Here is a 57671-nt window from a genome sequence, read left to right on the forward strand (position 1 = left end):
ATGGGCCGGCGCCGCAGCCTCGTCGTGCGTTTGCAGGACGGCACCGGCGGACTGAGCCTGCGCTTCTACCACTTCAGCAATGCGCAGAAAGAAGGTCTCAAGCGCGGCACGCGGATTCGTTGCTACGGCGAAGCCCGACCCGGTGCGTCAGGCCTTGAGATCTACCACCCGGAATATCGCGCCATCAACGGCGACGAACCGCCGCCGGTGGATGAGACCCTGACCCCGGTTTACCCGCTGACCGAAGGCCTGACCCAGGCCCGCCTGCGCCAGTTGTGCATGCAGACGTTGACCCTGCTCAAGCCGGCCACCCTGCCCGACTGGCTGCCGACCGAACTGGCCCGCGACTACCAATTGGCGCCGCTGGCCGATGCGATCCGCTACCTGCACAACCCGCCCGCCGATGCCGACGTCGACGAACTCGCCCTCGGCCATCACTGGGCCCAGCATCGTCTGGCTTTCGAAGAACTGCTGACTCACCAGCTATCGCAGCAGCGCCTGCGCGAAAGCATGCGTTCCCTGCGCGCGCCGGCGATGCCGAAAGCCACCAAACTGCCGCCAAAATACCTGGCCAACCTCGGCTTCAACCCGACCGGCGCTCAGCAACGGGTCGGCAACGAAATCGCCTACGACCTCAGCCAGCACGAACCAATGCTGCGGTTGATTCAGGGTGACGTTGGTGCGGGCAAGACCGTGGTCGCCGCCCTCGCCGCGCTGCAAGCACTGGAGGCGGGTTATCAAGTCGCGCTGATGGCGCCGACCGAGATCCTCGCTGAGCAGCACTTCATCACCTTCAAACGCTGGCTCGAACCGCTGGGCATCGACGTGGCGTGGCTGGCCGGCAAGCTCAAGGGCAAGAACCGCGTGGCCGCGCTGGAGCAGATCGCCAGCGGCACGCCGATGGTGGTCGGCACCCACGCGCTGTTCCAGGACGAAGTGCAGTTCAAGAACCTCGCGCTGGTGATCATCGACGAACAGCACCGCTTCGGCGTGCAACAGCGTCTGGCGCTGCGGCAGAAAGGTGTTGGCGGGCGCATGTGTCCGCATCAACTGATCATGACCGCCACGCCGATTCCCCGGACGCTGGCGATGAGCGCCTACGCCGACCTCGACACCTCGATCCTCGACGAATTGCCGCCCGGTCGAACCCCGGTCAACACCGTGCTGGTCACCGACACCCGCCGCGTCGAAGTCATCGAACGGGTGCGCAGCGCCTGCGCCGAGGGCCGTCAGGCCTATTGGGTGTGCACGCTGATCGAAGAGTCCGAAGAGCTGACCTGTCAGGCCGCCGAAACCACCTTCGAAGACCTGACCGCCGCCCTCGGCGAGCTGAAGGTCGGGCTGATCCACGGCCGCATGAAACCCGCCGAGAAAGCCGCCGTGATGGCCGAATTCAAGGCCGGCAACCTGCAACTGCTGGTCGCCACCACCGTGATCGAAGTCGGCGTCGACGTGCCCAACGCCAGCCTGATGATCATCGAAAACCCCGAGCGCCTCGGCCTTGCGCAACTGCACCAATTGCGCGGCCGTGTCGGCCGGGGCAGCGCGGTCAGCCATTGCGTGCTGCTCTACCATCCGCCGCTGTCACAGATCGGCCGCCAGCGCCTGGGCATCATGCGCGAGACCAACGACGGTTTCGTCATCGCCGAAAAAGACCTCGAACTGCGCGGTCCCGGCGAAATGCTCGGCACCCGCCAGACCGGTCTGCTGCAATTCAAGGTCGCCGACCTGATGCGCGACGCCGATCTGCTGCCCGCCGTGCGCGATGCCGCCCAGGCCTTGCTCGAACGCTGGCCCACCCACGTCAGCCCGTTGCTCGACCGCTGGCTGCGACACGGGCAGCAATACGGCCAAGTGTGAGCACCGTCGCAGTTTCTCAAAGCTCGTTCCAACCAAGCTGGTTATACTCCAGCAATTGTTTCAAAAACGGATACAGACCATGACCGAAGCTGCTCTCGCCCCCGAACTCCCGCACGCTCCGTCAGTTATTCGGCTGCTGCTCAACAAGCTGGGCGTCGCCTACGAAGAAGTGCTCGACCACCACGGCCTCAACGCCTCGCGCAAAGTGCAGGCCGTGTTGCTGGACGACGCGGTCGGTGCGCTGATGGTGCTGTTTCCACAGAGCCAGTTGCTGGATCTCAACCGCCTCGCCGAGCTGACGGGCCGTCGCCTGACTGCCGTGTCCACCGAGCGCCTGGAAAAGATGCTCGGCAAACACAGCCTGAGCCTGCTGCCGGGCCTGCCGGCACTGACCAGCTCGCCGTGCCTCTACGAAGAAGGCCTGCTGCGCGAGCCGAAGCTGCTGATCAACTCCGGCGAGCCGGGCCTGCTGCTGGAAATTGCCAGCGAAGACTTCAAGACCATGCTGACCAAGGCCAGCGCCGCCAACTTCGGCGAAGCCCTGAGCAGCATCCGCCCGAACCTCGACCGCCCGGACGATGACCGCGAGGAAATCACCCAGGCCGTGCAGGCGTTCACCGCGCGGCGCATCCAGCAGCGTCTGGAAGCGACCATCGAGATTCCGCCGCTGGCCGAAACCGCACAAAAAATCATCAAGCTGCGCGTCGACCCGAACGCCACCATCGACGACATCACCGGCGTGGTCGAAACCGACCCGGCGCTGGCTGCGCAAGTGGTGAGCTGGGCGGCGTCGCCGTACTACGCCTCGCCGGGCAAGATTCGTTCGGTGGAAGACGCGATCGTGCGCGTGCTGGGTTTCGATCTGGTGATCAACCTGGCGCTGGGCCTGGCCCTCGGCAAGACCCTGAGCCTGCCGAAAGATCATCCGCAACACACCACGCCGTACTGGCAGCAGTCGATCTACACCGCCGCCGTCATCGAAGGCCTGACCCGCGCCATGCCGCGCGCCCAGCGCCCGGAAGCCGGCCTGACCTACCTCGCCGGCCTGCTGCACAACTTCGGCTATCTGTTGCTGGCCCACGTGTTCCCGCCGCACTTCTCGCTGATCTGCCGCCACCTGGAGGTCAACCCGCACCTGTGCCACAGCTACGTCGAGCAACACCTGCTGGGCATCAGCCGCGAACAGATCGGCTCCTGGCTGATGCGCTACTGGGACATGCCGGACGAACTGGCCACCGCCCTGCGCTTCCAGCACGACCCGAACTACGACGGCGCCTACGCCGAATACCCGAACCTCGTCTGCCTGGCCGTGCGCCTGCTGCGCGGTCGCGGGATTGGCTCCGGGCCGGATGAAGACATTCCGGATGCGCTGCTGGAGCGTGTTGGTTTGACTCGCGACAAGGCCAATGACGTCGTCAGCAAAGTGCTTGAGGCGGAAGTGTTGTTGCGTGAATTGGCTTCGCAGTTCAGCCAGGCTTAAAGCAAATTTCGGAACGCCAACCAGGGCCTTTTTTGATTGCAAATAGGGCCCTGGTTCCACCGATTTCGGTCACTTTGCCAGCAACGACAGCAAACTAGCGCCCTGCTATGATTTGACGGCAAACAGAGGGATTTCCGATGACCCAAACAGATGCTGTCAGCGTTGCAAGCGAAGTGCGCAAGCTAGCCAAAGACAACAAGGTTACAGCCAGACGTGACGGCATGAGTCGTATGGCCGTGGGGATTACTCGTTTGGCTGGCGATGTCGTCGAGCTGGATGGCATCGAACAGTTGCTCGTCAATCTCAAGAGAAAAGGCGTTCTGAGCAAATCTGAAATCCTGGCGCTCCAAGGTCGCTATCTTCAGGAAAGGCGTGCACAGAAACGTAGCGCATGACTTTCGATCCGTTCGGCGACTTCGAAACGGCTGGATATCTTCAAAACTCGCTGCAACTGAAAGATCCCGTTGAAGTAAAAGAGTCAGAGCATCTTTCGTTCGAATTGAGTATCGAAGAGGCGCTTGCCTATCTGGCCAAGAAAAAGCCAATCGATTACCAGACTGTACTCAACGTCCACGAGATCCTGTTCTCCGGCTTCTATCACTGGGCAGGAAAAGACCGTAACGAGCTTGTCCCCCACCTGGCAGTCTTCAAGGGCTCCCTCGACGACCCTCGCAGCACCGTCTTCGAGCGCCCGGACTCCATCAAAATGTCTGTCGACTATGCGCTCAAGCTCGCAGCAGACAAGAAACGCTTCAGAGACCATCCCGGTGGAGTGATGGGCCAGCTGGCTTTCGCACACCCCTTCCTGGACGGCAATGGCCGCGCGATTCTATTGGTCTTCATGGAACTCTGTTATCGAGCCGGGTTCGCCATCGACTGGTCAAGAACAAACAAAGACGACTACCTGCGGGCCCTCAGCGACGAGATCCGAGAGCCGCGCGAAAGGCATCTCGATAACTACCTCAACCCGTTCGTAGTCGATATATCCAGTCGTGACGAATGGCCAGAGACCATCAGTGGCATCCGAGGCCTGGATGGCCTGGACAAGGAAGACATCACTTACGAGAACCTGGACAACCCGAAAGTCCAGCAGATCTACAAGACATACCGGGCCCAGCCCCTGGACGCCGAGCCTCCCGAGCCCGAAAGCTGAAGAGGCCGGCCTGTCCCGGCAAACTGCCTGAAAGCCCTATGCCTTCGGCTTGGCCTTCCGCGGCTTCAAATACTTCATCAACCCCTGAAACCACATCACCAGCGCAGGATTACCCTTGAGCTGGATCGACTTGTCCTGAATCCCCTGCATGAACGCCAGCTGCTTGTTCTTCGCCTGCATCGTGGCAAACCCGAACGCCGCGTCTTTAAAGGCAATCGCAAACGCTGGCTCCGCCACCACCCCGGATTTGCTGGTAATGCGCTGATCCTTCACCACGAAATGCCGCGCCACTTTCCCGTCCAGAGTCTGCAGCTGAAACACCAGATCCTTGTCACCCAACTGCTGCTGGAACGCAGGATTTGTCCGACTGGCCTTACCCATCAACAGACCCAGCATCCACAGAAGAAAACGAAATTTCATGCGCACAGCCTCAAAAGGAAAATGAACGGCCGGGGGAGTGTAAGGGATTCGGACGGATTCGCCACTATCTTGGATGGATAGAAGACGATGCTGGGCTTTTCCTGCCAGATGACTACCAAGTCACGATTTCCTGCCCCAGCCTTGATCGTTCCCACGCTCCGCGTGGGAATGAATCCCGTGACGCTCCGCGTCACACCATCCCCCCGTCCTACACCTGAAGAAACATATTCCTGTAGGAGCTGCCGAAGGCGGCGATCTTTTGATCTTCTACCTCGCAAATCCTTGGGAAATGTCCTTCAAACTGCGGTGCTGTCCATGAACTAGGCGTGCTTGGAGTTCATCGATAACCTCTTTCCGTCACCGCAAAATCGGTGATACGGACGTGCAAGTCCGCATCGGCACACTATCGGTTATAGCTATTCACCAAGCGTTTTCTTATGCTCGCGAATCGTTATGGCGGCTGTGTGTGGGAGATCTTCGGATCTGCCGGTTTGCCGATTGCCGGTCTTGCACACCTATACACAGCTGCCACCTCATTCGAAGTGCGAGCGAATGGGTGTTAGCTCCTCAATCGGTGTATTCCAATGATCAAACCAACGCCCAACCCTCCTGAAATCCCAGAAACCTCCCCCTACGAATCCCTCGATTCAAAGAAACTCCACGAAGCCGCCGAACGCGCCCTCGACCACCATTTCAAACCCACCGCCCCACGCCCCAAACGCCTGGGCGGCCTGTTCGCCCTCTGCCCCAACGCCGACGCCGAAGCCCTCATGGCCAACGCCTCCGAAGACCTCCTGTCCATCAGCGCCTTCGCCGCCAACCTGGCCGACGACCTAGACGGCCCCCGCCGCTCGATGGCACTGGGCCTGAGCAGAATGGCGGACGGCGTGCGGTTGATGGTGGAAGGCACGCTCGATCACATTGAGTTTCGGGAGTATCAAACGCGGGGTTGATAGCCCATAACTGACGAAGGGCGCTATAAGCGCCCTTCGTCAATTGATCGTACTAATAGCATTTGCTCGGAGCGATTGGCTCAGTCACTTCCGACTGAAGTCGCTTGGCAGCACTGAGACCTGACTCGTAGCCCTTGTCGGCGGCAAGCTGATAACAAGCCAAGGCACGAGGGATATCCTTCTCGCCGAGATCGCCACTCTTCCAATAATCGCCAAGCGAAACGATTGCATGCGCTGAGCCCATGGCGCTGGCGCGAATCAGCTCTTTCTCCACATCAACTGGCCGCTGGCACGGCCCGCTTCCAGCTGTGTCATTGCCAAAACAATAAAAGCTTGCCAACCCCTCAGCTCCTCCTGGTGAATTGACCGCTGCCGCTTTGAAAAGAGCTTCAACTTTGCTGTATTCCAACTGCGGAGCCATACCCGACAGACTCAGCCTAGCCGCAGTCTCGCTGGAAACAGGATCACCTGAAGCAGCCGCACACAGATAATTTTCCAATGCAGCCTCAAAAAGTTCTCCTGTCAGACGGTATTGCTCAAGACCACCCAAGCCAACGAATCCTTGCGCACGCTGTGAGCAGAAATTTTCCTCGCGACTCAATGAGCGCGTACTGGCTACAGAAAGCTCCTTATGAGGAATCGACCAATCCTCAACCCCCTCAAGCGTCCAGCAAGCCTTACGCGAAAAGTTGAAGATCTTGATATTGCTGTTTCCGGCACGTTTATCCACAACGTCAACGTGACGATCATCCACCTTCTCGATTTCTATCCCTTCGACTTTCCCATCAGGCACCACAGCCATTAAGGGAAACGCCATGTCGCGCCCCACCTCTGCCGTGACGTGAGTCACTATCCGTCCTATATCCGACGTCCCCTTCAACACCAACAGTTTCACTGCTTGCGCAGTCAGTCGCTTTTGCGATTCGGCATTAGTGGAGAAGTATGGAAGAAACTGGGCGAAGTCTTGCGTCGGGCACGAGCCACGCCCAAATGCAGAGCCACTACCGCTATCGGACGCGATATTGTCCAGAAACACCGACCGCTCACGGCTCATGCTTGCGATGCAATTGTTCACGGCTGCCACATGCGCCGAAGAGCCCGGCTCCGTCTCCAACGCATCAATCTGGCAATCGGTATCGCGTAGTTTGATCCAAGCGCGCTGAGCCTCCTGAACCGTCGCCTTTTGGCTTGCGGCAAGAACTGGATCGGTCTGATATCCACCTTCGAGCCGAACCAGCAATTCTTGATAACTGGTATTCAACTGCGCATCTGCAGCAGCCTTGGCACTCACAGAACATCTTTCACTCTGGGAGTTCGTACTGATATCGCCACATGCATCTTGAGCAAATGCTGCATGCGCAAGTAACGATGAACAAGTTGTCAGCACGTAAAAAGATATACGCACCATGAGCCTAGCCATAGCAAGATTCCTTACACATTAAAAAAGCTGAATACTGCCTATTGAAATCATGCCCTACTCATTCGGGCGCAACAGCTATCTTCAGTATGTAATCCTCGAGATAAACAACAGCTTCACGACCATTCAAATCAACAGGCGTGGGGTTTTTAATAACGAGCTGATCACTTGCGCTAACAATTTTAGTTAGTGTTTTATCCACTACATTGGCACGCCAGATCGTCTCATCACCATTCTTGAAATACAAAACAGGACGCGACTTGCTCCAAATCGGGCTGAAAATATTCCAACCCACCTCCGGCCTATCGACTGGCGCAATAATCTCGTACCCAGAAGTGTTTGAATAATAGGCCTTCAGCTCTCCAAATACCTCATCACCCTGAAATAGCAAACCACTTTTAGCATTCTCGAAAGTATTCGACCATTGCTGAAGCAGCAAACTCGTTTCCTGCGGTTGAGTGCCTGACCCAACTTTATAAGCCATACCTCTTAGCTGGTTTCTTGCTATTTTTTCGCGATAGTAAAAGGTGCCGCCCATGATTCCAGCGTATCGCTCCCCTTCTTCATTGTTTCCTAAGTTGAACGCCCCCTGAAATCCTATGTCCTTTGCTATCGTGTACGTGATTGGCGGCACAATCGGATGCCTATCGATGTATTCATACAAACTACCTCTATAGATAGAATTAGGAACATCGTAATGCCCCTCAAATGCTACAACGTGCAACATTCCAGATATTACTTCCGCTGAAATCAAGAAACGCTCAACGACATCTTTGCCATTCGGAAGGCCCGCCAGTTCAACAGTTTTCCAAGGACGACTGGATTGAGCATAAATTTTATCAGCGGGCAAAATTTTGACTTCACTTGAAGCACTGGCCCCAGGCAATGGTAACGGTGACAGAAATCCAACTTGCTCATTGTAAGCATCTTCTAGACACTCAACTGACTCACAGGTGTTGCGCACATTCTCTAGCCATTCACTTTCAAGCACTTGGAAAGTACGTTGTTTTTTTAGTGGCTTAAACACTTCACTTAGCTGCTCATCCAGCTTTGACAAAGAAGGCGTATTGCAGATCTTTTTTTCAACATCCGACGAGGCTTTACTGCAATCGAAACTTGCAGATTGTGCCAACGAACTAAATACCACTAACGAGCAAAAAATAATCTTAATATACAAAAATGCTTTCCTCATGACCCTACCTTCAGAATTACTGTTACCAACAGAATACTTGGTAATGCGCGCAAAGGAGCCTGGCGATTTTTTCTCGCTTCCATTCGATTTCCACTCTAAGCCCTGACAGCTTGGCTATTTAGCCAAAGGCGCAACCGCGATCTGTCTGGCACGATCAATTGTTAACCGAATCAAACAGCTTTCTGAATACTCTCCAAATATTGCGCTATTGCATTCAAGATCTCTATTTTTCATCCAGGCTCTTTGAACCTCACGAAAAACATCTCGCTTGTCTTGACTCAAACGACTGGCTTTATCTCGGTAGGCAGAATTGAGCAGAGCATCGGCGTCCGCAAGAACCAACTGATAAACCCCTCGATCTTTTTCAATCTTGACTTGAGGCAGGCTTTGCGGGATATCCGAATCCCAATTATTCAACCCATTATTATCCTCAACAGTTAGCAATACTGTTTTATTATCATAATATCCATACTGATTTTTGGTTGCTCCACTTTTATAGACCAACTCAATATATACAGGATCGCTTGCTCGCTGAGGGTCATTAAGCAATGTCTGGCTCGTCACTTTCACATTGCCTTCGCCTTCATCTAACTGAATTCTGAAACAAGGGTTGGGGCCAGGCTGCGCAGCTGACTTACCAGCCTTCATGCAAGTGGCCAGGCTTGAGCCACTTGCCTCATCACTCCCTGACTCAACATCTTGAATTCTAATCAACAGCTTTATGTCAGGAACTGCTGAGTAATCAGCTTGCAGTATCTTCGCGGAGTAGAACGGCTCCGCTTGGGCAACGCCGTTAAAAATCGAAAGAGTAACGATACAAAAAGGTAGAACGATATTTTTAATCACAAACATTAATTCCATTTAAAAACACTGTACAAAAATCTATTTACCCACGAAACACACAAAATAGATAAAAATTGTTGTTAGGTCTCCTAAGGCTACGAAACCAATCAGTCCAATAGTGTTGGAACCACTACAAATAAATCTGTCACTTTTTCTTTTTGTTTATGTAGCAAAAAGAAGGACGAATATATTTAAATAGAACAAATAGATCCGTCCATTTTTCATTCCACCTCTTCCATCTGAAACTCAATGAATTATTAACGGAAACATGAAAAAGCTATATTTCTTACCATCACCAGACTTTGATACCCACTCGCCTTTATAGCCATCACCTTCTGTCTTGCCAACAAACTGAGCCCGTGGCATTTTTCCACCTGCTGCATACTCAGTTAATTTCATGCCTCCTGCTTCGACACACCCGTCAAAAACAATTTTCTCAGAGGAGTTCTTATATTTGTACCCCCCTTCACTAGCACATGAATTATGCTTTATGTCGCCAAGAAACCAAGTGTTTTTGGAAATTCTGCCGACATACGTTATGGCTGCACCATCAGGCTTAACCTTGCAGTTCGAATAACAAGCCATCTGAAAAAAATCTGGTTTATCCGTGTCGAAAAATAAGTATGTAGAGGAATCGACTGTTCCCCCTGAGCTATAAACAGGTATATTAATAGCGATATCTACACCCATGGACGAATCCGGCGTTTCTTTTCTGAGCTTCAGACTATTTCTGGCAGCTTTTCCACAATAGGCGCTCACTGCCGATTCACTAAATGCTTGATCCTTCTCGTTGATTAGACGTCCTTCGCCAACTCGACATTCATATCCATACCAAGTAGCTATCGATGCCGCTGATATGACCTGAGAAAAACTGTAGATCCTATCGACCACAACCTGCTGTTTAGTGTAGGAGAACACTACCCAGCTACTGGATTTAGAGGACGAAAAGTCCAAATGTTCTAAAACATATTTATCGCCATAGATATAAAGCCAGTTAGTGCTCATCGTACCCGTATCTTCAGATGTCTCCGATAGTTTTTTACCTGTCACAGCATCAACTAAGAAACCGTCTTCATTGAGTAGAACTTCGCAAGCTTGAGATTTTTCTTTTCCGGCGCACGAATCATGGCTCGGAAAAAATGGCTTCGCGTAACTCAAGGCGGGCACAAGAATGGATAAAATAAAAACTAAAATTTTCAATTTTTAATTCTCACTAAAAGATCTTCAAATTTTTGGGCATAAAATGCAATTACATTTTTCTTGTCAGTCCCATTAATGATTCGACGAGCCGTCACATAATTTTTATTTCCAGGAGATAAATGCGCAGCAAGAGTCTCCCCTGCTTTGAATACCCCACCCTTCATTCCACCAATCATGATTCTAGTTGCATACTCTAAATCTAGAGCCAGATCTGGATTGTTTGTAAAGTCTATTCCCAAGGCTGCAGAAAATTTTTCATAGTTGGCCTTCCACGTTATCTGGCTAAGCCCACGACCACGATACTTGTAGCCATCGCCAATTTGAGTATTATGATAGTCTCTCGCCATAGCCGCCCTACGCCCTGTGGGACCAGAACCGTAATCTATTTCAGCTTTTGCTTCACTGATTTTTTCAGCAATAGGGGCGAAGAAAACGACGCGATTAAAGTCGTATGCCTCCACCCGGATTGTGGCTAGCATATAGGCCAGGTAAACATCATTGCACTCATCAAAATACTCACCCCATAACTTCATCATCATCGTCAATAGCTTTTTCAGATTTTCTTCTGATTCTTGATTCAGAGAGTAAAGCAGTGAAACGTGAGTCACGTTGTCGTCATTAAACCAACCAAATACATGCTGATGTTCTTTTTTGTACTCCTCAACGAACTTCTCTATATTTAAACACCCGCAAGAATACTTTATACAATTAGATATCAAGCCAACAGGGTGAATATGTTGCACGCTAGTAGCGGCAGTTATTCCATGCTGCCCGACCAGTTTATCCCACCAACTTAATCGTTCGATTCGAAGCTTTTCCTCTACCCAAGCTTTGTGAGGGTCAGAATCGCTGTGGCCAATTATTTCATCCAGAGCATCCCAGTTTTGTTTTTTGTAGTCCCATTCATTTTCATATCGCGTCACCATCTGCGATATGGGTTGAGAGAACCACGGCTTGCCCAACGCCTCCGCAATTTCAGACGGCGCGAGTTTTTTATCTCCATTTCTGTCGAGAATCTTGTACAGCGTCTCGTTAACAGAACCAGCTAGGGCGGTTTCTACATTCGGCAGATACGACTCACGCTCTTGCTCATCGAGACTCTCTTGAGCATGCAAAAAAGCTGCTAGGTGGTCGACATTGCTCGTGGTTTCGTTAATAAAGGTGAACCCGTTCCACTCAAACGGAGAGTGCCGCGAGAGCACTGTATCGGGCTCTGCAAACCACCCATCAATTCCATTACCATTTTTGTCGCCTAGCAACCCATCTAGGCGCCACCAATAGGTAGTGGAAGTCGATGTGCCCATCACTACAGTTTCTTTGATCTTTTTCTCCGCTGGTAATGCTTCAAGCAGTCCAACAGGAATATAGAAGTCATAGCCAACTTTGTTGCCTGGATCTGCTGTTTTAGGAGGAGTCGCGGCATTCATATGTGGTGCATGAGTAACTAACCACGTATCTACTGGTATCTTGACTAATGTTTTTTCAGCAGCGGGCAGGCCGACAGCCTTCTCTTTACTTTTACTAGTAAAAGATTCCACGTCCTCACAGCTGAAAACTTCCAAGTGTAATAAATTCTTCGGAGCGGCGTCTGCATGGGTCTGATATTTTCCAACATGCCCCAACACCTCACCGGCCTTGACTTTGTAGGCCTGAGGCAGTGGAACTACTTGCCCAATAGGGGCATGTGGCTCGTTCTTGGCTTCCAAATCTTCAAGCCAAACAAATCCAGGCAACTTACCATCGCTACTGGCTTCGAGTGTGGGAATAGGTTGACCACCTACAATCTCAACTAGTTTTCGATACTGCTTCGCGGCTTGTTCATCGCTAATTCTGATCTGCGTACCCGCCGGTAAAAATGCGATAGGCTGCCCACCGCTGGTCGCATCGCGAACGTTGGCACCGCTCTTTTGGTTCGGGGGAGCGTCTTTTGCTTCCTCTCCGACCAGGTAGCTCTCTCCCCCCAAATGCTTCATTTGCCCCTTAAATACCCATCCAGTATTGACAGGCAAGCTTGGAAACTCAGGAGTAACGCTGACGACTTCAAGCCAGTTTTGGTTAGATGGTGCCGGTTTGGTGAGAACCTTAGTGCCACGAGGTAGTACTGCCAAAATAGGTGTTTGAGACGAATTGCCTTCACGAACCCTAAGCCCCAAGGATTTGGTTCGAAGATTTTCCTTTACTTGATAAAGGCCTTTCCCCCAGAAACCCGGTGGTTTAAGCGAAGGATTCGCTTTATAGGTTTCCCAATCAAGTAGGTGCATATAAAGACTGAAGAACGTAAGGCTCGGCCCAGGCGCAGCAGCCGCCCCGGCTGCAGGCGCTGGAGGTGCCGGCAACTCAAGTCGATGTTTAACCAGCACAAACCCCGTCGAATAAACCGAGTGCGTCGAGCCAAAATCAGAAGTCGGATACTTCTCGTCAATACGGTAGGCGACTACTTCTCCGTCAGCGATGCACCTGACCTCCGTCAGGTCGTTGACCAATCCCGAAGCCTCATCGAAATGAACACCACCATGCCAAAGACCATTGGCCCCCAATGGGTAGTAACCGTCCTTTGCTTTAGCTAACGCTTTGTAGAACTGCTGTGGATCGGTCGCTTCGGCTGTCCCTACCTTCAGGGGATACGACCATTTTTGAATTTTGTTCGTTGTCTCTGTCATTACCAATTACCTGAATTCTGATCCCTGGTGGCTTGGATTGCCGTCGATGTCTTACCCGGAAAAATTGAGCATTCGTTTCGGCTTGTGTTTGACCTGTTCTTCAGGCGCATTCAACAACGCCTGATCCATCAAACTCCCCGCCTTATCCTTATCCGCCGCCCCCGGCAGCACCGGCGGTTTGATCCCGATCCCGGTCCCCGACCCAGCCGAACCGCCAGCATTAATCTTCACCACCGGCCCAACCACCGTCACACCACCGCCATCCAGCTTGATGAAACTGCCGCCGCCGAGAATCGTCAGCTCAGTCCCCGCCTCAATAACAATCTTGTCCCCAGCCTTGATGTGTATCTCTTTCCCGGCACTGGTCAGTTGCGCCGTACCGAGCTTCACATGCTGGTTCTCACCAATGGTCAGGTGGTCGTCCATCCGCGCTTCGATCTTGCGGTCGCTGATGGTGGTGCGATGTTCTTCGGCCTTGAGCTCGGTGTAGGTGTTCTTCACCACGGTGTCGTGGCGTTCATTGCCGACCCGAATCTTCTGGTCGTGCTCGACGTTTTCATCCCAGTCGCGCTGGGCGTGGATGAAGATTTGTTCGGCGCCTTTTTTGTCTTCGATGCGCAGTTCGTTGTAGCCACCGCCGCCCGGGGAGCTGAGGGTTTTGAAGACGCTGCGGGTTTTGTTTGCCGGGAGGGCGTAGGGCACCGGGTTTTCCTTGTGGTACAGGCAGCCGGTGACCAGCGGTTGGTCGGGGTCGCCTTCGAGGAAGGTGACGAGGACTTCCATGCCGATGCGCGGGATGGAGATGGCGCCGTAGCGGTCGCCGGCCCAGGAGCTGGAAACGCGCAGCCAGCAACTGGTTTTGTCATCGGCCAGGCCTTCGCGGTCCCAGTGGAATTGCACTTTGATGCGGCCGTATTGGTCGCAGTGGATTTCTTCGCCTTTGGGGCCGGTGACCATGGCGGTCTGGCTGCCGAGCACGCGGGGTTTCGGGTGCTCCAGCGCGGGGCGGTAGAACACGTCCCACGGGGTGGCGAGGAAGGTGTTGCGGTAGCCCTGGTGGAAGTCGTCCTTGTGGTCGGTGGTGTCGCTGGTCACCGATTCTTCGAGGACTTGCGGCTGTTTGCCTTCGTGGAAGATTTCGGTGAGCAGCCACAGGTCGTTCCACTCGCTGCGCGGGTGGTCGGACATTTCCATGAAGTGGCCGCTGACCAGTCGGGTCTGGTCGCCGCGACCTTCGGCCTGGCGATAGTCGGCGCGGTGACGTTCGAGGGCGCGCTGGCTGAGGAATTTGCCGCGGGCGCGGTCGATGAAGCGGCCGGGGTAGTCGTAGTCTTCGAGATCCGGTTCAGTGCTCTCGCCGTCCGGCTTGTACGCTGCTTCCATTTGCAGGCGCGGTTTTTCGAAGTCGTAGTCGCGGCGGGTGGTGCGGCTGGTGCGGGTTTCCAGGCGCAGTTTGAAGCCTTTGATCACCGGTTCTTCGGCGACCATGCCGCTGCCCTGCACATACGCGGTCGGCTGGCCGAGGTTCGGGAACACGGTCTGGTCATCGCCGAACACCAGCAGATGGCCTTTCTTGCTGTGCTGGAAGTGGTAGTGAATGCCTTCCTCTTCGCACAGGCGCTGGACGAAATGCAGGTCGGTTTCGTCGTACTGCACGCAGTAGTCGCGATCCGGGCACGGCTGGCTCAGCTGGAAGCTGTAGGCATTGCCCTTGATGCCGTGCTCGTCGAGGATCAGCGCGATGATTTTCGGCGCCGACATCTGCTGGTAGATGCGCTGGTTGGTGCGGTGATGCAGGTATTGCAGCTGCGGCACCAGCGAAACCTTGTAGCGGGTCAGGCGCTTGCCGGCATCACCCTGGGCGACGCGGTAGATCTGGCCATGGATGCCCGAGCCTTGCGGATCGAGGGCGAGGAACGCCTGTTTGTGCAGGAGCTTTTCCAGGTCCAGATCCGGGTTTTCGCTGACCAGTTCCAGGTCGAAACGGAACGGCTGGCTGATGCCTTCGGTGCCGGTGAACGACAGCACTTGCAGGTCGCCTACGTAATCTTCAACGGTCAGGCTGAAGTGCGTTTCGTTAGCTGGGTTGAACATAGTGTGCTCCCTGTTCGAATGTCATCCGTTACGCCCGCAGTCGCAAACGCTGCAGCCAGGACGAAGTGGCGCCCAAGGCGTCACGCAATTGGTCGGCAGAAATATTGCGCTCCGCCGCGTCAAAGGCCAGCGCGGTGCGCAGCGCGGGCCAGCAGTGTGTCGGCAAATGTGCCGGGGCTTGCAGTTCGCGATCCAGGTGTTCGTCACGAGCCTGAGTCGAGGGCAAGCGGCGGAACGGGTGTTTGCCGCCCGCCAATTCGTAGATCACGCAGGCCACGCCGTACACGTCCGCGCTGGCCGACAGCGGTTGGCCCTCAAGCAGTTCGGGGGCGGCGTAGCCCGGGGTCCAGGCGTTGAAACGCTCGCGGCTCAGGTGCGGCAGGCCGGGCAGGATGCCCTCCTCGGCTTGCCCGAGACCAAAGTCAAACAGGCGCACGCCGTCTTCGCTGAGCATGACGTTGCTCGGTTTCATGTCACCGTGCAGCACGCCGCGACGGTGGGCGTAGGCCAGCGCGTCGAGCAGCGGCAGCGCGATGTCGCGCAGTTCTTTCCACGGCAGGCCCAGCGGCCGCTCGCAGAGCAGTTTGTCCAGGGTCAGGCCACGCATGAGTTCCATGGTGATGAAGGCCCGCTGGCAATCGGTGTCCACTTCGAACGTGTGCGGTCGCAGCACGTTGTCGTGGCGCAGGCGTCGGGTCAGGGCGAACTCGCTGTAGAGCAAGGCACTGGCGTCCGGCGACTCGGCAAATTCTTCGCTGAGGATTTTCAGCGCAATGTAAGGATCGGGATCGCCGAACTGTTCGTGCAACAGATCCCGGGCCCGGTAAACCGCACCCATGCCACCGGCCCCGAGCAGACGCTCGAGGTGGTAGCGGCCTGCCAGAACATCCGGCAGTTCGCCGACGCTGGCCCGTGTAGGCGCCAGCGCGGGTTCGGCGTTGTGCTGCTTTGCAAAAGCGAAATAGGTCAGGTTGTTGGCCTGCTCTTCGCTCATCAGCAAGTCGTCGACTGAGGATTCGATTTCAGTCATTGGCGGATCACCACGGCAGTCAGGTTGTCGCGAGCGGCGCCACGCAGGGCGCCGTCGAACAGACGTTCCAGCGCCACATGCGGCGCCGCCAGGCTGAGGGCGTTGCCGAGAGCATCGCTGCTCAGGCCTTGATACAAACCATCGCTGCACAGCAGGAACACATCGCCCGGATAGACCTCGAGTTCCAGCACATCCAGCGTCAGTTGTTCCGCCGCGCCCACCGCCCGGGTCAACGCCTGGGCCGCCGGGTGCGCCGCTGCCTGTTCGACGCTCATCTGCTGCTCGTCGATCAGTTGCTGCTGCAGCGAATGATCCTTCGACAGCTGATACAACCGCTGCCCGCGCCACATGTAGCAACGGCTGTCGCCGGCCCAGATGCAGGCCGCGCGATTGCCGTCTACCAGCAACGCCACGACGGTGCTGCCCATGATGCTGTCGTGACGCCCGGCGGTGACGGTCAACTCCTGCCCCAGGCGCCGGTTCAGCCAGTGCAGGCACTGGCGGATGGCTTTGAGGCGTTCGTCGAAGTCCTCGTGCTGCGGCAGTTCAGCCAGGCTGGCGACGATCAACTGGCTGGCGATGTCGCCACCCTGATGACCGCCCATGCCGTCCGCGACCACCCACAGCCCATGCTGCGGAGTGTCGAGGAAGGCATCTTCGTTGCGCGACCGCACCTTGCCCGGATCGGTTCGCGCCGCGCTGCGCCAGGGACTGGCCACGAGCATCAGAGCTGCACCGGCATACGGAAGGTGCGCATCACGCCCATGTCGAACGGGTTCGGCGTGCGCTGGCTGGTCAGCAGGTAGTTGGCGCGCAGGCCACCCACGTCGGCTTTCAGTACCAGCACGTCGCGACCGGTCAGGTACTCGGTCTGCATCAGGTCGAACAGACGGAACAGCGACCAAGGGCCGGAGTTCTTCTCGATGCCGATCGGGCGCCCGGCCATCTTGTCCATGACCAGACTGGTGCGACCGTCTTCAGCATCGGTCGGCCACTTGAAGGTCATTGGCAGGATCGGACCGTGGCGGTATTCCATGGTCTTGTCGCCGAACTTGAACTCGGAACGGCTGACGGCCGGATCGAGGGTGTACGGCTCAAGCTTGAACTGCACCGTCGGCTCGGCCGGGTTGATCGAGAAGAAGCTTTGGCGAATGTTCAGTGCAGCCGCCATCTGGTCGAGGAAGACCTTGGACACCGGCAGGCTGCGACCGTCGATGCTGCGCATCCGGTAGTTGCCCGGATCACCGCTGACGAACGGACGCATGTAGCTGTCGAAGAAGCGGTCGATGGTGCCTTGAGCCCGGAAGAACTCGCGGAAATCGCTGATCGCCACGTCGCTGGTGCTCGACGCACTGAACGGATAGCGCTTGCTGATGGTTTTGCCATACACGCTGTACAGCTCGTTCTGATAACGGCCGTTCAGGTATTGGTAGGCATCGTTGAGCACCAGGCGCCACGAATCTTCGGCCAGCACGTTGAACCACACGCTCAGCGGACGCGGCAGACGACCGGACGCATTGCGCAGGTTGGTCAGCGCATCACGCTGGCCGCTCATACGGGTCTTGGCCAGTTCGAACGCCGCTTGCTCCGGCGTGCTGGAACGGGCGAGGCCCGCCAGTTGCAGTTGCAGGTCGTTGAGTGCGGTGAATGCCGGGGTCAGGTCAGCGGCCGGGCCGTTGTTGTCGTCCAGCAACTTGTGCAGCGGCTCGAAGCGACGTTGCAGCGACTTCTTGGCGGTGTCCGGCAGGTTCTTCGCCACGTTCATGGCCGAAGCCTTGTCCGCGACAGCGGAAGCGAGTTTGCCGACCTTGCCCAGTTTGCCCTTCTGCCCCGCCAGCGCATCGGCGGCGTCACCCGCTTCATCCACCGGCTCTGGAGCTGCCTGGAAGCGGGTGTTTTCACGCACTTCGGTCAGCAGCGCCAGCACCGGCGAGTTGGCCGAGGTCAGGCCCGCCAATTGCTCGGCGCCCTCACCGGCATCGCTGATCGGTGGCAGTGCCACCTGGCCAACGGCCTCGCTCCAGTAGTTGGCGTAATCGCGGAAGTACAGTTGCTCCAGTTCGACCATCAGGCGACGCAAGTCCATGTCGCTGATGCCCGCGCCTTCGCCCAGTACCCAGTTGTCACGCAGGATGTCGGTGACCAGCGATGCGCCCTGTACCGAGAAATACTGCTGATAACCGGTCTGGGTGTAGAAGCCCGGAATCACGTATTCGGTGCCGATGAACAGCGAGCCCTGAGGCCCGAGGTGTTGGCTGAAACGATAGTCCGGCAGGTTGCGCGCCTGCTCGCGGAGCATGCGGTAAACCACGGTCGCCAGCGATTCGCTACGCAGCACCTGACGCGCCTGGGTCACCAGTTGCTCGTTGAGCGGATAGATAAACGGCTGCTGCAGCAGGCGCTCAAGGTGCGTGTTCAGACCGTTCTGCACCGCAGTGTTGCCGGTGTAGCGCTGCGACCAGTCAGCCGCGATCCAGTCCTTGAGCCATGCTGCGTCACGACGATCCTTCATGTTCAGCATCAGGTACGCGCGCAGGCTGTTGATCAGCTTTTCGCGATCCTTCATGTTGGCGCGGATCTGCCCTTCGAGCAGGGTGGCAACGCGTGGCAGCAGTTGCTTTTCAAGCTCGCGCTCGTACGCCTCCTTGACCACCGGATTGACGTCCTGGCCCTGATACAGACCCATCCGTTCGTGGTACGAAGCGTCGCCCTTCTTCGGGAACACCTGAGTCGCGGCGTAGCTGGTGTCGAGGGTTTTCAGCGTGCCCATGGCGTCATCACGCGGCGACAGTGCCGTGCGCTGCTGGGTCCAGTTCTGCGCCAGATTGCGCAGGTTTTCCAGACGCTCCCAGTTGGCCGAGAAACCACCGGCCCACAGCATGCCGAACAGTGCCAGCGCGCCCAGTGCACCGACGTACAACGCACGCTGGCCCCAATGGATGCGGCTGCGCTCGCGCTTGTCCAGACCGGCGAGGTCGGACTCGGGGAAAATCACCCGGCTGAGCAAGTGATGGATGAAACGCGAACGACCGCTGCGCAGTGTCGGCAGCACGCCGGCGCTCATGCCCAGACTCGCGCCGATACCGGCGGTGGTCGAATCCATTTCGTGGGTTAGATGCGGTGCGCTGGTCAGGTAGAAACCACGCAACAGCGTCGCACGCTGGTAGCGGTTGCCAGTGAATGCCATGTCGACGAACAGGCACAGACGCTCGCCGATCTGGCCCATCTGGTGCGGGAAGTCGAGGATGCGGCCACGGCGCTGGGTGTCGCGCTCGGAGTGCATGCGCATGATCACCTGGCTGTTGAGGCGACGCAGCAGCTCTTCGAACTCGCCGCGCAGCACAGCCACGTCGGTGCCGACCTGATCCTTGCGGAAACTGGTACCCAGCACCTGATCGCTTTCTTCGCGGGTCAGTTGATCGAAGAACTCGTCGAAGCCCAGCAGCTTGTCTGCCTTGCTCAGCACCAGATACACCGGCACATCGACGTGCAGTTTCTGATAGACGTCTTGCAGACGCGCGCGCACCTGGCGAGCCAGGGTGTCGATGTCCTGCTCGCTGCCACCGGTCAGAGTTTCCACCGGGATGGTCACCAGCACGCCGTTCAACGGACGGCCGCGACGACGCTTGCGCAGCAGTTCCAGCAGAGTGGTCCAGGCGCTGCCGTCGACTTCCGAATCCGGCTGGGTCAGGTAGCGGCCGGCGGTGTCGATCAGCACACCGTGGTCGGCGAAGTACCAGTCGCAATGACGGGTGCCGTGGGTGTCGCGGGTCAGCTTGCGGTCGATCTTGTTGATCGGGAATTCCAGCCCGGAGAAGTCCAGCAGGCTGGTCTTGCCGCTGGCCTGCGGGCCGATCAGCAAGTACCACGGCAGATCACTGCGCCAGCGCTCGCTGCGGCCGCGATACAGGCTCGAAGTCTTGAGGGTTTTCAGGGCGTCCTTGAAACGCTCCTTCAACTCTTTCTGCTCTTCTTCGATCAGGTCGTCGCGACGGATACGGTCCTGGCCGTCTTCGGTTTCTTCGACGGCTTTCTTGCGGATACCGGCGCGCCAGCTGACGAAGACCATGGTCAGGCCCCAGATCAGGAACAGCACGCTGATGGTCAGCAACCGGGAGGTCGAACCTTCCCAGAACTTGTAGTCATCCACCGCCAACAGCGGGCCGACGAACCACACCAGCAGCGCCACAAACAGCACCAGCAGCAGGGTCCAGACCCAGGTCTGGCGCAGGAAGGCGCCGACTTTCTTGAAAAACTTTTTCATCACACGTCCCTGTTTACGGCTGCGACTGCGGCTGGACCGCGGCCGGATCAAGCGGCTGATAAGGTTGCAGAACGGTGTCGCGCTGCTCGCCCAAGACCCAGGCGAAGCCCGAATACATCATCACCAGGCAGACGAAGGTGAACAGCACCACCATCCACGCCGGCACGATGCGCACCAGGTTGCGGCGCTGATCGTTGAGGCCTTCCCACTGCGGCGACAATTCACGCGGCACGTCGCCACGCAACTGACGGATCTGCCGGTACAGGGCGTCGCGGATGCCTTCGAGTTCCAGCATGCCGCGCGCTTGTACGCGGTACTTGCCCTCGAAACCGAGGGACAGGCACAGGTACATCAGCTCCAGCATCGGCAGGTGCTTGACCGGGTTTTTCGACAGCCGATCGAGCAACTGGAAAAACTTCTCGCCACCGAAGGTTTCGTTGTGGAAGCTGCTGAGCAGGCTCATCTGCGACCACTCGCTTTCGTTGCCCCACGGCGTGGTCACGACGGCTTCGTCGACCACGGTGCAGAGCACGTAACGGGCGGCCATCACCTGGCTGCTTTCGGCGCCGTTGTGCAGGGCGCGCACTTCAAACAGCTTGAGCCCGGCGGTCAGGCGCTCGTTGAGCGCGTAGAGGTCTTCGCGGGTTTCGCTGTGCTTGAGGCGCACCACTTCCGACAGCAGTTCGGATGACGCCGCCACCAGCGAATTAAGGCTGATGTTGAAGGCTTCCGCCGGACGCAGGCGCGCGGCGTAGATCATCCGTTCTTCCAGTTGTTCGAAGCGCGGTGGCGCAGCGAAGTCGGTCAGCGGACTCGCCGCCGGGCCATGGCCCTGACGGTCGAGCAGGACGGTTTTGTCGTCCTGGTTGTGTTCCATGTCCTTGATCATGTCGGTCAGTTCCTGATGGCCCAGAATTTCAGTTCAAGCTCGGCAAATTCGCCGGACACGTGGAACGCGAAGCCGCCGGAGCGCTCGAGTTGCGCCAGGTCTTCGGAACTGAGTTCGAGGATGAAATAGGTTTTGTTGGAGTGGAACGCGATCTGCCGCGGGGCCACCGGCAACGGTTTGACCTTGATCCCCGGCAGGTGCAGGTTGACCAGTTGGCGGATGCGCTCCACCGGGCCGACCTTGAGGTGCGCAGGCAAGCGGTTGCGCAGTTCTTCGGAGTCGCAGTTGGCACTGGCTGCCAGCACGAACGACGCCGAGCCCAGCAGTTTGTGGTCGTGCAGCGGCGACACGATGATCCCGTACTGACGCGCTTGCAGGATCAGCTCGATGGCGTGTTGTTCCAGCACCATCGACAGCACCTGACGGATTGACTCCATCAGTTTGCGGAAGCTCGCGCCCTGGTCGGCGTGGGAGTAGCGACTGTCCAGACGCGGGCGTTTGCTGTCGCTGGAGAAGGTCGCCAGATCGCCGAGCATGGTCAGCAGCGTGCGGTACAACTCCTCCGGGTGGACCTGCTCCAGACCCAGGTAGTGGCGCAGCAGCAGTTCGGTGCGGTTGATCAGTTGCAGCATCATGAAGTCGCCGATCTCCGCGCCGCCGACCTTGCCGTTCGAACGAATGCGCTCGGCAATGGTGTCGCCACGGTGACCGAGCATGCTGATCACTTCTTTCAGGCACGACAGCAGGTAGCTGGAGGCGTGGGCCTGAATGTAGGTCGGCACGAAGTCCGGATCGAGGCTGATCACGCCGTCCGGTGTGGTGTCGAGCACGTCGCAGATCTTCAGCTTCACGTAGGCCTGGTCGCTCTGCTGCTCGCCGAGCAACAGTTTGAAGTCCGGGCGACCGCATTTGACCTGGCTCGCCGAATCGTCGCCGGCGTTGGAGTCGGCCACTTCGGTTTCATAGGCGGTGTAACGCGCCAGCACGTCGGACTGCTCCGGGCGGCGGGCCTCGATGTGGTTACCGGTGACCAGCGGCAGCGCCAGGTAGATCGGCATGTTGCCGGTGTTCGGCGGCACGTCCAGCGCCAGCGGCTCGGTGTTGCCACCGAGTTCGAACAGGCTGCCGTCCGGCAGGATCCCCGAGGCTTCACTGATCACCAGTTTGCCCATGTTGAGGAACTGCAAGTCGATCTCAAGGTTCAGGAAACCCCAGGTGTAGCCGCCCAGCAACTGGGTGCGGGTCTTCATCTGGTGATCGTAGTAGCGGTCGTTGTGCTGGAAGTGCTGCGGACGCAGCAGCATGCCTTCCTGCCAGATGACTTTATGGGTATTCATGATCAGTCATCCGCCTTGGCGAGCACTTCGTTGGTCTTGCGGATACCGGCCTGATCCAGGGTCAGATCGGCTTCGGTGACTTCCAGCGGCGTGATCGGGAACGTGTGGCGCCACTTGGTTTCCGGCAGGTCGCGGTACGCGGCGAGGATGCCGATGAAGCGGCTGCCCTCCTCCACACTCAGCTTCAGTTCCACGGTTTCACCCGGGCGCAGTTCGAGTTCTTCGCTGGCCACCAGATCCGGGTTGAGAGATTCCTTGGCGCGCTCGTAGAGGCTGAAGAAATCGGCGTTCTCGAACGTCACCGGGTGCTTGAGTTCGAACAGGCGCACCACGATCGGCGACGGACGACCGTTGAGGTCCGGGTTCAGCTGATCGCTGCCGGTCAGCTTCAGGTTGATCTTGGTCACTTTCGAATACGGCGACAGCGACGAGCAACCGGCGAGCAGCACCAAAAGGGTGAGCGCGGTCAGCGTCTTGAAAAAAGCGGTCGAGCGGCGAGACATGCGCATCATCCTTGGTGGTCGGTGTGGAGGGTGGAGATCAGGCGGATCTGTTCTTCGTAGGCCTGGGCGAAGTCGCGGGCCAGCAGGCGCTCGCTCCAGTCGTCGTCCTGACGCAGCGCATGGTGGTAACGGTTGAACGCTCTCCAGCGCCCGCCAGCGGTGGCGAGCAACGGTTTGTTGTCACGCTCGAAACGCAGGGTCAGTTGCTCCGGCGAGAAGTGCTCGAGTGTGCCGCGCACCGCCGCGCGGCTGGCGGTCAGCAGCGCCACCTGATGCGCCTGCAAGTCGCGGAACGCGCGGGAGATCGCCTGATCGGCCGGCAAGTGGCCCGGCTTGTTCGGCTGCAACAGGATGTCCAGCGCTTCGCTCGGGTCGACGGCGAATTTCAACGGATTCTTGTTGGTGCCTTGCACGGTGGTCTGGGCCAGACGCAACTCGTTCTTCAGCTCCGAACGGGTGCGCAGGCTCTGTTGCAGACCGCCGACGCTCTGGCGCAGCAAACGTGCAGCGTTCAGCGCGAGGGCTTCACGCTCGTCGTGGCTGAGGTTCTTCACGTTCACGCCGAGGGCCGCGCCGAATTTATCCCAGAAGGTTTCGCTCTGACGCTCGACCTCTTTCGGTGCCGGTGCAGGTTCAGGCTTGGGCTCGACGATCAGCTCCGGCACCATCAGGCTTTCCATGTCGATGCGCGCGTAGTCGGCGCGCTGACGGGAGTCTTCAGGGTCGGTAACCGGTGCGAGCATTTCCTCGAATTCCGAGTACACGCGTTCTTGCTGCTCCAGCGACTTCAGTGGGTCGAGGTCGAGGAACGCGTCATCCGGAATGATGGTTCCGGCGGCGCGTGGCAGGCCGACTTCACCGTCGAAGGTCGCCGGGTCGCGCACCAGTCGTGCACGAATCTCGAAATCGCCCAGCACGTAGGTGCTGCCGTGCTCGATGCGCACCGGTTCGCCCTTGTGCAGGCGTGCGCCGCTGTCGCCGTCCTGAACACCGTTGCTGCTGGTGTCGGTCAGGAAAAACGTGCCCTCGCGATAGCTGACAATCGCGTGGTGATTGGACAAGTGACGCTTGCGGTCAGGGATGATCCAGTCGCAGTCCTCGCCCCGCCCGATCACGCCACCGGCCTGTTTGAAGGTCCGCTGGCACAGCTCGGTGGGCACGAACTGCTTGGTGTTCAGCATTTCGAAAACCAATTCCATGTTTGATGCTCCTTGCGGTCACTTGCCGCGATTGACCGCCTGCGGATCACCCAACGGGCGGTAATCGTTATCGTTGAATTTGTAATTGCCGCTGCAGCCGCCGAGGCCGCATAGAACGACGAGGGTCAGCAGGACAGCGTGCCAGTGACGAACAGACATCAGAGGGTCTCCAGGTGTAGACAAAGCACAAAGCGCCGACCCTCTCGGGCGGCGCTGAAATAGGTGTTCGAGGTGAATCCGACGGACTTTCGCCTACCCATCGAAATCACCCAGATTGATGTTCAAGCGGCCGAGCCGGTACAGCAGCGTGCGCCGCGGCAAGCCCAGTTCGCGGGCGGCGAGCGTCTGGTTGCCGTCGTTCTTGCGCAGGCAATCGAGCAGCAGATTGCGTTCGACCGCTTCCAGTCGTTCACGCAGATTGAGGCCGCAGTGGTCTTCCGGCGTCGGCGCCGATTCCAGACGCAGCGAGAAATGCTCGGCCAGCAACTCGCCGCCCTCGCACAACAGCACCGCGCGCTCGACCAGGCCCTTGAGTTCACGCACGTTGCCGGGGAAGGTGTAACCGGACAGATGCTCCAGCGCCGCGTCCGACCAGCGCACCGGATCACGCTGCAGGAAAGTGCAGGCCTTGTCGGCGAAGTGTTTGGCCAGGTCGAGGATGTCGCCTTCGCGCTGACGCAGGGCCGGCAATTCAATCGGGAATTGCGCGAGGCGGTAGTACAGGTCCTCGCGGAATTTGCCTTCGCTGACCAGCACCGACAGGTCGCGGTGCGTCGCGGCGATGATGCGCACGTCGATCTTGTGGGTGTCGTTGGAACCCAGCGGACGGATCTCGCCTTCCTGCAACACACGCAGCAACTTGGCTTGCAGCGACAGCGGCATGTCGCCGATTTCATCGAGCAACAGGGTGCCGCCGTTGGCCGCATCGAACAGCCCGGCACGGTCACGGTCGGCGCCGGTGAACGCGCCTTTGCGGTAGCCGAACAGCTCGCTTTCCAGCAGGTTTTCCGGGAACGCCGCGCAGTTCTGCACGATGAACGCCTGGGACCGGCGCGGGCCGCAATCGTGGATCGCCCGCGCGACCACTTCCTTGCCGGTGCCAGTCTCGCCACGCAACAGCACGGTGTACGGGCTGTGCAGGACTTTGCTGATCAGCGAGTAGGTCTGGCGCATCGCTGCACTCTTGCCGATCAGGCCGTAGCCGCTGGCACTCGGCAGGCTGCGCACGACCGGTGCGGCAGCATCCACTGGCTGGCGCAGGCGTTGCAGCAAGTGCAACTGACCAAGCACGAACGAACCGAGTTGGCCGAGAGAATCGGCAAACCCTTGCAGGTTGATGTGGCGACGACTGGCGCACAGCAACAGACCTTCGACGGCCTTCTGCTGATTGACCAGCGGCACGCACAACAGCGACTGCCACGGCGCGGACGACGCCGGCAGAAAACTGGTTTCGTGCAGGCTGCCACCCAGGTCATCGAAGCTCACCACGCGGTTCTGGCACAGGGCGAACTGCAACAGTTGCTCGCCGTTGTAATCCGCCGGCAGGCTCGCCGCGCTGCGCGGTTGCAGCACGCCGTCGAGGCACTCAGCGTTCATCCCCAGCGACGTGTGCGTGGCGTCCAGCAAGTACAACTGCGTCAGTTCGCAACCGCTCAGCCCGGCCAGACCGCGCACGAAATCACCCAGCAGCGCAGCACTGTCCGCCGCGCGCGACAGGCTGGCGAACTGCGCCAGCAAGGCTTCGGCATAGAGCAGTGGCTGCGGCACTTGAGTGAACATCACACTCACCTCAGGCGAACTCGCAGGTCACGCTGGCTTCACCGTCGAGCGTCGCATGCACGCGCTTGAGGCTTTCACCTGTGGCCATGGCATCGAGCAAGCGGTCGGCCACCAGCGGCAGCACGTGCTGGTCGAGCAAGTGGTCGATCAGGCGCGCACCGCTTTCGCTTTGAGTGCAACGCTCGGACAGGTGATCGACGAGGTTCTGGCACCAGGTGAAATCCAGCTGGCGACGGTTCAGACGCTCGCCCAGACGACCGAGTTTGATCTCGATCAGCTCGCGCAGCACCGGGCCGCCGACCGGGTAGTACGGCACCACTTTCATCCGCGCCAGCAGCGCCGGTTTGAAGTGTTTGCTGAGCACCGGGCGAATGGTTTCTTCCAGCACTTCCGCGGTCGGACGCGCGCCGTCTTCGCACAGGTCGCTGATCTTGTCGCTGCCCAGGTTCGAGGTCATCAGGATCAGCGTGTTGCGGAAGTCGATCTCACGACCCTCGCCGTCGTTGGCCACGCCTTTGTCGAAGATTTGGTAGAACAGGTTGAGCACGTCCGGATCAGCCTTCTCGACTTCGTCGAGCAATACCACCGAATACGGCTTCTGGCGCACGGCTTCGGTGAGCATGCCGCCCTCGCCGTAACCGACGTAACCTGGCGGTGCACCGATCAGGCGGGAAACGGTGTGCTTCTCCTGGAACTCGGACATGTTGATGGTGGTGATGAAACGGTCGCCGCCGTACAGCAGGTCGGCGAGCGCCAGGGCGGTTTCGGTTTTGCCGACGCCACTCGGGCCCACCAGCAGGAACACGCCGACCGGTGCGTCAGGCTTGTTCAGGCCGGCAGCGGTGGCACGCATCGAGCGATCCAGTGCGTGCACGGCTTGTTCCTGACCGCGAATGCGGGTGCGCAGGTCGGTGGCGAAGCTTGCGACTTTGGCGTTGTGCTCACGGGCCAGTTGCGCCAGTGGCACGCCGGTCCAGGCGCTGATCACTTCGGCCACCAGACGTGGGCAGACTTCGAAGCTGACCAGACGCTCTTTGACCTGAGCGGCGGTCAGGGCGCTGTGGGTTTCGTTGAGTTGCGCTTCCAGTGCTTCGACGCTTTGGCCTTCTTCAACTTCAGCAGCAACGGTTTCGATCACGGTGCCTTCGGCGTCTTCCTCAACAGTGACCACCGGCTCGACCGCAGCGGCTTCACGGGCCTTGGCCAGTTGCTGACGCAGTTCCAGCAGGCGCTCGGCCAGCTGTTTCTGCTCGGTCCACAGGGTTTCCAGTGCGACCATTTCCGCTTCGGCTTCGTCCAGACGCGCTTCCAGTGCCTCCAGCGCTTCGTGGTCGATCAGCAGACCGGCTTCGGCATCGCGGCGCAGGGCCTGACGCTGACGGCCACCTTCAGCCAGCTCGCCACGCAGGCGCTCCAGGCTTTCCGGGGCAGCGGCGAGGCTGATGCGAACACGTGCGCACGCGGTGTCGAGCACATCGACAGCCTTGTCTGGCAGTTGCCGACCGGCCAGGTAACGGGCGGACAGTTCCGCTGCCGAGACCACCGCGTCATCGCGCAGGTAGATGCCGTGGCTCTTCTCGTAGACCTGCGCCAGACCACGCAGGATGGTCACCGCTTCGCTCACGGTCGGTTCGTGCAGTTGAACCGGCTGGAAACGACGGGCCAGCGCCGGGTCTTTCTCGAAGTATTTCTTGTACTCGGCCCAGGTTGTCGCGGCGATGGTGCGCAGTTCGCCACGGGCCAGCGCCGGCTTCAGCAGGTTGGCCGCGTCGGAGCCGCCAGCGTTGCCGCCCGCGCCGATCAGGGTGTGGGCTTCGTCGATGAACAGGATGATCGGCTTCGGCGAGGCTTTGACCTCGTCGATCACGCCTTTCAGACGACGCTCGAATTCACCTTTGACGCTGGCGCCGGCCTGCAACAGGCCCATGTCCAGCGACAGCAGCTCGACGCCCTTGAGCACTTGCGGCACTTCACCGGCAGCGATGCGCGAGGCCAGGCCTTCGACGATGGCGGTTTTACCGACACCGGCTTCACCGACCACGATCGGGTTGTTCTTGCGGCGACGGGCGAGGATGTCGACCATCTGGCGGATCGCGCCATCGCGGCACAGCACCGGGTCGAGTTTGCCGTCGCGGGCCTGTTGGGTCAGGTTGTGAGTGAAGCGCTCCAGCAGCGATTCGCCCTGGGCGGCCGGTTTGCCGTTGGCCGCCGCCTGAGGCTGTTGCGACAGGGCAAATTCCTTCAGACGATCGATGTTCAGTTTGGCGAGCAGTGGCTGGTAGCGGCTGCCGGCGTAGCGCATCGGGTTGCGCAGCAGCGCAAGGATCAGCGCCGCGTCTTCGACCGAGGTCTGGCCCAGTTCAAGGTTGGCCACCAGCAGCGCGTCTTGCAGCCACTGCACCAGTTCCGGGGCAAAAACCGGGTTGCGCGAAGCGCTGTGCTCGACCCGCGATTGCAGGGCGGCGCTCAGTTCGCCGGCATCAACGTCGGCATCCTGCAGTGCGCGGGAGAGCAGACCGTTAGGGCGCTCCAGCAGGCCGAGCATCAGGTCTTCGACCAGAATCTTGCTGCCGCCACGAGCCACGCAGCGCTCGGCCGAACGCTCCAGATCGCGACGGGTTTCGGCGTCCAGCGCCTGGATGAGTTGTTGCAGGTCTACGTTGATCATGGCTCACGTCCTTAATGAATTTTGCTGCCCAGGGTCACCACGCCGTCTGCTTTTTCGCAGCCCAGCCAGCTGGTCCAACCCAGGCGACAGTCGTTCTTCTCGCCAATGCGCAGTTCGCGGATTTCTTCCGGGCGCAGCACCAGGCGAATGTCGTAATCGAGCGGGTCACGCAAGGTGAACCGCACCAGCGCGCAGAGCGGCTGGTAACCGAAACCGATAGGCAGGAATTCGTGGAATCGCTCCCAGTCGAGTTCGGTGATGTGAATGCGGAATTTGCCGCTGCGGTCGCGCACGTGTTCACCCAGCACCAGGTCCTCACCCAGAACGCTGTTGGCGAAGCCGAGGCGGTTGCGCTGTTCTTCGAGGATTTCTACGCGGCGCTCGATGCACTGCTCGATGACCAGGTCTTCGTGCTTGAAGTAGTAACGCAGCACCGCTTCGATCAGCGCCGCCGAGTGCGCCCGCAGACTGAGCAGGCCGAGGTACGGCAGCAGGCGTTTCCAGTTCAGTTCCTTGGCCTTGCGGATCTCGTCGCCGCCGAGGCCGATCAGGGCGAACAGCTGCGACGAGAACGGGTCGACTGCGCCACTCTGGAAGCTCGCGCGATAGCGATACTTGCGCCAGATCGGCAGCATCAGCCGTTGCAGGCGATGGTGGAACAGGTCGAGGAAGTTGCGCGTCGGGTTGCCGTCTTCGCTGTCGCCCAGGGCTTGCTCGCCATAGAACGCCGGCAGCGGCGAGCCGGAACCGACCAGGCCGATCAGGTTGAAGCGCAGGCGCGCGCGCATCTGCCCGTGCTCTTCGAAAAACTCCACACGATCGACATCGCTGCGCGGAAATCCGAGGCTCGGATTGGCCTGGAATTCCAGCTGATCGTAGAGGTCGTCTTCGCTCAGGTACGGGTGCGCATCGCGCAGCCGGTCGATCACCAGCAGCACGGCCTGAAACAGCGAGTACTCGCGTATTACCTTCGTCAGCCCGCTTAAAGCAGGGGCTGCAGGCCCATACGTGGTGTCCATTGGTACACCTCTCCCTGTGTGCTTTTTACCCGCAGCTCGTGGAATGAATTGAGACTGGCGTAAAGCGCGAAAAACTCGTTGAGAACCGAGGCGAAGACGAACAGGTCGCCCTCACCGATATACCCTTCGGGGTCGATGGTCAGTTCGGTGCGCAAACCGCGCACCGGCAGACCACGGTGCAACCGGTCCACGTGGTGATGCTTGATGTGCTTGAGGCCGCCGAGCAGGCGCTTGCTGACCTTCTCCGCGTGCTGGTCGTAGTAGCGCGGCAAGTCGTAGGTTTCGAGAATCACCTTCAGTGCGTTGACGTCGGCCAACGACAGATAGTTGAGCGACATGTTGCTGATCAGCTTCCACAGGAAGTCACGGTTCAGCGGCGGCGCGAAACTGGAAGTGGCCGGGGTGATGTTGCGGAAACTCAGGAACTCCGGGGTCTCTTCGCAGGCCATGCAGATCTGCCCGAGCTTGAGTTTGCGCGGCAGGTTCTGGTTGGTGCAGACCAGCTCGATCGACAGGGTTTCGTGAGCTTCGGTGTGGCGGATGCCGAAGCTCAGGTAAGTGTCGAGGCCGTCGTGCAGCAGCGACGAACGCTGGCGGATGCTGTAATGCGGACGGCTATTGGGCACGTCGAAACTCGGGTCGTGCTCGAAGGATTCGAACGGCACGTACTCCTGATAACCGAGGCCGCCAGGCTTCCAGCCGGTCACGGTTTCCACCGAAAACACGCCGCAGTTTTCCAGATCGTATTCGGCCGGCAGCAACAGGTATTCGTCCTGTTTGCCGTCGAGACGGATCGGCAGTGCGTCGTGCTTGAACAGGTTGACGATCGGCGTGCAGAACAGCTTCACGTTATCCGTCGTCGGACGCATGCGCATGATGCCGCTCTTGCGGATATCGAAGCGCAATTCCAGGCCGCGCATCTGCTTGAGGGTGTCCTCCGGCAGCGCCTTGAGGATGTCCAGACCGTGGACATCAACGAACAGAAACTTGTCCTGGAAGGCGAAGTATTCCTGCAGGTAGCGATAGCCGCGGAAGGTGTTCAGCGGATACGGGATCAGCGCTTCTTCTTCGGCAAAACCCACTGGCTTTACGCGGTCGCCCGGAATCTTGAACGCCATCGGCTTGCCGCTCACACCATCGATAGGCTTGCCGGCGCCGTCGAGCGGGATCAGTTCGATGCCGTCGAGATTGCGCAGCAGGCTCAGGTAGAGCATCTGGCTGATGTAGCGCTCGCCCGCAAAGTGCAGGCGCAGTTTGCTCAGCTCCAGCTCGCCGAGATGGCCGTCGGCACTCATCTCCAGGCGCAGGCTGAGCAGCGAACCGTCGCCCTTAACCGAGTAGTTGAGCGCGGCCAGATCCAGCGCCATGACTTCGGTCGGGTAGCAGGTGCGGAAACGGCAACGCACGTCTTCGATCGGCACGCTCTCGATCGGCGTATCACGCTCGACCTTCAGCGCCGGCCCGGAACGCTTGAGCGGATCGAACTGCAGAATGCTGAACGCCGGCAGCGGGCGCATGTAGTTCGGCCACAGCAGCTGCATCAGGGAATGGCTGAGCTCCGGCAACTCGTCATCGAGCTTCTGGCGCAGCCGTCCGGTTAGAAACGCAAAGCCTTCCAGCAACCGCTCCACATCCGGATCCCGCCCGGCCTGCCCCAGGAACGGCGCCAACGCCGGACTACGCTCGGCGAAACGACGGCCCAATTGGCGCAGTGCGGTGAGTTCGCTTTGGTAGTAGTGGTTAAAGGACACGGGTTACCTGCCTGGTAGTGGATTCACTGTGCATCACGACTGCCCATCAATTTTCCAGATGTACATATGGCGTATTGCTGATAAAAAGATTTAACCAATGCCACTCCCATTGCGGCATTGCTATATCAAATGTTTTTTCTTTTTTATTGAAATACAGCCAATAGACACCCACAGATTTATCATCTTCAAACAAGCGCATATCCAGCGACTGGGTGGAATACAGCGGAGTTCTATAAGCTTTCTCTGGATGTTCCTTATCAACAACCCGAAGATAAGCCATTCCACCCAGGCCTAATATCCCGCCAACGGGCACATTCTGTAAAATGTAACGGCCAGAAGTATCGATATTCGTAACGTTAGCGGGGAAATTGCAGATTTTATTGACAACGACGATTAACAAGGCCACCAGCAAAACCAATACCAACGCACCACGAAATATTGCGTTCTTGTGCGTTGAAAGTCCTACACCACTCAAAAACATAGCTTACTTTCCACTCTCGACAACTGGCTCAACACTATAAGGTGCATTAGCAACAAATCGATTCAGCCAATGCTCCCCCCGGTAGACCGAATGAATAATAAAAATCTTTTTTTCGACACTGAACTCAAGGAAAGGCGTTCCAATCCTGCGTGAACCAAAGGCCTGCCCCATATCAATTTCCTTTATTTCAAATAGAGGACTTCGATATATTTTTCTTGGTTCATTCAAATCGGTCACGCGTAGAAACGCCAGGTTATCATCGAAAGGAAACAGCCGAAGCGGAACTCTCTCCAAAACATACTGGCGCGTAGCGCTTAACTCAATTATATCGGGTGAACGTTGGGAGAGTCCGTCCACGAAAATGTACGGCACTATTACCGCCGAAAGTAAAAATGTAAAAATACCAAGACAAATCCATTTCGAACGCATGATCAGCTCGATATCGCAATAGTTGTGGGCGAGATGGTTTCGTACTTGATGTCAGACAGCACCCTGAAATCCCCGCCTTTACCATGGCACTGCCGATACTCTACAAAGTCACTGTTTTGAATCAGGTACAAACGAGCGCCTTCCAGATCTTTGAAAACCTCTGCCACGTCGGCAGGGCTCAAGGCACCAGTTTCCATCATTGCTGTCTGGTTGGAATTGATACTGATATTGCGTGCAATTGCCTCAGGCGGAATTACAGTTCCGTCAAAATTCCAGAAGCCAAGAGGCTGACTGATGAAATCGGAGCCATCTCCAAAGTCATAGCTGTCTTCAACATAGAATCCCAGCTTGCTTACCAGAAATTCAATTTTCTTTGAAACAATGACAACATCACCTTCCGCTATCACTCTCAAGTTAAAGTTTGCGAGCGCCCCTCTTAAATCATCCAATACATCTATCCGCCACTGCGCCATCTTGACGGACACTGTATTACTGTACCCAAAGTCCTCAGCTTCCCGAGCACTTCCAAATGCCAATGGATATTTCCCATCGGGCTTATCTTTAAATTTTTTAAGTATTGCTGCACGTATTTGCTTCTGCCCATTAGGGCTATTCCACACTGACTTTAAATATTCGTACTCTTTACTGGCGCGCTCAAAACTCAAGAGCCAGCTCATCTTGACTATTGCGTCGTCGATGTACTCCTGCGGTGCTTCTTTAAGGTGATTCTTGGTGAGCTCATCCATCCCTCCATCGGAGGTAGACCAAGGCATACCAGCAAACCATCGACGCATCAGTGCGGCAGAGGTCGGCCACTTCATCTTGTCCATAGCTGCAGGAATGTCGGTGATACCAAATTTGCGCTTTGCAATTGCACACTGGCCAGCCTTGTTACTAGCCGGAGTCATGCTTGCGGTCACTGTGGCACCCGTCATATCAACATCCTTGCAAAATAGATTCGACAACCCTCAGGCATGGCGTTTACCTGAGAAACAATGTGCTGATTACGCAATTGCGACCTTTGTCTGCTTCTCGATCACCAACTCGATGGTTTCCGCTGTCGCAGAGAAGACGCGCTGTGTCTTCCCATCCTTATCGGTGACTCCATTGATGATCTTTCCTGAAGCGGTTTTCAGCGTGTATTCCACGCCAGCCAATGGCTCTCCAGTGTCCTGACAATTGATCACGAAGTGCTCGTTGAACGGCCACTGAATCTCTACCGGCAAAGGCGGCACAAACGGCGCCGGGGAATGCGAATTGCCAATAATCACCGTCGAAGACCCAGCCGTAACCTTGTTGCCGTGGGAGCCCACGGAATCAACAGTGACAGCAGACTTGCCGTTGATTTTCACCGTCGTGGCCAAACCGCCGACCATCGCACCACCACACGCGGAGGCATCGCCTTCGCGGGCGGCCGCGAGGCCGTCGAAGAACACGTCGCCGGAACCGGCGGCAATCGGGTTGGTACCGTGGCCGGGGAGCGAGCAAGCAGTGGGGTCGGATACGCGTGCTGCTGGTTTGCCAGACATCGGGGTTCTCCTTAGGTGACCTTGACTTGACCGCTGCCATCCAGGCGCGCGGCGAAACTGACCTGACGCTTGAAACCCTCGACTTCCAGCAGGCCTTCGATGCTGAAGGCCAGGCGAAGCTGGTCGTGGTCACGCGGCAGGGAAATGACACGCACGTTGCTCAGACGCGGCTCGTAGGCTTCGATGAAGCTTTCGATGGCCAGGCGGGCCTGACTCAGGGAGTCGTGCAGGCTCAGGCGCATGTCATTGAGATCGGGCAACCCGTAGTCGGACAGCGTTTGCACGCTGCCGGCCCGGGTGCTGAGCATTTTGGCCAGATGGGCAGCCACCGACGCCATGGCAGAAGCCTCGAGGCTCCTGCCCTTGCGTAGTTCCGCGTCGCCGTTGAGGCGTTCGAAAAGGCTGCCGTATCCGTCCATGAGTCGCTCTTACTCTTTGTCCAGCTTGCCAACCAGCGACAGGGTGAAATCGGCACCCATGTACTTGAAGTGCGGGCGCACGTTCAGGCTGACGCGGTACCAGCCCGGCTCGCCTTCAACGTCGCTGACGATCACTTGCGCAGCGCGCAGCGGACGACGGCCACGTACTTCGGCGCTCGGGTTTTCCTGGTCGGCCACGTACTGGCGGATCCACTTGTTCAGTTCCAGCTCGAGGTCGGTACGCTCTTTCCAAGAACCGAGTTGCTCGCGCTGCAGCACTTTCAGGTAGTGAGCCAGGCGGTTGACGATCATCATGTACGGCAGTTGGGTGCCGAGCTTGTAGTTCAGCTCTGCAGCCTTGCCTTCTGCGCTGATGCCGAAGAACTTCGGCTTCTGCACCGAGCTTGCGGAGAAGAACGCCGCGTTGTCGGAGCCTTTACGCATGGTCAGGGAGATGAAGCCTTCCTCGGCCAGTTCGTATTCACGACGGTCGGAAACCAGAACCTCGGTAGGAATCTTGGTTTCGATTTCGCCCATGCTTTCGAAGTGGTGCAGAGGCAGGTCTTCAACCGCGCCGCCGCTCTGCGGGCCGATGATGTTCGGGCACCAGCGGAACTTGGCGAAGCTGTCGGTCAGTTTGGTACCGAACGCGTAAGCGGTGTTGCCCCACAGGTAGTGCTCGTGGCTGTTGGCAACGTTTTCCTTGTACACGAACGATTTGACCGGGTTCTCTTCCGGATCGTACGGGTTACGCAGCAGGAAACGCGGAACGGTCAGGCCAACGTAGCGGGAGTCTTCCGAGGTACGGAAGCTCTGCCATTTGGTGAATTGCGGGCCTTCGAAGTGATCTTTCAGATCCTTCAGGTCCGGCAGACCGGTGAAGCTTTCCAGGCCGAAGAATTTCGGGCCGGCAGCGGCGATGAACGGCGCGTGGGACATGCAGGATACGCTGGCCACGTACTGCATCAGTTTCACGTCCGGCGAGCTTGGGGACAGGTAGTAGTTGGCGATGATCGCGCCAACCGGCTGACCACCGAACTGGCCGTATTCAGCGGTGTAGATGTGCTTGTACAGGCCCGACTGCATCACTTCCGGCGAATCTTCGAAGTCGTCCAGCAGGTCGTCCTTGGAGACGTTGAGGATTTCGATCTTGATGTTTTCGCGGAAGTTGGTGCGGTCGACCAGCAGTTGCAGGCCACGCCACGACGATTCCAGAGACTGGAAGTCCGGGTGGTGCAGGATTTCGTCCATCTGACGGCTGAGCTTGGCATCGATCTCGGCGATCATGCGGTCAACCATGGCTTTTTTGACCGGCTCACCGTTGTTCTGCGGCTTGAGCAGCTCTTCGATGAACGCCGACACACCGCGCTTGGCGATGTCGTAGGCTTCGTCGTCCGGCGTCAGGCGGGTTTCGGCGATGATGCTGTCGAGGATGCTGTACTCGCCGTTTTCTGCGGCGTTCTGTTGTGCTGCGCTAGTGCTCATTGTGTTGGCTTCCTTGGCTGCTGGAGTCTCAGGCGTCCGGGGCTGCGGCGTTCAGGCCCAGCTCACCGAGTACGCGACCGCGGGATTCATCGTCGGCGAGCACGCCTTCGATGGCTTTACGGAACGCAGGAGCGTTACCCAGCGGGCCTTTGAGGGCCACCAGCGCGTCGCGCAGTTCCATCAGCTTTTTCAGCTCAGGCACTTGCTCGACCAGGCTGGCCGGGTTGAAGTCCTTCATCGAATTGACGCGCAGTTGCACGGCCAGTTCGTCAGCTTCGCCATCTTCCTGCAGACGGTTCGGTACGCTCAGTGTCAGCTGCAGCTCTTGCTTGGCCAGCACTTCGTCGAAGGTCATCTTGTCGATGCTGATCGGCTTGCGATCCTCGATCTTGCGATCGTCCTTGCGGTGGGTGTAGTCACCGATTGCCAGCAGCTTCAGCGGCAGTTCAATCTCTTCCTGAGCACCGCCGGTGGCGGGTTTGAAGGTGACGTTGATGCGTTCCTTGGGGGCTACCGAGCCTTCTTTGGCCATGGCTTTTCTCCTTGCGGTTGTGGCCCTGGGGCCTATTCGAGTACCACTTCGAGGTCGAGGTGGCACAGCCTGCGATAAATCTCTTCCTTGCGTTCACGTACGGCATGGTTCTGCGGTAACAACTCGCAGCAACTGTGCAGCAGGTGCAGCACTTCCAATGCAAGATCGGGCTCCCAGGCGTGCAGGCCTGAGTCCTGTAATGTCTGATCGAGGGTTTCGAGCTGGTTCTTGGCGAGTTCGTATTTCTTGGCCAGAAAGCACAGTCGCGCGAGGGCGAACTGCCAGAAGAAGCGTTCGCGCCCGCCGTGCGCCGATTGCAGACCCTGCTTGAGGATCTGCACGGCAGGCTTGAGGCCTTCCTTGCGCAGGATCGGCTGGACTTCTTCCAGGGCCTTTTCCCAGGCCGGCTGGGTTTCGACGTTCTCGTTTTCGACCTTGCGTGGCGCGCTGGCGCTTTGCAGGTGCGGCATGACGTTGCCGGCGATCCACGCCCGGGTGGACGGATCGGCGAACGGCGCGCCGTCATGGAAACGCAGCTCGACGATGCCGGGCAGGCGTTGAATCAAAAGCGCGAAGTGGATTTCCACTTCGCGCATGGCCAGCTCGGCGTTGAGGTTCTGGAGACATTCCCAGACCATCCTCTGGCCATCGAACCAGAACGGCGCCTTCGCCAGGCTCGCCTCCAGTTCCACAAGCAGGTCGGCGTATTTGCCCTGATCGAAACGGTCCTGATACTGCTTGAGCTTGTCGACCGGCAACCCGCGCAGCACGGTGATCTGCTCGGCGTTGCGCTCGGGCACCGCGTCGATCGTCATCCACAGCAAGGTGCGGTTGAGGCGCAGCGCGCGCAGGTCGGTGGCTTTCTGCTTGAGCCACCAGGCGCATAACGGACGGGCGCTTTCCTGCTGCGCGCGCAGTGCCTTGTGGGCTTCTTTCTCGTTGTCGATCGGTGCACCGGGCGCCAGCAACTGGCTGGCGGCCTGCTTGACCTGCGCCACCGCCGCGCCCACCACGCCAGGTGCCGGCTGGTTGTCGGCGGCGCGCTGGATCATGGTTTTCAGGCGGCGGGAAAGCGGCAGCAGCAGCGGCGCGTCATCGCCCAGGTGCTCGGTGCAGGCCGCGTCGAGACCGGACAGGTGCTCGGACAACTGCCGGAACATCGGCAGCTGTTCCTTGATCGCGATGTTCTCGGTGATCACCTGCTCCAGACGCGGAACCAGCCAGCCGATGGCGGCGGCACGGGTGCGGGGTTTGAGCGGGTGTACCTCGGCCCAGTTGTTTTCCGACAAGTGGTGCAGCAAACCGAGGCCGGCCAGCAGGCCGGGGAAGGATTCACGCTGGTACAGCGACCACGTCAGCCAGGCGCCGACACGCAAATCCTTGGATTGGGTACGCAGGAGATTTTCGCTGTTTTCGCGAATTTTCAGCCAGTCGATCTGCCCGCTTTCGTGCATCGAAGAGGCTTTGGCCAGCTCGCTTTCCAGGGCCTCGAATTCGCTCGAGAAACGAACGTCCTCGCCCGCAAAATTCTCTTTGGAAACAGAGACTTTAGCGAGTTCGAGGTAATGGGCGGAAAGTTTGCTTGAGTAGGACATCCATGGCCTTTGTTTGGATTACGGTCGTGCGCCTATTGGAGTTGCAGCGGCGCGGGACAGTATCGAAGAGCAGTGAGAAGACTCATCCAATTGAGTGTGTGCTCTTTCAAGTGGGCGCATCGTAATCACTATGATGGCCACTAGCAAGCATCTGATTAAACAACAAGACGAACTGTTCATTGGGCGCTGTAGGAGATCGCCCTATATGTGTCAGGGGTTTCCCTGATATCGGCTTATATCAACCAAGCCTTTCAAACCCCGGCGTAACCTGCGTCCCAGAGCGGCTGGCTGAAACCCGCCAACACCTCCTTGAACGCACGTTCCAAAACACGAACGAAAGCATGACAACACTACAAAGAAAATAAAGTAGGAATCTTCCGAAAACGGACGTGCATCTTTAAACAAATCCCGGAGGACAACAGGCAACAATAAAAGTGCCATCAATTTGATGGCATCGCACACTTTGCATACTTCATAAGACTTCTTTACCCGCACAATTGCAGGACTTCACGCAAGTCGCCGTCAATCCATCAAGCCCTCGCCCTGCTTAAGCACACACTTTTGATGTGGATTGTTCTGACAAATGTCGTGGACTGTTCTTACATCAAATTATTTCATGCTGCGAACGTGCCTTTATATGGCCAGCCTCAGTCATCAATTGACGGCTTACCACTGATACGGACATTGGCAAATGGATGAAAACAGACGGCCCATCAAGACCCGCTCCGCGGGCTGGGCGAGACACTTCACGGATGAACTGGTCAAGCGGGACATCTCCCCCAACCAGATCTCCGTCATCAGCATGCTCTTCGCGCTGTTCGGCGCGGTGACGCTGAACATCGACAACGGCGTGGCCGGTTCGATCTGCTGCATCGTCGGCATTCAGTTGCGGTTGCTGTGCAATCTGTTCGACGGGATGGTGGCAATCGAAGGCGGCAAGCAATCGGCCGTTGGCAGTCTGTACAACGAGTTTCCGGACCGGGTTGCCGACAGCCTGCTGATCGTCGGGCTCGGTTTTGCCATCGGCCAGTCCGACCTCGGCTGGTTTGCCGCACTGGCCGCTGCGCTGACGGCGTATGTCCGGGTGTTCGGCGGCGCTCTAGGGCTCACCCAGAGTTTCATGGGGCCGATGGCCAAGCAGCACCGGATGGCGGTGATGACCGTGGCGCTGCTGTTGAACGTGTTCGAAACCATTTACTACGCGACCCACTACGCTTTGCTGATCGCGCTGGCGATCATTGCCCTTGGCTCCGTCGCCACCTGCGTAACGCGCACCCTGGCCATTGCCAGACAACTGAAGGGGAATGCTCATGTGGATCAGTAATGCGCTGATTTCGGTGCTGCGTTTCTTGATCGGCGTGACCGCCCGCTGGGAAAGCCCGCCGGACCTCACGCGCCAGCGCATCTACTACGCCAACCACACCAGCCACATGGACACGCTGGCGATCATCGCCGCACTGCCGCCGGAAGCGCGTTTGAACGTAAAACCAGTGGCAGCCGCCGACTACTGGGGCAAGAACCGCTTTCTGTCGTACATCTCGCAGAAAGGCCTGAACGCGGTGCTGATCGAGCGCAATCCGGCACCGGGCACCAATGTGCTGGAGCCGATCTTCGACGTGGTGCGAGCCGGTCATTCGATCGTCATTTTCCCCGAAGGCACCCGCTCCACCCAGGCACTGCCGGGGGAGTTCAAGTCCGGAATCTTCCGCCTGGCCGAGACCTTCCCCGACGTCGACCTGGTGCCGATCTACCTGGAAAACCTGCATCGCTCGATGCCAAAAGGCAAACATGTTCCGCTACCGATCATCTGCACAATCCGAATCGGTGATCCGCTGCAGAGAATTGCTGGTGAGGAGAAACAGGCGTTTCTGGAGCGGGCGCGTGACGCCATCGTGAGGTTGTCGAAATGAGTCTGGAAACCAAGTTCCTGTGGTTCTTCGCGGCCATCGCCGCTCTGCTGGCTGTGGCTTCGCTGATTGGCGGCGTACTGGCCAGACGCGCAAAGAGCGAAAGCTCGATCGCGACCATCGAAAACCTCAACCAGCGCGTGAACGCGTGGTGGGGAATGGTCATTATTTTCTTCGTCTCCTGGCTGCTGGGCCCCAATGCGACGGTGGTGCTGTTCGGTTTCATTTCGCTGTTTGCGTTGCGCGAGTTCATCACTCTGACGCCCACCGCGCGCGGTGACCATAACGCGCTGTTTTCGGCGTTTTTCATTCTGATCCCGCTGCAATACCTGCTGATCGGCACCCATTGGTATTCGATGTTCACGCTGTTGGTGCCGGTGTATGCGTTCCTGCTGCTGCCGGCGATTGCCGTGCTGAGCCAGGACACCGAAGGCTTTCTGGAGCGCACGGCGAAGATTCAGTGGGGCGTGATGATCTGTATCTACTGCATCAGCCACGCACCGGCGCTGTTGTTGCTCGATCTGAAGGGTTTCCAGGGTCAAAACGCCCTGCTGCTGTTCTACCTGGTGTTCGTGGTGCAGATGAGCGACGTGTTGCAGTACGTGTTCGGCAAGCTCTTCGGCAAACGCAAGGTCGCGCCGCTGGTGAGCCCGTCGAAAACCGTGGAAGGGCTGGTTGGCGGCGGGCTGTCTGCAACGCTGATCGGTGGCTGCATGTTCTGGATGACACCGTTCAGCTTCTGGCAGTCGTTGCTGATGTCGCTGGTCATTGTGGTGATGGGTTTCCTCGGCGGCCTGGTCATGTCGGCGATCAAACGCAGCCTGAGCGCAAAGGACTGGGGCACGATGATCAAGGGCCACGGCGGGATGCTCGACCGGATGGATTCGATCTGCTTCGCCGCGCCGATCTTCTTTCACCTGACCCGGTACTTCTTCTCGGCCTGACCCGGACGAAATCATCGGGCACAAAAAATGGGCATCCGACCGCAATCGGCATGCCCATTTTTCATGCAGCGCGCCCGGCTGACCGGGGGTTCGCCGCGATTATGGATTGACGCTGTCTTTCAACGATTTGCCTGGCTTGAACGCAACGGTGTTGCTGGCCTTGATCTTCACCGGTTCACCGGTTTGCGGGTTTTTGCCGGTGCGGGCACCGCGGTGGCGTTGCAGGAAGGTGCCGAAGCCCACCAGCGTGACGCTGTCCTTGCGGTGCAGGGCGCCGGTGATTTCTTCGAGAACGGCGTTGAGAACGCGGTTGGCCTGCTCTTTGGTCAGATCCGCTTTTTCAGCGATTGCAGCGGCGAGTTCTGGTTTACGCATTAGTGAAGCCCCTTTGACGGTTTTTTGTTGTTATGTCCGTGCTGTTCTCGTTGGAACAGCGCCCAAGGCGCCGCAGGCTCTACTCTGCGGCAGACGGGAGTGAGGATGGCACGCGGTTAAGGGCGGCGCCAGTCTCCCCGCGACCTTTGTGGGGGCAAAAGCGGGGTGATTCCGACAGAACGACCGGTATTTACGCCAGCAAGGCCGGAAGCTGTTTGTTCAGCGCGAGTTTTTCGATCACCGCCGCGCCGGTCAGGGCGTAACCGAGCAATTGCCCTTCGGCGTCGTGGCACAGCACCTTGACGTCGGCGCCCTGCCCTTCGACCGTCCAGACACCCTCGCGGCCCCGTGGCGGCGGGGAAACCACCAACGGGCAGACCGGGGTTTTCACGGTGATCGGCATCGGTCCGTAGTTCACCACGGTCGGGTTGCCGGCCAGGGTCTGTGCCAGCGCTCGCGCACAACTCATGAGGGGCATGACGTACAGAAGATTCAGCCCGTCGACCTCGGCGCAGTCACCCAGGGCGTAAATGTTGGCGTGAGAGGTTTGCAGATGACGGTCGACCACCACGCCGCGATTGGTCTGGATGCCGGCAGCCGCCGCCAGATCGATCCGCGGGCGCAGGCCGATGGCCGAAACCACCACATCGCATGGGACAACCTGGCCGTCGGACAGGTGTGCTTCCAGCCCATCCGCGACTTTTTGCAGGCGGGTCAGCACCGGGCCGAGGTGGAAACGCGCACCAAGGCTCTCCAGCCCGGCCTGCACCGCAGCCGCCGCAGCGGGGTGCAGCAGGGTCGGCATTACCTGTTCGCACGGTGCAACCAGTTGCACCTGGTAGCCGCCGAGAATCAGATCGTTGGCAAACTCGCAGCCGATCAGGCCGGCACCTAGCAGCAATACTCGACGCTTGCCGGCCGCTGCGGCGCGGAAACGCGCGTAGTCTTCGAGATCATTGATCGGGAACACCAGATCCGCGCCATCGCCTTCGATCGGCACGCGCACGGTTTCGGCGCCCCAAGCGAGGATCAGGTCGCGATAGTTCACCGCTTCCTCGCCGATCCACAGTCGCTTGTGGCCCGGATCGATGCCGCTGATGCGGGTATGGGTGCGGATCTCGGCCTTCAACTGCTCGGCCATCGCACCCGGTTCGGCCATGCTCAGGCCGTCGGCGTCCTTGTTCTTGCCAAAGCCGGTAGACAGCATCGGCTTGGAGTAGGAACGACCGTCATCGGCGGTAATCAGCAGCAGCGGGGTTTCGCCATCGAGTTTGCGAAACTCGCGGGCCAGGTTGTAACCCGCAAGCCCGGTGCCAATGATTACGACAGGTGCGCTCATGCCCTACTCCTCAGTGTTTTCTCAGTTGATTTCGATCATTTCGAAGTCCATCTTGCCGACGCCGCAGTCCGGGCACAGCCAGTCTTCCGGCACGTCCTGCCACAGGGTGCCCGGCGCAATGCCGTCATCCGGCCAGCCGTCGGCTTCGTTGTAAATCAGGCCGCAGACCACACATTGCCACTTTTTCATTCAGGTACTTCCTCAGGGTTCAGGCTTTAGCCGGCGCGGACGGTCGATGGCGCAGCGCTGCCGTCCGGCTCAGGGCGTTTTGTACTGATCGGGCCGGGCAGATGCAAGCCTGTTCGGCGCAGCGGCGACCCGGATCAATCAAACACGCGGCTCGCCATGGTAAGCTCGCCGCCTCATTTGCTGCCAATAATGACTCATTGTGCAACACACAAACGCTCCGCTGTGGCGCCCGCAAAGCGAACTGACACCCCTCCCCGACACATCCACGCTCGACTGGCTGTTCGACGAAGGCTCCCTGACCCGCCGGCTGACGCACCTGTCCGATGACGGCTTCAGCGTGACGCCGCTGTTCGAAGGCTGGCAAACCCTGCGCGACGACGAATGCGCCGCGCTGGACCTGGCCGAAGGCAGCGAAGGCTGGGTACGCGAGGTGTATCTGCGCGGGCATGGCGAGGCCTGGGTGTTCGCCCGCAGCGTGGCGTCGCGCAGTGCCTTGCAGGGCGACGGCTTGCACATGGATGAACTGGGCAGCCGCTCGCTGGGCGAACTGCTGTTCTGCGATCACGCCTTCCAGCGGCGCGCCATCGAAGTCTGCCATTACCCGGAACACTGGCTGCCCGAGGGTTCCCGGGCCACCGGACTGTGGGGGCGCCGTTCGCGTTTCGACCGTGGTGCATTGAGCGTACTGGTGGCGGAGATTTTCCTGCCTACGCTGTGGGAGGCCGTCCGCGCCCGTCCGGAGAACTGCTGATGTACCAAAGCCTGCTCAAATCCCTGAATCGCTTGAACCCGCGCGCCTGGGACTTCATCCAGCTGACCCGGATGGACAAGCCGATCGGCATTTACCTGCTGCTGTGGCCGACGCTCTGGGCCCTCTGGATTGCCGGCAAAGGCTCGCCATCGCTGGCCAATATCGTGATTTTCGTCCTCGGCGTGGTGCTGACCCGTGCCGGCGGCTGCGTGATCAACGACTGGGCCGACCGCAAGGTCGACGGCCACGTCAAACGCACCGCGCAGCGACCTATTGCTGCCGGCAAGATCAGCTCGAAAGAAGCACTGGTGTTCTTCGCCCTGTTGATGGGCGTGAGTTTCCTGCTGGTGCTGTGCACCAACGCCGCGACGATCTGGCTGTCGCTGGGCGGTCTGGCGCTGGCGTTCACCTATCCGTTCATGAAGCGCTACACCTATTACCCGCAGGTGGTGCTGGGCGCGGCGTTCTCCTGGGGGATGCCGATGGCGTTCACCGCCGAAACCGGAGAGCTGCCGGCGACCGCCTGGCTGCTGTGGATCGCCAACCTGCTGTGGACGGTGGGCTACGACACTTATTACGCAATGACCGACCGCGACGATGACCTGAAGATCGGCGTGAAATCCACGGCAATCCTGTTCGGTGAAGCGGACCGGGTGATCATCCTGACCTTGCAGGTACTGTCGCTGGGCTGTCTGGTGCTGGCGGGGTCGAAATTCGAGCTGGGGATGTGGTTCCACCTCGGCCTGCTGGTGGCCGCCGGGTGCTACGCCTGGGAGTTCTGGTACACCCGCGACCGCGACCGGATGCGCTGCTTCAAGGCGTTTCTGCACAACCACTGGGCCGGACTGGCGATTTTTGTCGGGATCGTGCTGGATTACGCGTTGCGCTGATCCATAGAACCTGTGGGAGCGAGCTTGCTCGCGAAAGCGTTGGGTCAGTTGCCACATAGGCTGACTGAAAAGACGCCTTCGCGAGCAAGCTCGCTCCCACAAGGGATTTGCGTTTATTTGTGCTCGTGCACCACGTGCCACACGTCCTTCATGCCATCGCCCTTCATTTCTCCAGGCTTCTCGTCCTTCATGAACGTATACAGCGGCTTGCCGTCGTAGGCGTACTGCATCATGCCGTCATCGCGCTTGATCACCGTCCATTTGCCTTCGGCCTTGGCGCCTGCCGGTGCCATCAGCGGCGGCCAGTTCTTGGCGCAATCGCCGTTGCACATCGACTTGCCGCCAGCGTCCTTGTCGAACGTATAAACGGTCATGCCTTTGTGATCGACCATCATGCCGTCTTTCATCATGGCCGGTTCGGCCGCCATCGCCAGTCCGGGCAGAGTCAGGGCGGCAGCCATCAGCAAAGCCTTAAAGGAAGCAGTCATTTGAGTCATGGAAACCTTCTCTTGTGGTTGTCAGGATTCGGACTTAGAGCTTAGTTCAGGATTTGCACAATCGCCGCCGGACTAAAATACTGTCACACGACTGCAATAATTCCGTTATCTAATGCGGCGCAAGACAGTTAAATGACAAGAGGATTAAGGCATGGTTGGCAGGAGCATTCTGATCGTCGACGACGAAGCGCCCATTCGCGAAATGATCGCCGTTGCGTTGGAAATGGCCGGCTATGACTGCCTCGAGGCAGAGAACTCGCAGCAGGCGCACGCCATCATCGTCGACCGCAAGCCGGACCTGATCCTGCTCGACTGGATGCTGCCCGGCACTTCCGGCATCGAGTTGGCCCGCCGCCTCAAGCGTGACGAACTGACCGGGGACATCCCGATCATCATGCTCACCGCCAAGGGTGAAGAGGACAACAAGATCCAGGGTCTGGAAGTCGGCGCCGACGACTACATCACCAAACCGTTTTCCCCACGCGAACTGGTGGCACGCCTCAAGGCCGTGCTGCGTCGCGCCGGCCCGACCGATGGCGAAGCGCCAATCGAAGTCGGCGGCCTGCTGCTCGACCCGATCAGCCACCGCGTGACCATCGACGGCCGTCCTGCCGAGATGGGCCCGACCGAATACCGTCTGCTGCAATTCTTCATGACCCACCAGGAACGCGCCTACACCCGTGGCCAGTTGCTGGACCAGGTCTGGGGCGGCAACGTCTATGTTGAAGAGCGCACCGTCGACGTGCACATCCGGCGCCTGCGCAAGGCGCTCGGCGACGCCTACGAAAATCTGGTACAAACCGTGCGCGGCACCGGCTACCGGTTCTCCACCAAGGCCTGAGCCGAGCGCCCTCACCGTAGACAAGGACCGCATTTTCCGTGAACCAAAACTGGCATGGCACCCTGATTCGCCACATGCTGTTGCTGGTCACCGGCTGCCTGGTGATCGGCCTGATCACCGGCTACTACGGCTGGAGTCTGGCGGCGGGCCTGGGCCTGTACCTGGCCTGGACGCTCAAGCAACTGCTGCGCCTGCACGAATGGCTGCGCCTGCACCAACCCGATGAAGCACCGCCCGATGGCTACGGCCTGTGGGGCGAGGTGTTCGACAGCATCTACCACCTGCAACGCCGCGACCAACGGGTACGCGGGCGCCTGCAAGCGGTGATCGACCGCGTTCAGGAGTCCACCGCCGCGCTGAAAGACGCGGTGATCATGCTCGACAGCGACGGCAACCTGGAGTGGTGGAACCGCGCCGCCGAAACCCTGCTTGGCCTGAAAACCCCGCAGGACAGCGGCCAACCGGTGACCAATCTGGTTCGCCATCCGCGCTTCAAGGAATACTTCGAGCAGGAAAGCTACGCCGAACCGCTGGAAATCCCGTCGCCGACCAACGACCGCGTGCGCATCCAGTTGTACCTCACGCGCTACGGCAACAACGAACACTTGATGCTGGTGCGCGACGTCACGCGCATCCATCAGCTGGAACAGATGCGCAAAGACTTCATCGCCAACGTCTCCCATGAGCTGCGCACCCCGCTGACGGTGATCTGTGGCTACCTGGAAACCCTGCTCGACAACGTCGAGGAAGTGAACCCGCGCTGGAGCCGTGCCCTGCAGCAGATGCAGCAACAGGGCGGGCGCATGCAGACCCTGCTCAACGATTTGCTGCTGCTGGCCAAACTGGAAGCCACCGATTATCCGTCGGACAACCAGCCGGTGCACATCGACACCCTGCTGCAGTCGATCAAGAGCGATGCGCAGCAGTTGTCCGGTTCGAAGAATCAGCGCATCACTCTGGAAGCCGACACCAGCATTCTGCTCAAGGGCAGCGAGGCGGAACTGCGCAGTGCGTTTTCCAACCTGGTGTTCAACGCCGTCAAGTACACCCCGGCCGAAGGCAATATCCGCATCCGCTGGTGGGGCGACGATCAAGGCGCGCACCTCAGCGTGCAGGATTCCGGGATCGGCATCGACAGCAAACACCTGCCGCGCCTGACCGAACGCTTCTACCGCGTCGACTCCAGCCGCAACTCCAATACCGGCGGCACGGGCCTGGGCCTGGCCATCGTCAAACACGTGCTGCTGCGCCACCGCGCCCGGATGGAGATCAGCAGCGTGCCCGGTCACGGCAGCACGTTTACCTGCCATTTCGCCCCGGCCCAGGTCGCTCAGGCACGGGTCATCAGCGCCGCTGAGTAATGCCGGACTAGGCAATCGCCAGGTCAGCCGCTACATTGGCTGACTTGCGCCTGCCTTTCAGGTGCGGATTTTTCTTTCTTTCGAATCACACGGAACCCGCAAAACTCCATCATGGACCCTTCCCCTGGCTTGTCCCTCGCAACAATATTCGCCGATTTCGGCATGATTCTTTTCGCTCTGATCCTGGTTTTGCTCAACGGCTTCTTCGTTGCGGCGGAATTCGCCATGGTCAAACTGCGCTCGACCCGGGTCGAAGCCATCGCGGAGCAGCACGGCTGGCGTGGGCACATCCTGCGCACGGTGCACAGTCAGCTCGATGCTTATCTCTCGGCGTGCCAGCTCGGTATCACCCTCGCCTCCCTGGGCCTCGGCTGGGTCGGCGAGCCGGCGTTCGCGCACATTCTCGAACCGCTGCTGAGCGCGGTCGGCGTGCAATCGGCCGAAGTCGTCAAAGGTATTTCGTTCTTCACCGCGTTCTTCATCATTTCCTACCTGCACATCGTGGTTGGCGAACTCGCACCCAAATCCTGGGCGATCCGCAAACCCGAATTGCTGTCGCTGTGGACGGCGGTGCCGCTGTACCTGTTCTACTGGGCCATGTACCCGGCGATCTATCTGCTCAACGCCAGCGCCAACACCATCCTGCGCATCGCGGGTCAAGGTGAACCCGGTCCGCATCACGAGCACCATTACAGCCGCGAAGAACTGAAACTGATCCTGCACTCCAGCCGTGGCCAGGACCCGAGCGACCAGGGCATGCGCGTGCTGGCCTCGGCAGTGGAAATGGGCGAGCTGGAAGTGGTCGACTGGGCCAACTCCCGGGAAGACCTGATCACCCTTGAATTCAACGCCCCGCTGAAAGAGATCCTGGCGATGTTCCGTCGCCACAAATTCAGCCGTTATCCGGTGTACGACAGCGAGCGCAAGGAATTCGTCGGCCTGCTGCACATCAAGGACTTGCTGCTTGAACTGGCGGCGCTGGATCACATCCCCGAGTCGTTCAACCTTGCCGAACTGACCCGCCCGCTGGAGCGCGTGTCGCGGCACATGCCGCTGTCGCAGTTGCTGGAGCAGTTCCGCAAGGGCGGCTCGCACTTCGCTGTGGTTGAAGAAGCCGACGGCAACATCATCGGCTACCTGACCATGGAAGACGTGCTGGAAGTGCTGGTCGGCGACATCCAGGACGAACACCGCAAGGCCGAACGCGGCATCCTTGCCTATCAGCCGGGCAAGTTGCTGGTGCGGGGCGATACGCCGCTGTTCAAGGTCGAGCGCCTGCTGGGGATCGACCTGGATCACATCGAAGCCGAAACCCTCGCCGGGCTGATCTACGAAACCCTGAAACGGGTGCCGGAAGAGGAAGAAGTGCTGGAAGTCGAAGGCCTGCGGATCATCATCAAGAAGATGAAAGGTCCGAAGATCATTCTGGCCAAGGTGCTGATGCTGGATTGATTGGCTGATCAAAGACCCAGTCGATCCCTTCGCGAGCAAGCTCGCTCCCACTAGTACGATGCAAGACCTGTGGGAGCGAGCTTGCTCGCGAAGGCGTCAGATCAGACACCCCATCACTGCTTGCCCAACGCAAAGTTGGGCAACGCCCCCAGCGGCTGGTTGAACTGATACGGAATCGACACCAGCCCCATCCCGGTATTGCGCTGCACCACAAAGTGCAAGTGCGGGCCGCTGCTGTTGCCGGTGTTGCCGGACAGCGCCAGCGGGCTGCCCACCGTCACGCGCTGCCCCTCCCGGACACTCACCGACCCTTGCTTGAGATGCAGGTACACGCCCATCGTGCCGTCGTCGTGCAGTATCCGCACGAAATTGCCGGACGGATCGGTGCCGCGCCCGTTCTGGGAATTCTCGGTCTTCACCACCACGCCAGCGCGCGCCGCGATGATCGGTGTGCCGACCGGCATGGCGATGTCCATCGCGTACTTGTTCTTCGGCCCGAAGTGGCTGTAGTCGCCATTGGCGCCCTGGCTGAGGCGGAACGGCCCGCCCCGCCACGGAAACGGATAGCGATAGCCCTGAGCCGCGCCAGCGGGGTCACCGAGGGAATACTGGAACATCGGCGTGTACACCAGCGGCTTGCCACCGGACACCGCCGTCAGCAGCGCCAGCCGCGTATTGCTGCGCGCCGGCAGCACCCGACGGATCGTTTGCGCTGGCGCACCACGCACATTGCTCATCCCGGTAAACGCCAGCGCGACCTCGACCGGCGCGTACAGGTCATTGCGCACGAACACCACGTCCGCGCCCTTCTGCTTCTTGATGTCCAGATACACCTGGCGCTCCAGGCGCTCGACCATCCGGTCCTGAAACACGAACACCTGGGAGCCTTTGCTCGGACGGTCGCTGTACGAAACCACTCCGTTGGCATCGGTGGATTTGTAGATCGTCATGGCCACAGTCGAGGTGGAGGCCATGAACAGACCACAGAAAAACAGCAGGCGCAGGGGCATGGGCAAAAGTTCTGTCGAGTAAGGCCTGGGAATGAGCCTAGCAGCTGAAGCAGACCAGGCTAGTCGACAGATGTTTCAAATTTGCCAGCGCGGGAGATGGGTGGTGCTTTTGGTGGCTCCTTCGCGGGCAAGCCCGCTCCCACAGGTTCGGTGTGATCCCTGTGGGAGCGGGCTTGCCCGCGAAGGCGGACTGTCAGGCGAAGAAGATCACGCGCCCGGAACGAAGTGCTTCTGCGCCGTGCCGCGAGCGATCAGGCGGGAGATGTAGTCGAGTTTCTGCGCGTCCTGGTCGACGAAGCGGAAGGTCAGTTGCAGCCAGTCGCTGTCGGGTTTCGGCTCGTGGGCGACGACGGCGTGCAGGTAGCCGTTGAGGCGGGCGATTTCGGCGTTGTCGCCCTGCTCGAGGTCCAGCACGGCGCTGTCGAGGATCTGCGGCAGGGTGTCGGTGCGTTTCACCACCAACAGCGCTTCCTTGATGCTCAGGGCCTTGATCACGCATTGCTGGGTGCCGCTTGGCAGGCGCAGTTGGCCCTGACCGCGACCACCGGCCGGAGCGCTGGAAGCTGCCGGGGCTTTCACGGGCGGGCTGTTGAGCAGGCCACGCTGTGGCGCGGCGGCAGGTGCCGGGGCCGCAGCGGCAGGCTTGGCAAACGGGTTGGCCGCAGCAGCCGGTGCGGAACCGACGACGGCAGCTTTGCCACCGGTCAACGCGCTCAGGGAGTCGTTGCCGAACGCCGAGTTCATCTTGGTCGGCGCGCTGTTCATCAGGGTGTCGAGCTTGCCGACCTTGTTCAGGGCCTGCTTGACCTTGGTCAGCAGTTGCTCGTTGGTGAACGGCTTGCTGACGTAGCCGGAAACGCCGGCCTGAATCGCCTGAACCACGTTTTCCTTGTCGCCACGGCTGGTAACCATGACGAACGGCATGGTCTTGAGATTGTCCTGCTCACGGCACCAGGTCAGCAGTTCGAGGCCGGACATTTCCGGCATTTCCCAGTCGCACAGCACCAGGTCGAAAGCTTCCTTGGCCAGCATGGCCTGGGCTTTTTTACCGTTGACGGCGTCCTCGGTGCGGATCCCCGGGAAGTAATTACGCAGGCACTTTTTCACCAGGTCACGAATGAACGATGCATCGTCCACGACCAACACACTGATCTTGCTCATCCAACACCCCTATTAAAATCCCGGCAAGCATAACGCTGGCTGATGGCACATTGCCAAAACTCTTCAGTCACGCCGGGACTTTTCGTTCGCGGGTGCTGCTTTTTAATTCGGTTCTGCCTATGAAAAGCAGAAACAAAAACGCCCGGCCAAAGGGCCGGGCGCTTTTCTCAGGCAATCTTACTTATCGTCAGCATCGCCCGGAACATTAGCGGTTTCGCCACTTGTCCCTTCAACTTCTTCCTTCATGCGCTTGAGGCCCATGTGGCGCACGTCAGTGCCGCGCACCAGGTAAATCACCAGCTCGGAGATGTTGCGCGCGTGGTCGCCGATCCGCTCCAGCGAACGCAGGACCCAGATAATGCTCAAGACCCGCGAGATAGAGCGTGGGTCTTCCATCATGTAGGTCGCCAGCTCGCGCAGGGCGGTCTTGTATTCGCGGTCGATGATCTTGTCGTACTGCGCCACCGACAGCGCCAGATCGGCGTCGAAACGGGCAAAGGCGTCCAGCGCATCACGCACCATGTTGCGCACCTGGTCGCCGATATGGCGCACCTCGACGTAACCACGCGGCGCTTCGCCTTCTTCGCACAGCTGGATTGCACGACGGGCGATCTTGGTCGCTTCGTCGCCGATGCGCTCCAGGTCGATCACCGACTTGGAGATGCTGATGATCAGACGCAGATCGGAAGCCGCCGGCTGACGACGGGCCAGAATGCGCAGGCATTCTTCGTCGATGTTGCGTTCCATCTGGTTGATCTGGTCGTCGATCTCGCGCACCTGCTGGGCCAGGCCCGAGTCGGCCTCGATCAGCGCGGTGACCGCGTCGTTGACCTGCTTCTCGACCAGCCCGCCCATGGCCAGCAGGTGGCTGCGCACTTCTTCCAGTTCGGCGTTGAACTGCGCGGAAATGTGATGGGTAAGGCCTTCTTTACTAATCATGTTGGCGTCCTTGGAGCGTCCGGTAAGGTGCGGCGGGCCGCAGCATCAATTCAGTGAGCGACAACCTGTGTCTGTCAGCCGTAACGACCGGTGATGTAGTCTTCGGTCTGCTTCTTGGCCGGATTGGTGAACAGGGTATCGGTGTCGCCGAATTCCACCAGTTTGCCCATGTACATGAACGCCGTGTAGTCGGACACCCGCGCCGCCTGCTGCATGTTGTGGGTCACGATGACGATGGTGAACTTGGATTTGAGCTCGTAGATCAGCTCTTCGACTTTCAGGGTCGAGATCGGGTCGAGGGCCGAGCACGGTTCGTCTAGCAGCAGCACTTCCGGCTCCACGGCGATAGTACGGGCGATCACCAGACGCTGTTGCTGACCACCGGACAGGCCGAGGGCCGAGTCATGCAGACGGTCTTTCACTTCGTCCCACAGGGCCGCGCCTTTCAGTGCCCACTCGACGGCTTCGTCGAGGATGCGCTTTTTGTTGATGCCCTGGATGCGCAAGCCGTAGACCACGTTTTCGTAGATGGTCTTCGGGAACGGGTTAGGCTTCTGGAACACCATGCCGACCCGGCGACGCAGCTCGGCCACGTCTTCGCCCTTGCGGTAGATGTTGTTGCCGTACAGGTTGATCGCACCTTCGACGCGGCAGCCGTCCACCAGGTCGTTCATACGGTTGAAGGTACGCAGCAGCGTGGACTTGCCGCAGCCGGACGGGCCGATGAAGGCGGTCACGCGCTGTTTCGGTATGTTCATGCTGACGTCGTACAGCGCTTGTTTCTCGCCGTAGAACAGGCTCAGACCCGGCACTTCGATGGCCACGGTTTCCTGTTCGAGATTCAGGCTCTGCTTGTCGCGGCCCAGGGCAGACATGTTGATGCCGTGGGTATGTGTTTCGTGCTGCATGGGAGATCCCCTGTGCTAACAAATTCGGTTCTTTGAACCACTGGCCTAGCCAATGGGTTACTGAAAATCTGTGGCTGTGCCGATCCTTGTGGGAGCTGGCTTGCCAGCGATGCAGGCGAATCGGTCTGCCAGTAGCACCGCGGTGATGCCATCGCTGGCAAGCCAGCTCCCACAGGGTCTGTATTAACTATCCAGCGCCTTGTACTTCTCGCGCAGGTGGTTACGGATGTACACCGCCGACAGGTTCAGGGTGGCGATCACCAGCACCAGCAACAGCGCCGTGGCATAGACCAACGGCCGCGCGGCCTCGACGTTCGGGCTCTGGAAGCCGACGTCGTAGATGTGGAAGCCCAGGTGCATGATCTTCTGATCCAGGTGCAGGTACGGGTAGTTGCCGTCCACCGGCAGCGACGGCGCCAGTTTCACCACACCCACCAGCATCAGCGGCGCCACTTCACCGGCGGCGCGAGCCACGGCGAGGATCATGCCGGTCATCATGGCCGGACTGGCCATCGGCAGAACGATCTTCCACAGGGTTTCAGCCTTGGTTGCGCCCAGAGCCAGCGAGCCTTCACGCACGGTACGCGGGATACGCGCCAGACCTTCTTCAGTGGCCACGATCACCACCGGTACCGCCAGCAGCGCCAGGGTCAACGAAGCCCAGAGCAGACCCGGCGTACCGAAGGTCGGTGCCGGCAGCGCTTCAGGGAAGAACAGACGGTCGAGCGAACCACCCAGCACGTAGACGAAGAAGCCCAGGCCGAACACGCCGTAAACAATCGCCGGAACACCCGCCAGGTTGTTCACCGCGATCCGGATGACCCGGGTCAGGGTGTTCTGCTTGGCGTATTCACGCAGGTACACCGCCGCCAGCACGCCGAACGGGGTCACGATCATCGCCATGATCAGGGTCATCATCACGGTGCCGAAGATCGCCGGGAAAATCCCGCCTTCGGTGTTCGCTTCACGCGGGTCGTCGGACAGGAACTCCCAGACCTTGCTGAAGTAGAAACCGATCTTGGTCATCGTGCCCATGGCGTTCGGCTGGTAGGCATGAACCACTTTGCCCAGACCGATTTCGATTTCCTTGCCGTTGGCATCGCGGGCTGTCAGCGCGTCACGGTTGAACTGCGCGTGCAGATCCGCCAGACGGGCTTCGATGTCCTGATAGCGGGCGTTCAGCTCGGCACGCTCGGATTCCATGTCCGCTTGCGCGGTGGCGTCGAGCTTGCCTTCCAGCTCCAGCTTGCGACCATGCAGACGGATGCGCTCGAGGCCGGCGTTGATCGCGCCGATGTCGGTCTTTTCCAGCGACTTGAGCTGCGCGGCGAGGCCGTTCACGCGGTTGATCCGCGCTTGCAGCTCAGGCCATGCGGCTTCGCCTTCGGCGATCACCTTGCCGTCCTGTTTGACGTTGACCAGGTAGCCGTAGAAGTTGCCCCACTCACGACGCTCCAGCGCCATCAGTTCCACCGGCGTGGTCTGGTTGGTCAGCCACTCGCCGACGATCCAGGTGAAGTCGTTGCCGTTCAAGTCACGGTTGCCGACCTTGATCAGCTCGCGGGTCATGAATTCCGGACCTTCGTCCGGCACCGGCAGGCCGGCGCTCTTCAGACGGGCGCGCGGCACTTCTTCTTTCTGCACCACTTCGCCCACGACCAGATGCTGGCCCTGGCCCGGTACGTCATAGCTGGCGTGGATCAGATCCGCCGGCCAGAAGTGACCCAGACCGCGCACGGCGATCACCGCCAGCAGGCCAATGGTCATGATGACCGCGATGGACACCGCGCCGCCGCTGATCCAGACGCCGGGGGCGCCGCTCTTGAACCATCCTTTCAGGGAGTTCTGTTTCACAGACTTCTACCTTTGCTTAAAGCGACGAGTATTTCTTGCGCAGACGCTGACGAATCAGTTCCGCGAGGGTGTTCATGACGAAGGTGAACAACAGCAGCACCAGCGCCGAGAGGAACAGCACGCGGTAGTGGCTGCCGCCGACTTCCGACTCCGGCATTTCCACCGCGACGTTGGCGGCCAGGGTGCGCAGGCCTTCGAACAGGTTCATTTCCATGACCGGGGTGTTGCCGGTGGCCATCAGCACGATCATGGTTTCGCCGACCGCACGGCCCATGCCGATCATCAGCGCCGAGAAGATGCCCGGGCTGGCGGTCAGGATCACCACGCGAGTCATGGTCTGCCATGGCGTGGCACCGAGGGCCAGCGAGCCCAGGGTCAGGCCGCGCGGCACGCTGAACACAGCGTCTTCGGCGATCGAGTAGATGTTCGGGATCACCGCAAAGCCCATGGCCAGACCGACCACCAGAGCGTTGCGCTGGTCGTAGGTGATGCCCAGGTCGTGGGAAATCCACATGCGCATGTCGCCGCCGAAGAACCAGTTCTCCATGAACGGGCTCATGTACAGCGACAGCCAGCCCACGAACAGGATCACCGGGATCAGCAGTGCACTTTCCCAGCCGTCCGGGACTTTCAGGCGGATCGACTCAGGCAGGCGGCTGAAGGTGAAACCGGCGATCAGGATGCCGATCGGCAGCAACATCAGCAGGCTGAAGATGCCCGGCAGATGCCCTTCCACATACGGCGCGAGGAACAGGCCGGCGAAGAAACCGAGGATCACCGTCGGCATCGCCTCCATCAGCTCGATCACCGGTTTGACCTTGCGGCGCATGCCCGGGGCCATGAAGTACGCTGTGTAGATCGCAGCGGCGACGGCCAGCGGTGCAGCCAGCAGCATTGCGTAGAACGCGGCTTTCAGGGTGCCGAAGGTCAGTGGCGACAGGCTCAGTTTCGGTTCGAAATCGGTGTTGGCGGCGGTCGATTGCCAGACGTATTTAGGCTCGTCGTAGTTCTCGTACCAGACCTTGCTCCACAGTGCGCTCCACGAGACTTCCGGGTGCGGGTTGTCGAGCAGCAGCGGTTGCAGCTTGCCGCCGGCTTCGACGATCACGCGGTTGGCCCGTGGCGACAGACCGAACAGACCCTGGCCTTCGACCACCTGATCGACCAGCAAGGTGCGGTGCGCGGTGCTGTGGAACACGCCGAGCTTGCCGCTGGCATCCAGGGCCAGGAAGCCCTTGCGACGTTCTTCGGCGGAAATTTCAACGATTGGCGTGGTGCCCATCTGGAACGTGCGGATCTGCTTCAGGCGCAGCTCGCCATCGGTGTCGCGGGCCATGAACCACTGGGCCAGGCCACCTTTGGAGTCACCGACGATCAGCGAGATGCCACCGACCAGTTGCGTGGCGGCGGTGACTTCGGCTTCGCCGTTTTCCAGCAGCTTGTAGCGACCGTTGAGGCTCTTGTCGCGCAGGCTGAACACGTCGGCCTGGGCACGCCCGTTGACCACGTACAGCCACTGCTGGCGCGGGTCGACGAAGATGTTTTTCACCGGCTCGGTCATCTGCGGCAGATCGATACGCTTCTGCTCGTTGGTGACTTCGCCGGTCATCATGTTTTCTTCGCTGGTCAGCGACAGCACATTGAGTTGCGAACCGGTGGAGCCGACCAGCATCAGGGTCGAATCGGTAGCGTTGAGGCTGACGTGCTCCAGTGCGCCGCCGTTTTCGTTCAGCGCGATCGGTGCATCGCCATACGGATACTCGATGGCCGGGGTGATGGTTTTCTTGCCGTCCGGGTAGCTGACTTTATAAGTGTGACGGAACACCAGCGCCTGACCGTTGGACAGGCCCACGGCCACCAGCGGATGGCCCGGCTGGTCTTCGCCGATGGAGGTCACACTGGCGCCTGCCGGCAAAGGCAGATCGACGCGCTTCAATTCAGCGCCACTGTCGATGTCGAAGAACAGCGCCTGGCCCTTGTCGGAAACGCGCATGGCCACCTGATTCTGCTCTTCGAGCGAAATCATCAGCGGCTTGCCGGCGTCCTGCATCCAGGCCGGGGTGATTGCATCTTTCGCGCTCAGGTCAGCACCTTTGAACAGCGGCGCGACCACGTAGGCGAGGAAGAAGAAGATCAGGGTGATGGCTGCCAGCACCGCCAGACCGCCGACGAGGACGTACCAGCGGGTGAAGCGATCCTTGAGCGCGCGAATGCGGCGCTTGCGTTGCAACTCAGGCGTATTGAAGTCAATGCGCTTGGGAGGGTTCGTAGTCATTTTGGAATTGGCCAGATCATTCATGCGCACACCCTAGCGATCCTGTATGACAGAAAGATGACAATGCAGTGACGCACCAAATCCGCCGCCAGCAGGGCACTGGCAGTGGATAGAAGAATTCGGGGAGTGTGGGGGCCGGGCCGCTTGCGGGCCGGGCCCCACACGTGAGTCAGGCGGGGTTCACCCCTGACTCAGTTTGTTACTTTTTTGCGACTTCAGCGCCGCCTTCCTGCAGACCCAGGTCAGCCAGTGCTTTTGCAGCAACCTTGGCTGGCAGCGGGATGTAGCCGTCTTTCACTACCACTTCCTGGCCCTGTTTCGACAGAACCAGTTTCACGAACTCGGCTTCCAGCGGGGCCAGAGGCTTGTTCGGGGCTTTGTTGACGTACACGTACAGGAAACGCGACAGCGGGTACTTGCCGTTCAGGGCGTTTTCTTCGGTGTCTTCGATGAAGTCAGTGCTGCCTTTCTTCGACAGAGCAACGGTTTTCACGCTGGCGGTCTTGTAGCCGATGCCCGAGTAACCGATGCCGTTCAGCGAGGAGCTGATCGACTGCACGACCGAAGCCGAACCTGGTTGTTCGTTGACGTTAGGCTTGTAGTCGCCTTTGCACAGGGCTTCTTCCTTGAAGTAGCCGTAGGTGCCGGATACCGAGTTGCGGCCGAACAGCTGAACCGGCTTGTTGGCCAGGTCGCCGGTCACGCCCAGGTCACCCCAGGTTTTCACGTCGGTCTTGGCGCCGCACAGACGGGTGGACGAGAAGATCGCGTCAACCTGTTCCATGGTCAGGTGCTGG

General features: G+C 59.1%; 51 protein-coding genes (2 of these 51 only partly in view). 13 read left to right on the forward strand and 38 right to left on the reverse strand.

Going from position 1 to position 57671, the window contains the following annotated elements; all coding sequences use genetic code 11:
- From recG to IHQ43_RS28685, 4 genes are all read left to right on the forward strand, one after another.
- Positions 1–1860, forward strand: partial view of an ATP-dependent DNA helicase RecG gene (gene recG, locus IHQ43_RS28670; protein ID WP_192562856.1) — the 3' portion only. It extends 216 nt beyond the left edge of the window; 1860 of the gene's 2076 nt are visible here — the last part of the coding sequence; the start codon falls outside the window, past its left edge; its stop codon occupies positions 1858–1860.
- 79 nt (positions 1861–1939) lie between these two features.
- On the forward strand, positions 1940–3340 hold the full coding sequence (locus IHQ43_RS28675; protein WP_192562857.1) for an aminoacyl-tRNA deacylase and HDOD domain-containing protein: 1401 nt from the start codon (positions 1940–1942) through the stop codon (positions 3338–3340).
- 137 nt (positions 3341–3477) lie between these two features.
- Positions 3478–3735, forward strand: coding sequence for a hypothetical protein (locus IHQ43_RS28680; protein ID WP_085731368.1), 258 nt, complete (start codon positions 3478–3480; stop codon positions 3733–3735).
- Positions 3732–4493, forward strand: a complete 762-nt coding sequence (locus tag IHQ43_RS28685; protein ID WP_192562858.1) for a Fic/DOC family protein — start codon at positions 3732–3734, stop codon at positions 4491–4493. Before IHQ43_RS28680 ends, IHQ43_RS28685 begins: the two co-directional genes overlap by 4 nt.
- A 36-nt stretch (positions 4494–4529) precedes the next feature.
- On the opposite strand, the gene IHQ43_RS28690 is transcribed toward IHQ43_RS28685, so the two are convergent.
- The gene (locus IHQ43_RS28690) at positions 4530–4913 is read right to left on the reverse strand and encodes an SCP2 sterol-binding domain-containing protein (RefSeq protein WP_096817262.1); all 384 of its coding nucleotides are present in this window, start codon (positions 4911–4913) and stop codon (positions 4530–4532) included.
- A gap of 584 nt (positions 4914–5497) precedes the next feature.
- Here IHQ43_RS28690 and IHQ43_RS28695 point away from each other — a divergent pair.
- Positions 5498–5866 carry a DUF6124 family protein gene (locus IHQ43_RS28695; protein ID WP_192562859.1) on the forward strand — a complete coding sequence of 123 codons (369 nt, stop codon included), beginning with the start codon at positions 5498–5500 and terminating at the stop codon, positions 5864–5866.
- A gap of 52 nt (positions 5867–5918) precedes the next feature.
- Here the strand turns inward: IHQ43_RS28695 and IHQ43_RS28700 are convergent, their stop codons facing one another.
- The 26 genes from IHQ43_RS28700 to tssA all read right to left on the reverse strand — a co-directional run bounded on the left by IHQ43_RS28700 (position 5919) and on the right by tssA (position 38181).
- Positions 5919–7286 (reverse strand): lysozyme inhibitor LprI family protein, encoded by a 1368-nt coding sequence (locus tag IHQ43_RS28700; RefSeq protein ID WP_192562860.1) that lies wholly within the window; start codon positions 7284–7286, stop codon positions 5919–5921.
- Between the two features lie 58 nt (positions 7287–7344).
- Positions 7345–8475 (reverse strand): lysozyme inhibitor LprI family protein, encoded by a 1131-nt coding sequence (locus IHQ43_RS28705; RefSeq protein WP_192562861.1) that lies wholly within the window; start codon positions 8473–8475, stop codon positions 7345–7347.
- 114 nt (positions 8476–8589) lie between these two features.
- Complete coding sequence (locus IHQ43_RS28710; protein ID WP_192562862.1) at positions 8590–9336, reverse strand: lysozyme inhibitor LprI family protein; 747 nt, start codon at positions 9334–9336, stop codon at positions 8590–8592.
- 228 nt (positions 9337–9564) lie between these two features.
- Positions 9565–10518: a hypothetical protein gene (locus IHQ43_RS28715; protein WP_192562863.1), complete on the reverse strand. Its 954-nt coding sequence runs from the start codon at positions 10516–10518 to the stop codon at positions 9565–9567.
- Entirely contained in the window at positions 10515–13178 is a 2664-nt protein-coding gene (locus tag IHQ43_RS28720) for a hypothetical protein (protein ID WP_244142233.1), read from the reverse strand. The genes IHQ43_RS28715 and IHQ43_RS28720 overlap by 4 nt, the downstream gene beginning before the upstream one ends.
- Positions 13179–13229: 51 nt before the next feature.
- On the reverse strand, positions 13230–15272 hold the full coding sequence (locus IHQ43_RS28725) for a type VI secretion system Vgr family protein (RefSeq protein WP_192562864.1): 2043 nt from the start codon (positions 15270–15272) through the stop codon (positions 13230–13232).
- A gap of 28 nt (positions 15273–15300) precedes the next feature.
- Entirely contained in the window at positions 15301–16302 is a 1002-nt protein-coding gene (locus IHQ43_RS28730) for a serine/threonine-protein kinase (protein WP_192562865.1), read from the reverse strand.
- Positions 16299–17027: a PP2C family protein-serine/threonine phosphatase gene (locus tag IHQ43_RS28735; RefSeq protein WP_011336583.1), complete on the reverse strand. Its 729-nt coding sequence runs from the start codon at positions 17025–17027 to the stop codon at positions 16299–16301. Before IHQ43_RS28735 ends, IHQ43_RS28730 begins: the two co-directional genes overlap by 4 nt.
- A complete protein-coding gene (tssM, locus tag IHQ43_RS28740; RefSeq protein WP_192562866.1) occupies positions 17027–20566 on the reverse strand; it encodes a type VI secretion system membrane subunit TssM in 3540 nt (1179 codons plus the stop codon). The genes IHQ43_RS28735 and tssM overlap by 1 nt, the downstream gene beginning before the upstream one ends.
- 13 nt (positions 20567–20579) lie before the next feature.
- Positions 20580–21455, reverse strand: a complete 876-nt coding sequence (icmH, locus tag IHQ43_RS28745; protein WP_007954389.1) for a type IVB secretion system protein IcmH/DotU — start codon at positions 21453–21455, stop codon at positions 20580–20582.
- Positions 21456–21460: 5 nt separating this feature from the next.
- A complete protein-coding gene (tssK, locus tag IHQ43_RS28750; protein ID WP_096817226.1) occupies positions 21461–22792 on the reverse strand; it encodes a type VI secretion system baseplate subunit TssK in 1332 nt (443 codons plus the stop codon).
- 2 nt (positions 22793–22794) lie between these two features.
- Positions 22795–23295 carry a type VI secretion system lipoprotein TssJ gene (tssJ, locus tag IHQ43_RS28755; RefSeq protein ID WP_011336587.1) on the reverse strand — a complete coding sequence of 167 codons (501 nt, stop codon included), beginning with the start codon at positions 23293–23295 and terminating at the stop codon, positions 22795–22797.
- Between the two features lie 5 nt (positions 23296–23300).
- A complete protein-coding gene (tagH, locus tag IHQ43_RS28760) occupies positions 23301–24494 on the reverse strand; it encodes a type VI secretion system-associated FHA domain protein TagH (RefSeq protein ID WP_192562867.1) in 1194 nt (397 codons plus the stop codon).
- An 18-nt stretch (positions 24495–24512) separates the two neighbouring features.
- Positions 24513–24653: a hypothetical protein gene (locus IHQ43_RS28765; protein ID WP_003229566.1), complete on the reverse strand. Its 141-nt coding sequence runs from the start codon at positions 24651–24653 to the stop codon at positions 24513–24515.
- Between the two features lie 93 nt (positions 24654–24746).
- Positions 24747–26273, reverse strand: a complete 1527-nt coding sequence (locus IHQ43_RS28770; RefSeq protein WP_192562868.1) for a sigma-54 interaction domain-containing protein — start codon at positions 26271–26273, stop codon at positions 24747–24749.
- Positions 26274–26283: 10 nt separating this feature from the next.
- Positions 26284–28941: a type VI secretion system ATPase TssH gene (tssH, locus tag IHQ43_RS28775; protein ID WP_192562869.1), complete on the reverse strand. Its 2658-nt coding sequence runs from the start codon at positions 28939–28941 to the stop codon at positions 26284–26286.
- A gap of 11 nt (positions 28942–28952) precedes the next feature.
- On the reverse strand, positions 28953–29960 hold the full coding sequence (gene tssG / locus IHQ43_RS28780; protein ID WP_007954381.1) for a type VI secretion system baseplate subunit TssG: 1008 nt from the start codon (positions 29958–29960) through the stop codon (positions 28953–28955).
- The gene (tssF, locus tag IHQ43_RS28785) at positions 29924–31711 is read right to left on the reverse strand and encodes a type VI secretion system baseplate subunit TssF (RefSeq protein ID WP_085685957.1); all 1788 of its coding nucleotides are present in this window, start codon (positions 31709–31711) and stop codon (positions 29924–29926) included. The genes tssG and tssF overlap by 37 nt, the downstream gene beginning before the upstream one ends.
- Before the next feature lie 46 nt (positions 31712–31757).
- The gene (locus tag IHQ43_RS28790) at positions 31758–32192 is read right to left on the reverse strand and encodes a hypothetical protein (protein WP_192562870.1); all 435 of its coding nucleotides are present in this window, start codon (positions 32190–32192) and stop codon (positions 31758–31760) included.
- Between the two features lie 3 nt (positions 32193–32195).
- On the reverse strand, positions 32196–32621 hold the full coding sequence (locus tag IHQ43_RS28795; protein ID WP_192562871.1) for a hypothetical protein: 426 nt from the start codon (positions 32619–32621) through the stop codon (positions 32196–32198).
- A 2-nt stretch (positions 32622–32623) separates the two neighbouring features.
- On the reverse strand, positions 32624–33556 hold the full coding sequence (locus IHQ43_RS28800; protein WP_192562872.1) for a DUF6402 family protein: 933 nt from the start codon (positions 33554–33556) through the stop codon (positions 32624–32626).
- 69 nt (positions 33557–33625) lie between these two features.
- Entirely contained in the window at positions 33626–34150 is a 525-nt protein-coding gene (locus IHQ43_RS28805; protein WP_192562873.1) for a PAAR domain-containing protein, read from the reverse strand.
- Positions 34151–34161: 11 nt separating this feature from the next.
- Complete coding sequence (gene tssE / locus IHQ43_RS28810) at positions 34162–34569, reverse strand: type VI secretion system baseplate subunit TssE (RefSeq protein WP_085708830.1); 408 nt, start codon at positions 34567–34569, stop codon at positions 34162–34164.
- A gap of 9 nt (positions 34570–34578) precedes the next feature.
- The gene (tssC, locus tag IHQ43_RS28815; RefSeq protein ID WP_096817193.1) at positions 34579–36054 is read right to left on the reverse strand and encodes a type VI secretion system contractile sheath large subunit; all 1476 of its coding nucleotides are present in this window, start codon (positions 36052–36054) and stop codon (positions 34579–34581) included.
- 28 nt (positions 36055–36082) lie between these two features.
- Complete coding sequence (gene tssB, locus IHQ43_RS28820) at positions 36083–36586, reverse strand: type VI secretion system contractile sheath small subunit (RefSeq protein WP_096817191.1); 504 nt, start codon at positions 36584–36586, stop codon at positions 36083–36085.
- 32 nt (positions 36587–36618) lie between these two features.
- Positions 36619–38181, reverse strand: a complete 1563-nt coding sequence (gene tssA / locus IHQ43_RS28825) for a type VI secretion system protein TssA (protein WP_192562874.1) — start codon at positions 38179–38181, stop codon at positions 36619–36621.
- A gap of 691 nt (positions 38182–38872) precedes the next feature.
- On the opposite strand from tssA, the gene IHQ43_RS28830 reads away from it, so the two are divergent.
- The 3 genes from IHQ43_RS28830 to IHQ43_RS28840 are packed head-to-tail and all read left to right on the forward strand — an operon-like array spanning position 38873 to position 41032.
- Complete coding sequence (locus IHQ43_RS28830) at positions 38873–39505, forward strand: CDP-alcohol phosphatidyltransferase family protein (RefSeq protein WP_192562875.1); 633 nt, start codon at positions 38873–38875, stop codon at positions 39503–39505.
- Positions 39492–40091: a lysophospholipid acyltransferase family protein gene (locus IHQ43_RS28835; protein ID WP_192562876.1), complete on the forward strand. Its 600-nt coding sequence runs from the start codon at positions 39492–39494 to the stop codon at positions 40089–40091. The genes IHQ43_RS28830 and IHQ43_RS28835 overlap by 14 nt, the downstream gene beginning before the upstream one ends.
- Positions 40088–41032, forward strand: a complete 945-nt coding sequence (locus IHQ43_RS28840; RefSeq protein ID WP_127800677.1) for a phosphatidate cytidylyltransferase — start codon at positions 40088–40090, stop codon at positions 41030–41032. The genes IHQ43_RS28835 and IHQ43_RS28840 overlap by 4 nt, the downstream gene beginning before the upstream one ends.
- Positions 41033–41131: 99 nt before the next feature.
- Here the strand turns inward: IHQ43_RS28840 and IHQ43_RS28845 are convergent, their stop codons facing one another.
- The 3 genes from IHQ43_RS28845 to IHQ43_RS28855 form a co-directional block, all read right to left on the reverse strand.
- On the reverse strand, positions 41132–41407 hold the full coding sequence (locus IHQ43_RS28845; RefSeq protein ID WP_003213368.1) for an HU family DNA-binding protein: 276 nt from the start codon (positions 41405–41407) through the stop codon (positions 41132–41134).
- Positions 41408–41597: 190 nt separating this feature from the next.
- Positions 41598–42746, reverse strand: coding sequence for an NAD(P)/FAD-dependent oxidoreductase (locus IHQ43_RS28850; RefSeq protein WP_192562877.1), 1149 nt, complete (start codon positions 42744–42746; stop codon positions 41598–41600).
- 21 nt (positions 42747–42767) lie between these two features.
- Positions 42768–42935, reverse strand: a complete 168-nt coding sequence (locus tag IHQ43_RS28855; protein WP_007954349.1) for a rubredoxin — start codon at positions 42933–42935, stop codon at positions 42768–42770.
- Between the two features lie 199 nt (positions 42936–43134).
- Between IHQ43_RS28855 and IHQ43_RS28860 the strand changes: the two genes are divergently transcribed.
- Positions 43135–43686, forward strand: coding sequence for a chorismate lyase (locus tag IHQ43_RS28860; RefSeq protein ID WP_192562878.1), 552 nt, complete (start codon positions 43135–43137; stop codon positions 43684–43686).
- Entirely contained in the window at positions 43686–44576 is an 891-nt protein-coding gene (ubiA, locus tag IHQ43_RS28865) for a 4-hydroxybenzoate octaprenyltransferase (protein WP_192562879.1), read from the forward strand. Before IHQ43_RS28860 ends, ubiA begins: the two co-directional genes overlap by 1 nt.
- A gap of 113 nt (positions 44577–44689) precedes the next feature.
- On the opposite strand, the gene IHQ43_RS28870 is transcribed toward ubiA, so the two are convergent.
- Positions 44690–45073 (reverse strand): COG4315 family predicted lipoprotein, encoded by a 384-nt coding sequence (locus IHQ43_RS28870; protein ID WP_179693236.1) that lies wholly within the window; start codon positions 45071–45073, stop codon positions 44690–44692.
- A 151-nt stretch (positions 45074–45224) separates the two neighbouring features.
- On the opposite strand from IHQ43_RS28870, the gene phoB reads away from it, so the two are divergent.
- From phoB to IHQ43_RS28885, 3 genes are all read left to right on the forward strand, one after another.
- Entirely contained in the window at positions 45225–45914 is a 690-nt protein-coding gene (gene phoB, locus IHQ43_RS28875; protein ID WP_003229608.1) for a phosphate regulon transcriptional regulator PhoB, read from the forward strand.
- Positions 45915–45988: 74 nt separating this feature from the next.
- Positions 45989–47275: a phosphate regulon sensor histidine kinase PhoR gene (gene phoR / locus IHQ43_RS28880; protein ID WP_218887987.1), complete on the forward strand. Its 1287-nt coding sequence runs from the start codon at positions 45989–45991 to the stop codon at positions 47273–47275.
- Positions 47276–47386: 111 nt separating this feature from the next.
- Positions 47387–48727, forward strand: coding sequence for a hemolysin family protein (locus IHQ43_RS28885; protein WP_007954342.1), 1341 nt, complete (start codon positions 47387–47389; stop codon positions 48725–48727).
- 113 nt (positions 48728–48840) lie between these two features.
- Here IHQ43_RS28885 and IHQ43_RS28890 read toward each other — a convergent pair whose 3' ends face one another.
- The 7 genes from IHQ43_RS28890 to IHQ43_RS28920 form a co-directional block, all read right to left on the reverse strand.
- The gene (locus tag IHQ43_RS28890; protein WP_085747943.1) at positions 48841–49737 is read right to left on the reverse strand and encodes a peptidoglycan DD-metalloendopeptidase family protein; all 897 of its coding nucleotides are present in this window, start codon (positions 49735–49737) and stop codon (positions 48841–48843) included.
- 207 nt (positions 49738–49944) lie between these two features.
- Positions 49945–50898, reverse strand: a complete 954-nt coding sequence (locus IHQ43_RS28895) for a response regulator (protein ID WP_192562880.1) — start codon at positions 50896–50898, stop codon at positions 49945–49947.
- 177 nt (positions 50899–51075) lie between these two features.
- The gene (phoU, locus tag IHQ43_RS28900) at positions 51076–51837 is read right to left on the reverse strand and encodes a phosphate signaling complex protein PhoU (RefSeq protein ID WP_007954334.1); all 762 of its coding nucleotides are present in this window, start codon (positions 51835–51837) and stop codon (positions 51076–51078) included.
- A 74-nt stretch (positions 51838–51911) separates the two neighbouring features.
- Positions 51912–52745, reverse strand: a complete 834-nt coding sequence (gene pstB, locus IHQ43_RS28905; protein ID WP_065258233.1) for a phosphate ABC transporter ATP-binding protein PstB — start codon at positions 52743–52745, stop codon at positions 51912–51914.
- A gap of 183 nt (positions 52746–52928) precedes the next feature.
- Positions 52929–54599 carry a phosphate ABC transporter permease PstA gene (pstA, locus tag IHQ43_RS28910; protein ID WP_192562881.1) on the reverse strand — a complete coding sequence of 557 codons (1671 nt, stop codon included), beginning with the start codon at positions 54597–54599 and terminating at the stop codon, positions 52929–52931.
- 16 nt (positions 54600–54615) lie between these two features.
- Positions 54616–56649: an ABC transporter permease subunit gene (locus IHQ43_RS28915; RefSeq protein WP_192565072.1), complete on the reverse strand. Its 2034-nt coding sequence runs from the start codon at positions 56647–56649 to the stop codon at positions 54616–54618.
- A gap of 424 nt (positions 56650–57073) precedes the next feature.
- A protein-coding gene (locus tag IHQ43_RS28920) for a phosphate ABC transporter substrate-binding protein PstS (RefSeq protein WP_007954316.1) crosses the window boundary here: on the reverse strand, positions 57074–57671 show its 3' portion. The gene runs 404 nt beyond the window's last position; 598 of the gene's 1002 nt are visible here — the last part of the coding sequence; the start codon falls outside the window, past its right edge — the gene reads right to left on this strand; the stop codon is at positions 57074–57076.

Source organism: Pseudomonas gozinkensis (genome assembly GCF_014863585.1).
Lineage (GTDB): Bacteria > Pseudomonadota > Gammaproteobacteria > Pseudomonadales > Pseudomonadaceae > Aquipseudomonas > Aquipseudomonas gozinkensis.

Bases quoted from the DNA above. Each gene is read 5' to 3' on its own strand.
- IHQ43_RS28805 (WP_192562873.1), bottom strand. From the start codon at position 34,150: ATGTCTGGCAAACCAGCAGCACGCGTATCCGACCCCACTGCTTGCTCG.
- tssK (WP_096817226.1), bottom strand. From the start codon at position 22,792: ATGAATACCCATAAAGTCATCTGGCAGGAAGGCATGCTGCTGCGTCCG.
- IHQ43_RS28835 (WP_192562876.1), top strand. From the start codon at position 39,492: ATGTGGATCAGTAATGCGCTGATTTCGGTGCTGCGTTTCTTGATCGGC.
- tssH (WP_192562869.1), bottom strand. From the start codon at position 28,941: ATGATCAACGTAGACCTGCAACAACTCATCCAGGCGCTGGACGCCGAA.
- tssC (WP_096817193.1), bottom strand. From the start codon at position 36,054: ATGAGCACTAGCGCAGCACAACAGAACGCCGCAGAAAACGGCGAGTAC.
- tssE (WP_085708830.1), bottom strand. From the start codon at position 34,569: ATGGACGGATACGGCAGCCTTTTCGAACGCCTCAACGGCGACGCGGAA.
- ubiA (WP_192562879.1), top strand. From the start codon at position 43,686: ATGTACCAAAGCCTGCTCAAATCCCTGAATCGCTTGAACCCGCGCGCC.
- IHQ43_RS28830 (WP_192562875.1), top strand. From the start codon at position 38,873: ATGGATGAAAACAGACGGCCCATCAAGACCCGCTCCGCGGGCTGGGCG.
- phoR (WP_218887987.1), top strand. From the start codon at position 45,989: ATGCTGTTGCTGGTCACCGGCTGCCTGGTGATCGGCCTGATCACCGGC.
- IHQ43_RS28710 (WP_192562862.1), bottom strand. From the start codon at position 9,336: ATGGAATTAATGTTTGTGATTAAAAATATCGTTCTACCTTTTTGTATC.
- IHQ43_RS28795 (WP_192562871.1), bottom strand. From the start codon at position 32,621: ATGCGTTCGAAATGGATTTGTCTTGGTATTTTTACATTTTTACTTTCG.
- tagH (WP_192562867.1), bottom strand. From the start codon at position 24,494: ATGGAATTGGTTTTCGAAATGCTGAACACCAAGCAGTTCGTGCCCACC.
- IHQ43_RS28890 (WP_085747943.1), bottom strand. From the start codon at position 49,737: ATGCCCCTGCGCCTGCTGTTTTTCTGTGGTCTGTTCATGGCCTCCACC.
- IHQ43_RS28845 (WP_003213368.1), bottom strand. From the start codon at position 41,407: ATGCGTAAACCAGAACTCGCCGCTGCAATCGCTGAAAAAGCGGATCTG.
- IHQ43_RS28735 (WP_011336583.1), bottom strand. From the start codon at position 17,027: ATGCTCGTGGCCAGTCCCTGGCGCAGCGCGGCGCGAACCGATCCGGGC.
- tssG (WP_007954381.1), bottom strand. From the start codon at position 29,960: ATGGACACCACGTATGGGCCTGCAGCCCCTGCTTTAAGCGGGCTGACG.
- IHQ43_RS28895 (WP_192562880.1), bottom strand. From the start codon at position 50,898: ATGAGCAAGATCAGTGTGTTGGTCGTGGACGATGCATCGTTCATTCGT.
- icmH (WP_007954389.1), bottom strand. From the start codon at position 21,455: ATGATCAAGGACATGGAACACAACCAGGACGACAAAACCGTCCTGCTC.
- IHQ43_RS28705 (WP_192562861.1), bottom strand. From the start codon at position 8,475: ATGAGGAAAGCATTTTTGTATATTAAGATTATTTTTTGCTCGTTAGTG.
- IHQ43_RS28915 (WP_192565072.1), bottom strand. From the start codon at position 56,649: ATGCAGGACGCCGGCAAGCCGCTGATGATTTCGCTCGAAGAGCAGAAT.
- IHQ43_RS28680 (WP_085731368.1), top strand. From the start codon at position 3,478: ATGACCCAAACAGATGCTGTCAGCGTTGCAAGCGAAGTGCGCAAGCTA.
- IHQ43_RS28850 (WP_192562877.1), bottom strand. From the start codon at position 42,746: ATGAGCGCACCTGTCGTAATCATTGGCACCGGGCTTGCGGGTTACAAC.
- pstB (WP_065258233.1), bottom strand. From the start codon at position 52,745: ATGCAGCACGAAACACATACCCACGGCATCAACATGTCTGCCCTGGGC.
- IHQ43_RS28730 (WP_192562865.1), bottom strand. From the start codon at position 16,302: ATGACTGAAATCGAATCCTCAGTCGACGACTTGCTGATGAGCGAAGAG.
- phoB (WP_003229608.1), top strand. From the start codon at position 45,225: ATGGTTGGCAGGAGCATTCTGATCGTCGACGACGAAGCGCCCATTCGC.
- IHQ43_RS28700 (WP_192562860.1), bottom strand. From the start codon at position 7,286: ATGGCTAGGCTCATGGTGCGTATATCTTTTTACGTGCTGACAACTTGT.
- IHQ43_RS28855 (WP_007954349.1), bottom strand. From the start codon at position 42,935: ATGAAAAAGTGGCAATGTGTGGTCTGCGGCCTGATTTACAACGAAGCC.
- tssJ (WP_011336587.1), bottom strand. From the start codon at position 23,295: ATGTCTCGCCGCTCGACCGCTTTTTTCAAGACGCTGACCGCGCTCACC.
- tssM (WP_192562866.1), bottom strand. From the start codon at position 20,566: ATGAAAAAGTTTTTCAAGAAAGTCGGCGCCTTCCTGCGCCAGACCTGG.
- IHQ43_RS28800 (WP_192562872.1), bottom strand. From the start codon at position 33,556: ATGACGGGTGCCACAGTGACCGCAAGCATGACTCCGGCTAGTAACAAG.
- IHQ43_RS28765 (WP_003229566.1), bottom strand. From the start codon at position 24,653: ATGTCTGTTCGTCACTGGCACGCTGTCCTGCTGACCCTCGTCGTTCTA.
- IHQ43_RS28840 (WP_127800677.1), top strand. From the start codon at position 40,088: ATGAGTCTGGAAACCAAGTTCCTGTGGTTCTTCGCGGCCATCGCCGCT.
- IHQ43_RS28675 (WP_192562857.1), top strand. From the start codon at position 1,940: ATGACCGAAGCTGCTCTCGCCCCCGAACTCCCGCACGCTCCGTCAGTT.
- IHQ43_RS28885 (WP_007954342.1), top strand. From the start codon at position 47,387: ATGGACCCTTCCCCTGGCTTGTCCCTCGCAACAATATTCGCCGATTTC.
- tssA (WP_192562874.1), bottom strand. From the start codon at position 38,181: ATGTCCTACTCAAGCAAACTTTCCGCCCATTACCTCGAACTCGCTAAA.
- IHQ43_RS28790 (WP_192562870.1), bottom strand. From the start codon at position 32,192: ATGTTTTTGAGTGGTGTAGGACTTTCAACGCACAAGAACGCAATATTT.
- IHQ43_RS28690 (WP_096817262.1), bottom strand. From the start codon at position 4,913: ATGAAATTTCGTTTTCTTCTGTGGATGCTGGGTCTGTTGATGGGTAAG.
- IHQ43_RS28870 (WP_179693236.1), bottom strand. From the start codon at position 45,073: ATGACTCAAATGACTGCTTCCTTTAAGGCTTTGCTGATGGCTGCCGCC.
- IHQ43_RS28685 (WP_192562858.1), top strand. From the start codon at position 3,732: ATGACTTTCGATCCGTTCGGCGACTTCGAAACGGCTGGATATCTTCAA.
- IHQ43_RS28695 (WP_192562859.1), top strand. From the start codon at position 5,498: ATGATCAAACCAACGCCCAACCCTCCTGAAATCCCAGAAACCTCCCCC.
- IHQ43_RS28720 (WP_244142233.1), bottom strand. From the start codon at position 13,178: ATGACAGAGACAACGAACAAAATTCAAAAATGGTCGTATCCCCTGAAG.
- tssB (WP_096817191.1), bottom strand. From the start codon at position 36,586: ATGGCCAAAGAAGGCTCGGTAGCCCCCAAGGAACGCATCAACGTCACC.
- phoU (WP_007954334.1), bottom strand. From the start codon at position 51,837: ATGATTAGTAAAGAAGGCCTTACCCATCACATTTCCGCGCAGTTCAAC.
- IHQ43_RS28770 (WP_192562868.1), bottom strand. From the start codon at position 26,273: ATGTTCACTCAAGTGCCGCAGCCACTGCTCTATGCCGAAGCCTTGCTG.
- IHQ43_RS28725 (WP_192562864.1), bottom strand. From the start codon at position 15,272: ATGTTCAACCCAGCTAACGAAACGCACTTCAGCCTGACCGTTGAAGAT.